Here is a 55922-nt window from a genome sequence, read left to right as displayed (position 1 = left end):
CTTGAGAAGGTCCCTGTAGCTGATAGCCCCCCGGGTTTGCCGCAGAGCCGCGAGCAGAGCCGCAGTGAAGGCGCCGTGCGGTCTCCCGGCTTCATAGACTTCCTTCGCGGTCTCGTTCGAGCGGCAAGCGGCGAGGAGCAGATGCTTTCCGGCCGGCACCACCCCCCAGCCCGCGCCAGGCGTTCCGCCACTCCGATCCAGGTTATTCACCAATGCACCATCGAGAAACGCGTCCACAGGCCGATGACGCAGGTCGGTGGGGGCTCGGCGCACCGCGGCCCCCTCCTCCAACGGCGCGCGGGTGCCGCTGCCGGAGTGACAGCAATCCAGGATGCACAACACATGCGGCCCGCTGGCGGCAACGTCGGCGATTAGCGCCGAGAGCTCCTTGTCGGCAAGATCCCACTGACCTTCGTCGCGGCTGTCATAGCAGACCAGGGTCTCATTCAGGCGGTCCGGTTCCAGGTGCCAAAACTCGGGTGGTGCTTTTTCCTGGGAGCCATGGCCACTGTAGCAAAAGAGCACGATATCTTCAGGGCCTGCCTTCCCGAGATGGTTGCGAAAGCCATCAATGATCGCTTCACGTGTCGCCTCGGCGTCCTTTAGAAGCTTGAGCTCAAGGGCAAAGTCGCCCTCGGCGCCAAACTCACGCAGGAGCGCTGCGACGGCATCGATATCGTTCACGCATCCTTTCAGTGCCGGAACCGGTGACTTGTATTCATCGATCCCTACAAGAAGGCCGTAAAGCGTCGCTGTCATTTGCACTCCCCCAACTTCGCCACGATCGAGTCTTGCCTCCGCGTTTAACCTAAAAGAATTTTCGTTGACGCACACCCTTAGATAGAACAGTTTGGCATTTTCAGAAGAACTGCCCTTGAGGCGGGAAGATAAGGTTCAGTTTGGTTGTCCAAGCTAAGACTGGTTGGAGATCATCTGCCAGCACCCATGAAAACCTTCTCAAGGATCTATTAAGGATTGGACAGGCTGTCTCGCTGAATCAGCGACTTAAACTCTTTTTGAGCGTTCGGTGTGCAATCCATGTGAATGTCTGCAAGGCGAAGTTATGCAGCCGCACGTACGCTTAAAGCGAATTCACACTTTCTCCCGCTCCTCGTTGGTCGATCCACGTTGCGGCGAAAGGGTGGATTGAATTTGGCCCATCGGGCTGACTTTCAACGGCCAGTTTGGCGACACATGCTGCTTCACAGCGAAAATTACGCCACACCCGCGAGCTGATGCTGCGTCAGCAAACACCAGGAAGGGCAACGGCAGCAAAGTCCGGCTCACTGCCAGTTCAAGCCCGACCAGGCGAACGGCCTCTGTATCGGAGATCAGCTATTCACGCCCGGCGCGGCGAACATGCGGCATGAGCCCAACTTGAACCTTGGATTTTTTCGCTGCGCGCGCTCGCAGCAGCAAAATCGCCGCGACTGCATCATTTTGGGCGCCGCTGAGCGGCGTGAAAACCAGCCGTTCAAGCATGCTGCAGCGAGATCTGTCACTCAAATTCACAGGTCGCGGACAATCTAGCCATTCGCTGCAAGTGCAAACTGGTGTTCTCTGGCGACGACAACCCACCCCGGTCAAAGTCCGCTTTCCGGCGATGCCTGAACAGCGACTTGCCGCCTTGACGCCGAAGGAGTTTGTTTAGTGAATTTTGGGAGTGGAACGTGAAAATACGCACCTTACGCTTGCTGATCTAGCTGAGATTAGCTTCATAGGCCAACTTTCCAAAATAGTAATGCAAGTATTACAATCACGAAAATCGCAATGATTGCCAAAATTCCGAAGCCGATCAGTACCCAAACCTCACTAGGAACTGAAGCTACCCAAATGCCAATCACGAGAGTCGCGCCTATCAAAATGGGTATCACCACCAGCGGCACCAAAAAAAAACCAAGAATTGAGCCGCCGATACCCCCCAGAGGAAACAGTGCCACCGCTCCTAGGATTGCGCTTGCGCCGAGCATGAAGATTTTTCGGCGTAACGATACGTCATCGAAGAAGAATTCGTCCCAGATCAGAAAATGCCCAACGATAAGAAACATTAGAAGGAGAAAGCCAACACCATAGAGGGGTCCTTCCTCGATTAGTTTATTCAAGATCGTATCGATAATACCACGCCCACGTGTTTGTATCGAAGTTACTGCATGAAAATCTTAGCATAAACAGGGGCAAAGTAAAGAAACCTGGCGTACGAGGCATCACGCACAATTCCGATTATTGCCGCGCCTCGGGAGCCTGGATGCTTTGCAAGTATAGGAAATTCAGGCACGCGTTTTGGCTGCGCAAACACTAACGTTGGGCTCGACGCGCCCGTTGCGGTAACGTGCCAGGTTGGTAAGCTGTATCTAACAACGGAGGCAGGAATGGCTCAGTGGGTAATTCTGCAGCATGAAGGCTTGTCTGATGAAGTCATCGGACACCTTCCGGGCAACTATTCAGAGAAAGAAGTGAGTGTGGTCTTGCAACGGCTGGTTTGCACGACGCTGTCAGCTCAAGAGGTACTAGTGTCCTCGGAGGGTGCCAAGAGAGGCGAGAAGGAAAGTAATCTCTTGGAACTTGTCGGTGGTGTCAAGAGCTATGCTGGAACTTGGGTGACGCAGCCTGATCAAGCGGCGCGGTTTTCGGCGCCGCTGGCGGCGACACCGTCGGTGAATTTGACGCCTTCGATGACCATTGGCAACCGGTTCGCGCCCTTCAGGCGGCGCCATGTTTTGGCGGCGGTCTGAACGAGCTTGAACACCATCAGCTTCACTGTCGTTTGCGACAGCGACCCCTTGGTGCGGACGGTCCTGTGCCGGACGGTGGCGAAGACGCTTTCGATTGGGTTGCCCGTGCGCAGGTGATCCCAATGGTCGGCCGGGAAGTCGTAGAACGCCAGCAGTGCGTCGCGGTCTTTTGTCAGGCAGGTTACCGCCTTCTCGTATTTAATCCCATATTTCTCGGCGAAGATGTCCATGGCGGCCTTGGCCTTAGCGCGGGTCTCGGCCTGCCATATCTCGCGCAGGTCGGCCTTCACCGTCGGCTGCATCGATTTCGGGAACTTGTTCAGCACGTTGGCGATCTTGTGGACCCAACAGCGCTGATGACGCGTGCCGGGGAAGACCTCGTCGAGCGCCTTCCAGAACCCCATGGCCCCGTCTCCCACGGCGACCTCCGGCGGGACGGCAAGCCCGCGGGCTTTGATGTCGACCAGCAACTCGCGCCAACTCTGCGCGCTTTCCCGAACGCCGACCTGGAAGCCGACCAGTTCCTTCTTCCCTTCGGGCGTGGCGCCCAGAATGACCAGCATGCACTCGGCCTGCGGCTCCATCCGGGCCTGGAGGTAGACGCCGTCCGCCCAGATGTAGACATACCGCCGCGCCGAAAGATCACGGCGCTGCCAGCGGTCATGTTCCTGCTGCCATTCCCCGGTCAGGCGCGAAATCACGCCCGGCGACAGGTTTGGCGCCTCCGCCCCCAAGATCGCAGAGAGCGCCTCCCGGAAGTCGCCGGTGGAAATGCCGCGCAGGTAGAGGACTGGCAGCAGGGCATCGAGGCTGCGCGACCGCCGCGCCCATTTCGGCAGAATGGCGGAGCTGAACCGCACCTTCTCGTCAGCAGGTCCGGCCGCGCGGTCTCGCACCTTCGGGCGGCGCACATCAAGCGCGCCGATCCCGGTCTGGATGCTTCGCTCCGGCCCATACCCATGCCGGACGACACGCTGCCGGCCATCCGGTAGGACCTCTTCGGCATGCTGAGCGACGAAGGCGTCAGCCTCTGCCCGAAGTGCAGCGGCCAGCATCCGGCGCGCCCCATCCCGGGCAATCTCAGTCAGCGGATCGTCAACAGATTCCGGCTGACGCAGGGCGATGATGTCGGTATTGTTCGTCATAGGCGTATCGTTCCTTCTGGAAGTTCTGGCAGGCTTTGACACCCGCCACGATACGCCGCCTTCTCAAACCCCGTCACCCATTTCCCGGCATAGCTCGGTGTCAACGCCGTCAGGCGGAAATCGATCAGCTGGCCGAACTGATCCACGGCCCTCCAAAGGTAACGCCAGCCCCCGCCCACACGAAGGTAGGTCTCATCGACATGCCATTGCAGTCCGCGCCAGGAGCGGTGCCGGGCTTGGGCCCGCTTCCGGATTTCGGGACCAAACTTTCGCACCCATCGGTGAACCGTCGAGGCATCAACAGCAACACCCCGCTCGGCAAGCATATCCCGTACGTCCCGGTGCGAAAGCGGGTAGCGGCAGTACCAGCGCACCGCCAGCAGGATGACCTCGCGCGGAAACCGGTGCCGCTTGAACGGATTGCGCCGGGACATCGCTCACTCCTCAGCTTGGGGCAACGATGTCTCTGACATCTCGATGGTTAATGCAACGGACCCGTATGGCGCATTGCGACGCCGGTGGAGCAGGAGCCATCCACGTCATCCGCTATGGGCTCTCTGGCCTTTGCTGCCACCCGCCTCCAGAACGACAAAAGCCCCGGCTCTCACCGGGGCTTTCTGTTTGCGCGATAGGTACGGCTCAGCGAATGCGAGCCAACAGGCCACGTGGCCGACCCGGAGCCATGCGATACACGCGCAATTCGGTACTGGGTAAACTATACCATATGTTGCGCAGACATCAAGATATTGCGGAGAACAATTCCAAAGAGAAATTACTATTTCGGTACCCAACCGTTGAGATGGGGCTCAATCGAAATGCTTGAAATTCGCGACTTTGAAGCTGATTGGAAATTAGATGCTAGTAACAAGTTATAGGCGCATAGTACTAGCAGCTCCCCCCCGAAGGACGAAGACCCAGAACATTTTCATATGAAAGTTGCGAAATTCATGTTACAATTGAAAGCCTCAAGAAAAATCAATTTCCAAGGGTTTCGCCATGACTTTCAAGCTGGGAATTGTCGTCGGACACACCGATGCTGCGGGTGGCGCTGTAGGTCTCAATCTTCCAAGGGAATACGACTATCACAAGTCAGTTGCTTCAGACATGCTGGCGTTCGCGCAGTCTGAATTCAGCCACGGTGGACAAATCGCGCTTGAAGTTCGTGTTTTCTTTCGCGACGGGATTGGTGTTTCCGGCGCTTACAAGCAGGTAAACAACTGGGTTGGTACCGATGCTTCCCGTGCAGCGACAATTGAGTTGCACTACAACGCAGCAACACCTGCAGCATCTGGTACAGAAACGCTCAGTTCGGGTTCCGCTCGCAGCCTCGAGTTATCGAAGAGAGTACACTCTGGTCTTTGCAGCCTTCTCGGTCGTTCGGGGCAATCGAGAGGAATAAAGGTCCGTAACCGAACGCACAAAGAACGAGGCTGGTTAAGCCTAGTTTCCGGCAGGCCGCCGGCGATAATTACCGAACCAGCGTTCGGAAGCAACCCAAGCGACGCCGCACTTCTCAAGGAAAAGAAATTCCTGATCGGTCGTGAGATCATTCGCCGCTCAAAATTGTATTTTGACGAAATTGTAGGGGGATAGCATGGCAGAACAGGAAAACAGTGCTGGCGCCGAACTACTCCCTCCGAATAAGCTGGTAGTACTCCGTAATCTTTCATGGCTCAGCTTGATCGCTCTAGCGGTACCATTTGTCGCGATTCTGATGCCAGGTATCGCAACACTTTTGAACAAGGACCCTAGCGTACTAACAGCATTGATCAATTTGAGCTGGGTGTTGGTAGTCTTCGGCGGTTTCGCCTTTCTCGTGGTCTCGCTGTTCTCCGCCGCAGTTCTGTTTCGAGTCTTCAACATGCATGACAAGGCACATTCTCTCGGCTTGCCGCGCAATTCAATCCGCAGCCTTTTGACCTTCCTAGTTTTCCTAATCCTCATGGCCTTCATCTTCTATTCGACGCAGGTAGCATCAACACAAAGCTCAACCGGCAATGCGACAGTTCCAATCGAGGAACTTAAAGAGACAATCGCGCTTCTAGAACTGTCTGGTGCCGTCACTGGTTACGAAATCGAAGTTAAAGAGGATGGAACCAGGCATGCGAAAGTTACCTTCCTTGTTCAGGAAGAGAGCGCTGCGATGGAGTATTTTGATCGCATTCTCGTAGCACTGCTCGGGATCTCCAGCACGATCATCGGTTTCTACTTTGGATCCCGGTCGAACGAAGGTCCGCTTGGATCTGAAGAAAGAGATCAAAATGATAAGGATGCGACCACAACTGAAACCTCGGCTGAAGAACCCGAAACAGCCGATGAAGCCGACAGCCTGGACTGGTCCATTACTTCTCAAATGCTGACCCTGAAGCCTGCTCAGGACGGCACCCTAGCAGGAGTGGTCATGATCAACCCTTCCGACCCAGAAGGTGACCGTGAGTTTGGTGCTCAGCTGGTTCCAACCAAAGACCACGACCCAGACGTCGACGCAGCAAGTGTCGAGGTTACTCGCGTCGCCAACCGATTGGAACTGCGTGTCTCAGGCATTGAAGCCGCAAGGCTTACCGACCTTGAAATGTCTATTTTTTACCGCGACGAAGAAGAGCAGGCTAATTCCCTGCCAATAGAACTTGAAGTCGATACACAATAAAGCGTTTCAATCTACTCGACTTTTGGTTTGCCTGCTTATGAACCTCTCATAAGATGCGCCACGTGGCCGGCCCGGAGCCATGCGATACACGCGCAATTCGGTTATGGAGATAAACTACCACATATTGCAGCTGCATCAAGTTGCTGGGTGAAAATCGCAATGGATTTCAATAGTTCACTGAATCCTAGACGGACCCTGATCGCCTGCTATGCCTTCGCCCTCGCAGCATGTAGCGAACCGGCGCTGAGCAGCCACAAACCTTAGACAAACCTGCCGCATGAGATTTGAGCACCGAGGTCCGCTTTTGAACGGACCGTCCTGCACACTAGTCCGCCAGTCAGAATTCCGCCGTAGCACGATGCACGAATTAAAAAAATGCCGCGATGATGACTGAAAGTGAAACCCAACCATTACTCAATTTGAGAGATTGCTAAGGCTCAGGCCTTTCACTTCGAAAGCATCATAGACAGCCCAATTTGTAAAAGTTGTCCAATACCCAATCACAGTGGAGTTTGAATCTCTTTGAAAATCCTCGAGTGCCTTTGCCGAATAGTCACCCCAATGTCCATCGTCGGCCCACTTTCCTAAGTCGTAACCGAGTTCAATCAACGCACGTTGTCTGCTCTCTACGCTTTGGAGAGGTGTCCAAACATCGAAAATGCTGTCGTCATCGTAAATTCCGCGCAAAAGTCTCGCGAAATCGAAGCCGCCAACATCGGATTTATATCCAGGGCAGATGTCATGATGTCCGTGATGGTCTCGGACTCTTATTTGTGGCCATCGCGCGATAATTCTCTTTCCTACGTCGATCATCATGTTCATCTGCTCATCGGTCCAAGGTTGGACTTTCATGACCCATTTGCAATTAGTATCGGCCACTTCGATCCAGTCCGACTTTGCGGGGAAACCGCTGCGCGCATAGCCAACATTGACCGTTTCCACCCCAATTGTACTGCGTGATCCTTTAGTATGGCTATTCGAACCTTTGCCATCCCACCGAAGCTTTTGCTCAACACCTGCATGCCAGGACCGGTTCTCTAACCCGACGTAGATATCAACGCCTTCGTCATACGACCTACCGACGCAATAGTGCGCAGAGGCTTCGCCTTTCCGCTTGGCGTCCGGCCCACCAAGAAGTTCTCGACAACTCTCGATGGTTTTTCCAGCTGTCCAGTGCCATGTAACCCCTTTGGGCTCATGGCCCGTCCAACTGGTCCAACCTTTTGAAATAGAGTGCCCTGATTTCAGAGGGATTAGATGCTCATTGTAGTCAAAATTTGTTGGTGTGGCTGTTGCGGCAATCATGGAGGAAACAATTGCGCTGCTAGATGTTGGAGCAGAATCCGCTCCTGAAGCGGCTGTCGTGGATGAACTTCCTGCCGGAGCGTTTGTCGCCGGTACTAGGCAAACGCAGTCAAATGACCCATTCCCGTTGTCAGTGGTTTTGAGCTTTCCTTCGTCGTTGCCGCAAAGAGTCCTTAGGGAAGGCAGAATTGCAGCGGTCGCACCTGGAAATGTCCACTTCACTTCGTCTGGCATAATTCAACCTCCTAATCCCAAATCTACTGCTATCTGTCGATTGGCGGCCGCATTCGCAGGTTCTGTAATTGCCCCTAATGCACGCATGCTGGGAGACGGGAGTGCGGGAACTGCCAATCCACGTTGTTCGGCCAAATTCAAATAGGTTTGTATACTCGGTGAGCTCGGGCTGGACCCAACATACTGTATAAGAAGCTGTTGTGCCGAACTGGTAGCGGCGTCAGATGACAGCGCAAAACTGGGTGGTTTCACAACCTCAGCCACGACATCAGGAGTAGCAACATCTTCACGCGTTGCAGCTCGGCCTGATAGGAACGATGTTCGAATGCGAACTGTATCGCTAAACGGTCCGGATTGGCCTGGACTGCGACGCAGATCGAAGCGCGAAATCATTGTCACACCTTCGCCTTTAGCGTTGCCTTCGCTATCCCTTTTGGTTGGTGGAACAAAACTCACAACACGGCGTTGGATACCCGCATTGACCTCAACCGGGGCTGATTCAGCGGTGTCTGAACGAATGGCTAAGTTAAACCCAGTGCGCTCTCCATAGACCAAGGCGTCGTTGGAACACGCCATCAAACAAAGGCCCACAAAGAAAACGCAAAACTTTGAATTTACTGTCATCAGCTATCCCCGTCACAATCGAAAGCAGCTGATCCTTTCTCGTCGATAGCCTTGCCCAGTCGCGCTGCTGCCGCCCCAGTTGCTGTAATATCTGTGTACTGGGCCAGATAGATGCCCTGGACTGCAAGCTCAGTACAGCTTAGAAGAGCCATGGCTTCCCGACCTCCGTTGTCTCCTTCAACCGTTGTCGGCACAATGGTAACGAAATCGCGGTCATAGCCAACGACAAGCTGTCCTTGTTGTCGATCCGCGCTGACTTTGGCGTTCACCCCCACTACAGTTTCGTGCGCGACGAACAAATTATCGGGAGAACAACCCGTCAAGCCGATAGCGGCGCAAAGCACGCCAATGCATCTAATTGTCAAGTCTGCCCCCCAAAGCAATCTGACCTTTCTAACTCGACAACCGTAGCATGCAAATTTTGCGGTTCAAAGTGAATTCTTCTCAAAATATCCTCGCCAGCTGCAACTCTTCTCGGCCTAAGACTCTCACGAATTCCAATGGTTCCAGAAATTTCGTTGCCTAGGGATATAATGCTGAAGCCCAAAAATCTTCGAAAAGTAAGTTCGGGCACCTCTTGCTTGGTTTGGCATATCGTAGAGTGGACGTTTATGATTCGTGTGTACCCGATAGATATGCCCATTCCCTCGGGTTTCTTAGATATGTGCAAACCGGGAGCTGCCAAATTTGTGACAGTCGCGCCGTTTGCTTGAAACACTTCGTTTTTAACAAATCCGATCTCGTTGTATGAGCAGCCGACAGCTGCGAAACACAAAGTAAGCGTTAAAAAAACTAGCGACATATTCTTGAGCATCGGTGTCAGTTCCGTCAGACGTGCATCGTTCATTGCAGGACAAACTTTGAAATACTCATCTGTTTGCCGAGCGAAAACCGTTCGGGCGAATATTTTTCAGAATAGCTTACCGGTACATTTTTGGCAAAGCGAACGCTCGTGCTGTGTGCAGCATTGGTCGAAGTGGGCTCGTAGCACCCGTCTGTGCTCACTGTAGCGGATGGCGGGATCGAGCCAATTTTCCGGATGCTGCGCACTGCTCGAAGGTCAGCTTCCTTATGATGACGCAATAAAGCAAACAATAAGGCTTTTTCCCCTTCTTCCGCCACCAACCGGCCAGAGCCAAACGGGATAAACGTTTCCATCGCCTTGTTGCCTCCGAACATCTTCTTAGAAGGCCACCTGAAATTGACAGTTATGTTAGCTACAATTCCCAGTTGATTGAGCAGCCAAGCCACCCCATAGTGGAGCCAAGAGCATGGGTGGGCTGGTTCTTTTGAGCGACTCGTATGAACATGGGCTTCAAGCGGGAATAGATCGTCGATCGGACCTCGAACGGGCGGCGCTGAATGCAGAATGGGACGGCGCGGTTGGAGACTATGCTGGTGTCATCCGCCAGCTCCGGCACCGTGGGACCGCGGCGACGATCCGGGCAAAATGGATCTATCGCGGTCTGCTATTCGTTATCCTACTTGGCCTCGCGTTTTACCTCGGTTTGCCCTACTGGGAACGCTACGTTGACGGTACACGCGAGACACTGGAGAGCCAGCAAGCGGCTCATCTGTCAGAACATGCAATATTGGACCAGCAACGTTTCGCATTGATTGAAGGAACCGAGGAGAGACCGGGCCTGTTGAAACTGTTGGAATTGGCAGGGACGCCCCTTCAATCCGGCGTGAATGAAGACCTTCGGGGTGTCGTTGTGGATGGGCAGAACATCCTGCTTTTCGGAGCGGGTGGAGTCATCACGCGTTCCACCGATAGCGGTGCGAACTTTGTGCCCGTTCCGTCCGGTGTGAATGATAACCTCTGGGATGCCGTCGTGGATGGAAAGAACATCCTGCTCTTCGGAGCGGGTGGTGTCATCACACGTTCCACCAATGGCGGTGCGGGCTTTGAGCCCATTTGTATGTACCGGCTGCTGTTCGCAACTGAGATTTTGGCGTGGCTTGCGGAAGTCGCTCATATGTATCCGGCCTTTTTGTCGGCTCGCGGGCCGTGGCCATTGTGGGTTACGCACGCGCCTTGGTCTCATTACTGTCCAGATCTATGACGACCCAATGGGCTCTCAGACTCTGGGGGCGTAGTTTCTCCGTTCCAAGCTATTCTCCTTCGCGAACTTCGGTGGGCCTTTAGGCGCTTCAAATTGCGCCCAGAGGCTTATTCCTGTTTGGCTCATAGGTTGAGCCATAGTGCAAAACACTCCATGCGGTGCGGGCCAGTTTGTTAGCCAAGGCAACAGCGGCCTTGTTATGCGGCATGCGGTCGACAGCGCCTCTTAACCAAGGTTCAAAGCCCAAAGCATCCCAGCGATGAGGGCGCATCAGGATGACATTGGCGGCCTGAACGAGCAGCATTCGCAAATAGCCATTGCCGCGCTTGCTGATCCGACCAAGGATTGTTCTCCCACCAGTACTGAATTGGCGCGGGACCAGACCGACCCAAGCTGCAAAATCCCGGCCTCTGTCAAACACGTCGCCCTGGCCAATTGCCGCGACTATGGCAGTCGAGATCAGGGGACCGATCCCGGGGATGGTCATGATGTTGGCGCTGTTCTCCTCCGACCGACCGATCTCTTCAATTTCCGATGAGATCGCTTTGATCCTTTCGTCGACCCAGAGCCAGTCGCCATAGAGCCCAAGGAGGGTGGTACGCATCCGCGGTGAGATTTCTGCCCGCCGATTTTCAAGGATCGCCTCAAACGAACTCTGCAGTGCATGTCGTCCAGCGCGCACGGTGATGCCTTGCTCAATCAAGAACGCCCGGATCTGATTGATTGTCGCGGTGCGGCGCGCCACAAGCCTGGAGCGCACGCGGTGCAGCGCTTGCAGGTCCAACTGATCTTGGCTCTTTTCGGCAACTGTGCGCAAGTTCGGCCTCATCGCCGCCTCTGCAATTGCTTCCGCGTCGTTGTAGTCGTTCTTCTGGCCCTTGTTGAAGGGCTTGACGTAAATCGCCGGGATGATCCGAGGCTCGAAACCAAGCTCTCGCAACATACGACTGACAAAATGAGCGCTCATACAAGCCTCCATGCCAACGACGCATCGCGGAAGCTTTTCAAAGGTCGCCTTCAGCGCTAACCGTTTAATCTTCTTGCGCAAAACACGCTCGCCAGCATGATCAAAACCAACGAGATGGAAGGTTTCCTTCCCGATATCGACGCCGATGACCGTAATCTCGTCAGTGTCTCCTAGGGTCTTAGATTTCATGACTACTTCTCCTGTTTGCAGAAATAGGCAAAGCCTAACCTGACGGGTGAAGCAGCCGGTACATCCCATTACCGTCCGGCGTGAATGAAGACCTCCGGGGTACCGTTGTGGATGGACAGAACATCCTGCTCTTCGGATTGGGTGGGGGCATCACGCGCTCCACCGATGGTGGCGCAAGCTTTGAGCCCGTTCTATCCGGCGTGAGTGAACGCCTCTTTGGTGTCGTTGTGGATGGGCAAAACATCCTGCTTTTCGGAGCAGGTGGAGTCATCACGCGTTCCACCGATAGCGGCGCGAGCTTTGAGCCTGTTCCGTCCGGCGTGAATGATAACCTCTGGGAAGCCATTGTGGATGGGCAGAACATCCTGCTCGCAGGAAGCCGCGGCACCATCACGCGCTCCACCGACGGAGGTGCAAGCTTTGAGCCCATTCTATCCGGCGTGAATGCAAGCCTCTTTGGTGCCGTTGTTGATGGACAGAACATCCTGCTCTTTGGGAGCGGCGGTGCGATTGTCGCAGTTGATGATAGATGGGCAGATGCGCTGCGGGCGAGAACCATCTCTAACGGATCTGAAGGGGATACTATTTTGGGGGCCTTTTTGGATGATGAACTGCCTACCAGTATTCAAGCCGAGTTGCCAGTCGCCGACAGTCGACGCGCTCTGTCTATCATAGAAGCGCGACGGGATGTCTTGGAAGCCTTGGGGGCAGATACTCAGGACAAGTTGAACACTTTGCGGGACGCGCCGGCACTCTTGAAACGCGACGAGGTGCGCCAGACCTTTGTGGATTTCCTCGCAGTGTGCCGCGGTGAGGATGAGGAGCGCTCACAGGAATTGACCAAGGCGTGTTTGGATAGCTGGCAAGCACAGCAGACAGCAGAGAGGCAAAATTGGTGGCAGACGCTGGCGGTGCAGGTGCCGCCGGGTGTGCTTTTGTTATTCCTGTTGGCGACGCTCGGGGCGCTTTATCGCTATTCATTGCGAATGGCAGGGTTTTACCACTCTCGCGCTGATGCGTTGGAGCTTTTGCATGCCGGGATTGTTAAGAACCAGCAAATAGTACTCTCAGCTCTGGCCTTGGATTTAGCGGCAGACAAGGTGGAATTTGGGCGAGCTAACACTCCCGCGGACCAAGCGGTGGAACTGGCAAAGGTGATTGCAGGTCGCAGATAAAACGCTGAACCTGTGGGGGCTCTCCCAGGAATATTGATTGATTTTCGGACATTGTTGATCATGGTCTGAAAGGCAGGTTTGTCCCGCACTGTGTAAGTTCACCGGTTCCAGAACCTCGCGGCCGCAGCGAACGGCAGAAACGGCGGGCTGCACCGCAGCACAAAACCTCGGACGGCTACGTCAGACGGCCGAGTTTGCAGCGGCAGCTTCCTGCGCAGTGCGACCGCCCCAGGTCGGTCTTGCTGCGACTGCAGCGAACGGCAGCAAGGTCCCGTCAGCAACCGTTAGGTAGACGAGCCCCGAACGCTCGTGCGTTAATCTGATCCCCTGGTGGGCTTGCTAAGTTTTGCTTGGCAATCAACCACCGTCAGGCGCTCTGAGAAGACGCCAAACAGTCGTGGAGGGGAGGGAAACTCCATCTGAGCCGCATAGGGCGTCCTGAGCGCGCTATAGGGCCTGCATTGCGCCTGAAACCTTTAACCCACCGACAATCCACAGTTTGCCCCGCTCATGGCGAGTACAGCGGCCGGAACAGAAATTACGAAAAGCCAGTAGAGCAAGAAACCAGACTATCAACTCAAGCGGGAGATTTTCGCAGCCTTCAGCTTCCACTTCCCCCTTAGCGTGTGCGAGAACCAAAACTATGGGCAACTTGCGCAAAAGTATGGGTCTAAACCACGCTTTTGGGCGATCCTACAGAGGTTTTAGAAGTCCAGGTTTTCGACGCTGAGGGCGTTTTTCTGGATGAATTCCCGGCGGGGTTCCACCACATCTCCCATTAGCTTGGTGAACAGGTCATCCGCTTCGACCATATCGTCGACGCGCACCTGCAGCAGCGTGCGGGCGTCCGGGTCCAGGGTGGTTTCCCACAGCTGGTCCGGGTTCATTTCCCCCAGGCCCTTGTAGCGCTGCAGGGTCAGGCCCTTCTCGCCCTCCTCCAGAATCGCCTGCAACAGGCCCAGCGGCCCGTGGATGAGCTGGCTGCGGTCGCGGCGCACCAGTTGGGCGGTGGCGCCATAGATTTCCTGCAGGCTCTTGGTGAAGCTGCCGGTCTTGCGCGCCTCGCCGGAGCGCAGCATCGGGCCGTCCAGGGTGCGCACTTCCTCCACCCCGCGCAGGATGCGGGCCAGGCGGATGCCGTGGTCCTGGGTGATCCGGCCCTGCCAGCCGCGCTCGTATTCCAGCGCGATGGCGTCGAGGCGGGTCGCCACTTTGTCAGCAACCCCCTGCAGGTCGGAGTCCACAGCCCCGGGCACAAAGGCACCGGCCACCGCGGCCTGCTCCAGAATGTGGCGCGGGTAATGGGTCGGGAAGGCATCCAGCACGCGCTTGAGCTGGCGCGCCTCATCCACCACACGGGTCAGGTCGGCCCCGGCAATCTCGGAGCCGTCGCCCAGTTTCAGCAGCGCGCCATCGACGCCCTGGTTGATCAGATAATCATCCAGCGCCGCCTGATCCTTGAGGTAGACCTCCGACTTGCCGCGCGCGACCTTATAAAGCGGCGGTTGCGCAATGTAGAGGTAGCCGCCCTCGATCAGCTCCGGCATCTGGCGGTAGAAGAAGGTCAGCAGCAGCGTGCGGATGTGGGCGCCGTCGACGTCGGCGTCGGTCATGATGACGATCTTGTGGTAGCGCAGCTTGGAGATGTCGAACTCATCCCGGCCGATGCCGGTGCCCAGCGCCATCACCAGGTTGCCGATCTCCTGGCTCGACAGCATCCGGTCGAAGCGCGCCCGTTCCACGTTCAGGATCTTGCCGCGCAGGGGCAGAATCGCCTGGGTCATCCGGTCCCGGCCCGTCTGGGCGGAGCCGCCGGCCGAGTCACCCTCGACCAGGAAGACTTCGGTCTTGGAGGGGTCTTTCTCGGAACAGTCCTTCAGCTTGCCCGCCAGATAGTTCACGTCCATCGCGGTCTTGCGGCGGGTCAGCTCGCGCGCCTTGCGGGCGGCCTCGCGCGCCAGCGCGGCTTCGACGATCTTGCCGACGATCTGCTTGGCCTCGTTAGGGTTCTCCTCGAACCATTCGGCCAGCTTTTCGCCCATCAGGCTCTCCACCACCGGGCGCACCTCGGAGGAGACCAGCTTGTCCTTGGTCTGGCTGGAGAATTTCGGGTCCGGCACCTTGACCGACAGAACACAGGTCAGCCCTTCGCGGGCGTCATCGCCGGTGAAGGAGACCTTCTCCTTCTTGGCGATGCCCGAACTCTGCGCGTAGTTGTTGATGGTCCGGGTCAGCGCACCGCGGAAGCCCGCCACATGGGTACCGCCATCGCGCTGCGGAATGTTGTTGGTGAAGGGCAGCACCGTCTCATGGTAGCTGTCGTTCCACCACATGGCGATCTCGACGCCGATGTCGTCCTTTTCCCCCACGATGTAGACCGGAGTGTCCATCACCGGGGTCTTGTGCCGGTCAAGGTATTTGACGAACTCCCTGACGCCGCCTTCGTAGTAGAGTTCGGCCATGAGCTTCTCTGCCGGGCGTTCATCCTCCAGAATGATCCGCACACCGGAATTCAGGAAGGCCAGCTCACGCAGGCGTTTTTCCAGCGTCTCGAACGAATACTCCAGATTCGAAAACGTATCGGTCGACGCCATGAACCTGACCTCGGTGCCGGTCCGGTCGCCGCAATCGCCGACCACTTCCAGATGCTTGACGGTATCGCCGCGCTCGAACCGGGCGATGTGTTCCTTGCCATCGCGCCAGATGCGCAGTTCCAGCCAGTCGGACAGCGCGTTCACCACGGAGACACCCACCCCGTGCAGACCGCCGGACACCTTGTAGGAATTGCTGTCGAACTTACCGCCGGCGTGCAGCTGGGTCATGATGACTTCGGCCGCCGAAACGCCTTCTTCCTCGTGGATGCCCACCGGAATCCCGCGACCGTTGTCGCTGACGGAGACGCTGGAATCGGCGTGGATCTTGACGGTCACATGGTCGGCGTGGCCTGCCAGCGCTTCGTCGATGCCGTTGTCCACGACCTCATACACCATGTGATGCAGGCCCGAGCCGTCATCCGTGTCCCCGATGTACATGCCGGGGCGCTTGCGAACTGCCTCCAACCCTTTGAGAACCTTGATGGAATCCGCGCCATATTCTGCGGGGGCCTGCTCGTTTCCGGACATTCACATCTTCCTGTCTTAGCTTCGGGATTTTATACGAAGTCTGACCGGGAATGTCACGCGCAAGCCCCCTTTTTTCTTGGCAGAATCAAGCCGCTTTGGCCCCCAGCCCGCTTGCCGTTCTAAGCCAGGTTCCGACCTTGGCCTCCGGCGCGTCCGTGGCCGGCGCAAACGTGGTGAACCGCGTCGGTTTGATGCCGACAAAGCCAAGGATCTGGCGGCTGATGAATTTCTTCACCGCGTTGCCGTAGAACAGCCGCAGCCACAGGGAAGGCGTGTCAGAGGTCAGCAGCACCCGGGCGGTCTTGCCGGTCAGCATCGGTGCCGGCAGGCCCATGAAATTGACGTTGCGGGTGTCAAAGGCGCGGCCTGGCAGCAAGGCCCGGTCAAACACCGCCTTCAGCTTGGCCGGCACCGCCCCCCACCACAGCGGCGCGGCCATCACCACGTGCTCCGCCCACTCCAGATCCTCCAGAAAGGCGGCCAGATCCGGCTCCAGGGGTTTGGGGTTTTTGTACCCGCTCTGCCCGTAATCCATATCGAACTGCATCTGCGAGATGTCATGGCAGCGCACGTGGTGGCCGTTTGCCTCAGCCGCGGCCTGATAGGCGGCGCAGAGGGACTTCGACAACGAGGTTTGGCCGGGGTGGCCGTTCAGAATCAGGATTTTCCGGGAAGACATATCGGGCTCCGCAAGTTAAGTTGACCATGGTCACTTTATTGAACAAAAAATGACCGCGGTCAATTATAAAAATGACCGCGGTCAATAATGAACTCGTGAGGCTGAGACATGACACGCGCACCGCAGAAACGGCGGCTGGAAACCCGGGCGAAACTGCTGCACGTGGCGGCCGCCATCGTGCAGGAGCAGGGCTACAGCGGATTGCGGGTGGAGGATGTGGTCGCTCGGGCCGGCGTGGCCAAGGGCACCCTGTTTTCCCACTTCAAGGACAAGGACGGGCTTCTGGCAGTCCTGATCGGGGAAGAGGTGACGCGCCTGCTGGACCGGATGGAAGATGAAGGCACCCCCGCAGACGTTGCCGCCCTGACCGCCCGGCTGGCGCCGCATCTGGACTATGTGGCGCAGGACCGGGTGATCTTTGACCTGCTCCTGCGCTATTCAGGCACCACCGCCGCGGAACCGGACGAAGTGGTGGCGGCCAGCTTCATCCGCCAGGTCACCATGCTGACAGGCTGGCTGCAAACCCTTCAGGCAGCGGGCAAGGCCCGCCAGGACCAGCCGCCGGAACTGCTGGCGGAAGGCATCCAGGGTTTTCTCAACCATGTGCTGGGGGTGTGGTTCTGCGCCGGGCACGCAAACGACGCATCGCCCGCCCAGGCGCTCGACCCTTATCTGCAGGCCTGGCTGCAGCCGCCCGGCTAGAGGCGGCGCTCAGGTGAACGGAATCACCAGCCCCACCGCGATCAGCAGCCCGCCCGACACCAGGTTGATCCGCCGCCGGATCCGCGGGGAGGTCACCGCGCGCCGCACCCGGTGCACCATGCCCGCCAGCGCCAGGTTGCCGACCAGCGGGATCACGAAGGACAAGGTCACAATCGCAGCCACATCCGGCCAGGAGGTGCCCGACAGGTCAAAGAACCCCGGCAGAACCCCCATGTAGAACAGGATCGCCTTGGGATTGCCCAGGATCGCGGCAATCCCCGCCATGAACCCGGCCCAGACACCGGGCCGGGTGAGCGCCCGGTTTTCCTCCACCGCGTCGCCGGCATGGCGGATCAGCAGATACCCCATGCCAAGGAACATCAGGCAGGCCACCCAGCGCAGCGCGGTCATGATGCCAGTGAATTCCGACACCACCCAGGACATGCCCGCCACCGCAATCAGCGGCCACAGGATATCGCCGCAGGCCACCCCCAGCGCCAGCGGCCAGGCCGCCTGGAACCCGCCCGAGACCGAGCGCGCCACCAGCGCCAGCCAGACCGGACCCGGGGTCAGAAACAGGATCAGCAGCGCGCCGGCATAAAGCGTCAGATCCCAAGGCGTGACGGTCATTTCTGCAAAACCTCCGACGTGCCGCCGCGGTCTGAGACTTCCAGCATCTGCGCGCGGCCGTCCAGTTCGGCGAACAGCTCCGGCCCGGTGCCGGTCATCCAGGCCTGGGTGCCAAGCGCGCAGATCTCGTCATAAAGCGCGGCCCGGCGGCCCGCGTCCAGATGCGCCGCCACCTCGTCCAGCAGCAGGATCGGCGGCGCCCCCTCGCGCTGCGCCAGCGCCCGGGCGTTGGCCAGGATCAAGGACACCAGCAGCGCCTTCTGCTCTCCGGTGGAGCAATCCTTAGCCGGGATGCCCTTGGCCCGGTAGGTGCCGATCAGGTCGGTCCGGTGCGGCCCCACCAGGGTGCGGCCCGCCGCCAGATCGCGGAACCGGCTTTCCTGCAGCGCCTCTTTGAAATCGGTCTCGGAGGACGGCATGCTGCCCTCCGACTGCAGCAGTTCCAGCTCCGCGGCGGGGAAGGCGGTTTCCGCCTCCGCCTGCGCCTGCTGCAGCAGCTCCACCGCCTGCACCCGCGCCGCATGAATCCGGTGCCCGGCGGCGGCCATGCGGTCCTCCAGAACCCGGTACCAGGCGGCATCGCGCACCTGCTCCTTCAGCAGCCGGTTGCGCTCGCGCATCGCTTTCTCATAGGCCAGCGAGGCCTCGGCATGGCCGGGCTCGAAACTCAGCGCGATCCGGTCCAGAAACCGCCGCCGCCCCTCTGCCGCCTCGATCCACAGCCGGTCCATTGCCGGGATCAGCCAGACCACCCGCGCCACCTGCCCCAGCGCCAGCTGGCTGGCGGACTTGTTGTCGATCTTCACCTGCCGGGCAGCGCCGCCCTCGGACCAGGTTTCCACTTCATAGGCCTGCGTGGGCGCCCGCAGTTCGCCCCTCAGCTTCCAGCCCAGCGCTTCCGGCTGGCGCGCCATCTCCGCCGCGCTGGCCCGGCGCAACCCGCGGCCCGGCGAAAACAGCGACACCGCTTCCAGGATGTTGGTCTTGCCCGCGCCGTTGTCGCCGCAGATCGCCACCGGCCGCCCGTCCAAACGCAATTCCGCCCGCAAATGCGAGCGGAAATGGGACAGGGTCAAGGCAGTCAGGGCCAGCACGAGGCGCGCTCCCTTTTCATCTTTCTAAAAATACTCGCGTCCCGCTGCCCGGCAGGCGGCTTTGCCGCCGAGAGGGGAGGCAGCGCCGTCAGGCGCTTCAGACCCGCATCGGCATGACGACGTAAACGGCACTTTCGTCGTTGCCTTCGCGCATCAGGGTCGGATCACCGGAGGAGTTGAACATGAACACGGCATTCTCACGGTCCACCTGGTTGGCGATTTCCAGCAGGTATTTCGCATTAAAGCCGATTTCCAGCCGCTCGTCATTGTAGGCAACCGCCAGTTCTTCCTCGGCGGCACCGCTGTCGGGCGCATTGACCGACAGGATCAGACGGTCCTCTTCCAGCTGCAGCTTCACCGCGCGGGAGCGTTCGGAGGAGACGGTGGCAACCCGGTCGACCGCCTGGGCAAACTCGGCCGCATCGACCTCAAGGCGGCGGGTGTTGCCGGCCGGGATCACGCGGGTGTAGTCGGGGAAGGTGCCGTCGATCACCTTGGAGGTCAGGGTGATGTTCGGGGTCGCAAAACGCACCTTGGTTTCCGAGACAGACACGGCAATGTCCATGTCATCCTCGTCCAGCAGCTTGCGCAGCTCACCCACGGTCTTGCGCGGCACGATCACGCCCGGCATGTCCTCGGCGCCCAGCGGCAGCTCCGCGTCGATGCGGGCCAGGCGATGGCCGTCGGTGGCCACCGCGCGCAAGGCTTTGCCGCCTTCGGCGCCATTGGCAACGTGCAGGTAGACACCGTTCAGGTAATAGCGGGTCTCTTCGGTCGAGATGGCGAATTTCGATTTGTCGAACAGGCGGCGCAGCACCGCAGCCTTGGCGGCAAAGTTCGAGTGGTATTCGGACGACGCCATCACCGGGAAATCCTCCCGCGGCAGGGTCGCCAGCGAGAAGTTCGAACGCCCGGCCTCAACGGTCAGGCGGCCGGTCGCAGCGTCGGCGCTCAGAGTGACCAGCGCGCCGTCGGGCAGCTTGCGGACGATCTCGTGCAGGGTGGTGGCGGCCACGGTGGTGGCACCGGCGCGCTCCACCTGCGCGGGGGCCTTGTCGACCACTTCGATATCCAGATCGGTGGCGCGGAACTGGACGCTGTCGCCCTCGGCTTCGATCAGCACATTCGCCAGGATCGGAATGGTGTTGCGGCGCTCGACCACAGACTGCGCCTGAGCCACAGCCTTGAGAAGCGTGCCGCGTTCGATGCTGATCTTCATATCCCAAATCCTCTTCGTCATGCCCGTGTCAGTGGCCGGGACAAGCAACCTACCGGTTTACCCCTGCCGTACAAGGCTTTTTATGGATTTCTCCAAGGGATTTCGGGCGGGGTCAAGAGGCGGCAGGCGGCTTCGCGGCCAAACCGGGGGAAACGTTGCAGCAGAACCCGTTGCTGCGGCCGCGGGACTTGACGGAAATACGCCCCGGCGGTTCGGCCGGGGCGTTGCACGGTCAGGTGAAAACACTGGAGAGGTGTTTAGGCCTTCACCCGTTCCGATTTCGGATCATACATCGGCTTGAGCGAGGCTTCGGCCCTCACCTTCACGCCGCAGACGTCGATTTCATAGGTGGAGCCCAGCACATCCGCCGCGGTTTCGCCCTCACAGGGCACGTAGCCCAGGCCGATTGCTGCGCCCAGCGTGTGGCCGTAATTGCCGGAGCTGAGGTAGCCCACATATTCGCCGTCGCGGATGATCGGCTCGTTGTGGAACAGCAGCGGCTCGGCGTCGGTCAGCTTGAACTGCACCAGGCGGTTCCTGGGGCCGGTTTCCTTGCGCTCCAGAACCGCAGCCTTGCCGATGAAATCGTCCTTGCCGGTGGCAACTGCGAATCCCAGCCCCGCATCGATAACGTGATCCTCGCAGGTGATGTCGTGGCCGAAGTGGCGGAAGCCCTTCTCGATCCGGCAGCTGTCCATCATGTGCATGCCGCACAGCTTCAGCCCCATGTCCTGCCCCGCTTCCCACAGAGTTTCGAACGCGTGGCCCGCCATGTCGGCGCCAACATAGATTTCCCAGCCCAGTTCGCCCACATAAGTGACCCGGTGGACGCGGGCCAGACCCATGCCCAGCTCGATCTCCTGCGCGGTGCCGAAGGGGTTCACCTCGTTGGAGAAATCATTCGGCGAAACCTTCTGCAGCAGCTTGCGCGCGTTCGGCCCCATCACCGCCAGCACACCTTCGCCAGCGGTCACATCGGTGAGTACAACGTTGAAATCACCCTTGTTGCGCATCATCCAGGTCTGGTCGGCCAGACGAGTCGCCGCCGGCGTCACCACCAGATAAGCGGTCTCAGACAACCGGGTGACGGTCACATCGGCCTCAATGCCGCCGCGGGGGTTCAGGAACTGGGTGTAGACGATCTTGCCCGCCGGAACGGACAGGTTGGCGCCGCAGATGTAGTTCAGGAAGGTTTCGGCACCCGGACCTTCGACGCGGATCTTGCCGAAGGAGGACATGTCGTACATGCCGGCGTTTTCCCGCACGGCGCGGTGTTCGGCGGCAGAGTTTTCGAACCAGTTCTGGCGCTTCCAGCTGTATTTGTATTCGCGTTCCTGGCCCTCATTGGCGAACCAGTTGGCGCGCTCCCAGCCGCCGATTTCGCCGAATACTGCGCCCTGTTCCTTCAGGTGGTGATGGAACGGGGTGCGGCGCACGCCGCGAGCGGTGGCCTTCTGACGGTAGGGAAAGTGGTCGGCGTAGAGCAGACCCAGGGTCTCTTTCGAGCGCTCGAACAGGTAGTGCTTGTTGCCCTGGAACGGGTGCATCCGGGAGATGTCCACATCGCCGAGGTCAAACGGCTTCTGGCCGTCCTCCATCCACTGCGCCAGCGCCATGCCAGCACCGCCTGCGGATTGGATGCCGATCGAGTTGAAGCCAGCCGCGACCCAGAAATTGTCCATCTCCGGCGCCAGGCCCAGGTGGTAGGCGTCATCCGGGGTGAAGGATTCCGGGCCGTTGAAGAACGTATGAATGCCCGCCTCCGCCAGCATCGGCATCCGGTTGCAGGCGGCCTCCAGGATCGGCTCGAAGTGGTCGAAGTCCTCGGGCAACTGGTCGAATTCAAAGCTGTCCGGAATGCCGTTCATCGCCCAGGGTTTGGCGTTCGGTTCAAACGCGCCCAAGAGGATCTTGCCGGCGTCCTCCTTGTAGTAGGCGCATTCATCCGGCACGCGCAGTACCGGCATCTGGGTCAGGCCTTCGATGCCTTCGGTCACGATGTAGAAATGTTCACAGGCGTGCAGCGGCACGTTGACGCCTGCCATGCGGCCAACCTCATGCCCCCACATTCCGGCGCAGTTCACCACCATGTCGCATTCAATTTGGCCCTGCGCCCCGCCATCGTCGCTGACCCAGTCAACACCGGTGACGCGGCGGCCCTGCTTGGCGATGCGGGTAACCTTGATGCGTTCCTTGACCAGCGCGCCGCGCTGGCGGGCGCCCTTGGCCAGGGCCAATGCGATGTTGGCCGGATCCGCCTGCCCGTCGGTCGGCAGCCAGACGCCGCCGGTCACGCCGTCCAGATTGATGTGCTCATAGCGCTCCTTCACCTCCTTGGGTGACAGCTCCTCCACCGGCACGCCAAAGGCGCGGGCCATGGCGGCGTTGCGGTACAGCTCCTCAAGCCGCTCATGGGTCAGCGCCGCCGACACCGAACCGACCTGGCGCATGCCGGTGGCGACGCCGGTTTCTGCCTCAAGCCCCAGGTACAGCTCTGCCGAATAGCGGGCGAGCTTGGTCATGTTGGAGGACGCGCGCAGCTGGCCGATCAGGCCCGCCGCATGCCATGTGGTGCCGGAGGTCAGCTGCTTGCGCTCCAGCAGCACCACATCCTTCCAGCCGAGCTTGGTCAGGTGATAGGCCACCGAGCAGCCGATCACGCCGCCGCCGATAATGACCACGCGGGCCTTGTTGGGAAGATCGCTCATGTCATCGCTCCACATTCAGTGTCCGGGCCGATTTATCACGGATAGGCGGCGCAAAATGCATCAAAAACGTCAGACTCCCGGGGCTATTCTCCGGCCTTCAGGATATTTTCAGACCCGTCCTCCCCCAGCCTGCGGCGCTTGCGCAGGGTAAAGGGGGTGATGCCGAAAAAGCTTTTGTAAAGGCTGGAAAACCCGTTCGGAAAGCCGCAGGCGAGGCCGATTTCCCGCACGCTCATGGTGGTGTTGAGCAGGAGATTGTTGGCCTTCGACAGCCGCATTTCCCGGTAGAAACCGTTGGGGCTGGTGCCGAGGAACGTCTTGAACTTGCGTTCCAACGAGCGGGTGGAGATGCCCAGCTCATCAACGATTTCGCTGATCGGCACCGGTTCCTCGATATTGTCCTGCATGATGCGGATGCAGTGGTCCAGGTCGCTGTCGCCGGTGATGGTTGGCCTGGCGCCGGCAAAGGGCTGCAGCGAGGAGAAATCGCGCACCTGTTCATGCAGCATGATGTTGCCCACGGTCATCTGCGCGGCGGCAGAGGTGAGCCGCCCGACCAGCGCCAGGATGATATCCACGGTCGATCCCATGCCGGCGCAGGTCACCACCAGCCCGTCCTCGCTGGCCAGCGCGTGGCTGGAATCGGTCAGCCCCATCCGTTCGCGCAGAAGGGCGGAGTTTTCCCAATGGGTGGTGAGCCGCCCGGACGCCCCGCCCTGGTCGCGGATATACCGCGCCGCAGCCTCAGCCAGCAGGTAGACTTTGATGCCGCGGCAGGTGTAGCTGGAGATCACCCGGCCCAGGCTGAGGCCCGGGTGATCCGGGTCGGAGTTGCCAAGGAAGAAGGCGAAATCGGCGTCCGGCTTGGCCGCAAAAGGTTCGGTATCGAGGCTAAGGCCCGCGCGGCAGCCGACGCGGCCGCCCTGCAGCGAGCGCACCCTCCATCTGAACGGCGGCTGCGCCAGCACCCGGTTGGCGATCCTGAGCACCTCAAGTATCGCCGACATTTCGACCAGGACAAAGCCTTCGGTGACGATGATGTCGATGGTCCAGACCCGGGCCGGATCCGCGGCTTTGGGTTTTTCCGGAGCAGCCATGCCAATCCCCCCTCCCCTGGGCAGACGATGTCAGACGATCCGATGCCCGGCCGCACGCAGCTGGCGGGCCAGTTCGGCAATGTGATCCGGGCCGATTTCGCAGCAGCCGCCGACGATGGTTGCGCCCTGGCCAACCCAGCCCATCGCAAAGGCCGCATAAGGTTCGGGCCCCAGATCCCGGCGCTGCTCCAGCGCGTCGACGGTCGGCGCATCCTTCAGGAAGCCTTCGGAGATCCGGGTGAAGCCGTTGGCATAGGCTCCAAACGGCTTGCCGAAGCCTTTGATGATGTCTAGCCCGCTGCCGACAACCTCAGGCCGCGAACAGTTGATCAGGACTGCATCGGGCTGGAACTCCTCAACCAGCGGCGCAAGCGCTGCCAGCGGCTCTCCGGAACGCAGCCGGGTGCCGTCGTCGTCCTTCACGGACACGGCCAGCCAAACCGGCTTGTCGGTGCCCGCGCAGCCCAGCAGCGCGCCTTTGGCCTGCTCAACGGAAGACACGGTTTCGATCAGGAACAGATCAGCCGAAGGGTCAAGCCGCGAGACCAGCTCTGCATAGATATGTTTCGCTTCATCGTGCGGCGGGCAGATGTCCGGACGGTAGGAGGCAATCAGCGGCCCCAGCGCAGCAGCGATGCGCCCGGAGCCATGCGCATCCCGGGCAGCCGTCGCCTGTGCCGCGGCTTTCTCCAGCAGCTCTACAAAATGGTCCTCGATGCCGGCGCGCTTCAGACGGTCGCGCAGCACGGCATAAGTGTTTGTTGTGGCAATCGTCGCGCCTGCGGCGAAATAATCGGCATGGATGCTGCCAACCACTTCGGGCCGGTCCATCATGACGGCAGTAGACCAGAGCGGCGTTGCCCGGTCGCCGGAGCGTTTGACAACCTCCTGCCCGATCGAGCCGTCCAGAAGCGTGATTTCCGCCATACCAAACCATCCTTTTTACCGGTGCCAAGCGCCGCCAGGTTACAGGAACCGGTCCGGCGGCGCAGGCTGTCTTGCAATGCGGCACCAGCCCGGGCAGATCGCGGCCCGGGCTCATCCCCTTTGATCAGGCGCGCAACCGCGCGTTCGCCGGATCCCACAGCGGTTCGTCCTTCTGAACCACCGCGCGGTATTTCGCGCCGTAGATCTCGACCTCCAGCCCGGTTCCCGGCACCGCCAGATCGGCGCGCACCATGCCCAGCGCGATGGAGGCATTCACACGGTAGCCCCAGTCGCCGGAAGTGGTTTCGCCCACGATTTCCCCATCCTTCCAGATGCAGGACATGTAGGGCGCATCCGCCTCACCGGCGTCGACAATCAGGGTGACAAAGGATTTCTTCACCCCACGCTGCTTTTCGGCCTGGATCGCGGCCTTGCCCGGGAAGTCCTGCGGTTTGTCCAGCCTGACGAACCGCTCCAGCCCGCCTTCGAGCAGCGAGTAGTCGGTGGATAGGTCGCCCTTCCAGGTGCGGTAACCCTTCTCGATGCGCAGGGCGTTCAGCGCATACATGCCAAACGGCTTGGCGCCGCCCGCCAGCAGGGCCTCGTAAATCTCCGGCTGATGCGCGTTGGCGCAATGGACCTCCCAGCCCAGCTCGCCGGCAAAGGACACCCGCGCCAGGAAGGCGGGCTTGCCCGCGACGGCGGCTTCCTGATGGGTCAGCCAGCCCAGCGACAGATCGGCATCCGAGATGCCCTCCAGCAGCTCCCGCGATTTCGGTCCGGTGACGATCATGGTCGCGAAGTCCGTGGTGCGGTCGGTCAGGGTCAGACCCTCAGGCAGCGCCTTCTTCAGGATCTCAAAGTCATGCCACTGGGCCGAGCCCGCGGTGATCAGGGTGAAGTGGTCCTCGCCATGGCGGATGCAGGACATCTCGGTCAGGATGCGGCCGCGGTTGTCCGAGAAGTAGACCAGGTTCATCCGGCCCGCCTTGGGCAGACCCCCGGTGATCATCCCGCGCAGAAACTCGGCTGCGCCCTCGCCGTCCAGGTTGAAGCGGGAGAAACCCGGCAGGTCCAGCACGCCAACACCGTCGCGGACCGCTTCGCATTCTTCCTTGATCCGCTGCTGCCACGGGCCGGAGCGGCCCCAGGTATGGGTGGCCTCCTCGGAGGTGTCGTCACCATCCTTTGCAAACCAGTTGGCGCGCTCCCAGCCGTTGTAGGCGCCCATCTGGCCGCCCAGCTCCTTGATACGGCCATGCACCTGGCTGACCTTCTTGCCGCGCGCGGCCGGCCATTCGTGGTGCGGGAAGTGCATGGCGTATTCGTTGCCGTAAACCTCCATGCCTTTCTTGTTGCAGTAATCCTGGTCGGTGTAGTCGGTATAGCGGCGCGGATCGACCGCCCACATGTCCCACTCGGTCTGGCCGTCGGCGATCCATTCCGCCAGCACCTTGCCGGCACCGCCGCCCTGAGCGATGCCAAAGGTAAAGACGCAGGCCTCAAACGCGTTGTCCACACCGGGCATCGGGCCGATCAGCGGCAGACCGTCGGGGGCATAGGGGATCGGGCCGTTGATCACGCTGGAGACGCCGGAGGACGCCATCAGCGGCACCCGCTCCATCGCGTCGGTTACGATATCCTCGATCCGGTCCAGATCGTCCGACCACAGCTGGAACGAAAAATCGTCCGGCATCCGGTCGTCCTCAGACATCCAATGGCCTTTGCAGTTCGGCTCGTAGGGGCCAAGGTTGTAGCCGTTCTTCTCCTGACGCAGGTAGTAGGACACATCCACGTCGCGGATCAGCGGCAGCTTCTTGCCGGTCTTCTTGGTATGCTCTTCGATCTCGGGGATTTGCTCGGTCAGCAGATACTGGTGGCTCATCACCATCATCGGCACGGTGCGGCCGCCATAGGGCTTGAACCACTCTCCGACACGCTGGGCATAATAACCGGCGGCGTTCACCACATAATCACAGGCGATATCGCCCTTCCCGGTATGCACGATCCAGGTCTTGTCTTCCTTCTGGGTGACACCGGTTGCCGGGCAAAAGCGGATGATCCTCGCGCCCATGTCGCGGGCGCCCTTGGCCAGCGCCTGCGTCACCTGCGCCGGGTCGATGTCGCCGTCTGACGGATCCCACAGCACCCCCTTCAGATCGTGGGTTTCCAGGAAAGGGTAGCGCTCCTTGGCCTGCTCAGGCGTCCAGATTTCCATCCCGATGCCCTGGTAGCGGCCCATCGAACAGGCGCGCTCAAACTCCTGCATCCGCTCCTTGGTATGGGCCAGACGGATCGAACCGGTCTGGTGGTAATTCATCGGGTAATCGACCTCTTCGCCGAGGCGGGAATACAGTTCGGTCGAATAGCGCTGCATGTTCATGATCGACCAGGAGGTCGAAAAGGTCGGGACATTGCCCGCCGCGTGCCAGGTCGAGCCTGCCGTCAGCTCGTTCTTCTCCAGGAGCACGCAGTCGGTCCAGCCCTTCTTGGCCAGGTGATAGAGTGCCGAACAGCCGACGACGCCGCCGCCGATGATGACCACACGGGCCTTGGATGGAAAATCGGACATGATTGCTCCCTGATGTCAGTCCTCTTGCGGCACGCCGTCCGCGATGTCGTAGTAATCGCCCTTAAAGGCGGTAAAGATGTGCTTTTCGATGCTGAGGCCGGTGGCCCCCTCGACAGCGCCCAAAGCGAAACTGGTGGTGTCTTCGCCCTTGCCTTTCCAGAACAGGAAGCAGCCGCAGCGCGGGCAGCTGCCGCGTTTGGCCTGCGGCGTTGCCTCGAACCAGCTTACCGGACCAGTGATGATAAGATCCTCGTCGCGCACCTGCGCAGAGGCCCAGATGCCGCCCGACTGCTTGCGGCACTGGCTGCAATGGCACATCGAGGCACCCTGCGGCCGGGCCGCGGTTTCAAACCGGATGTCGCCGCACAGGCAGGAACCCTTGATCATCCTCCCCTCCTAATAAACCGGCGGCGCGATCACCCAGACCGCCACGGCGGGCGCGTCATAGGGGTTCGACCACTGATAAGGCTCGTGCCTGATCCGGAAGCTGTCGCCAGGACTGACGGTGAAACTGCGGCCGCCGATCAGCAGGTCCAGCCTGCCCGAGATCATGTAGCCGACCTCCTGCGTGGGCCGGTTGGCCGGTGTCTGCATCTGCGAGTGCGGCCGGAAGGTGGAATGCACCATCTCGAAATCGTCGGTCAGATCGGGCGACAGAAGCTCTTCGATCAGCCCCTCCTCGCCCGAGCCCATCGGGCGGCGGGAGCCCGCGCGCACGATATAGCCGTGCTCATCCGCCGGGGCGCCGGCGTGGGCAAACAGCATCGACATCGGCACCCCCAGCGCCTCGGCAATCTGCCGCAGGTCGGAGATCGACGGCTCGGACATGTCGCGCTCCACCTGGCTCAGCCAGCCGACCGAACGGTTCAGCACCGCGGCAATATCCGTCAGCGTCAGCCCGCGCGCCTTGCGCAAGGCCCGGATATCGGCCCCCAGTGTCGCTGCTGCCAGGGTCTGGTCGTTCACAGCCTCTCTCCCCGCTCGTGAAAAATTCCGTTCAATTTTCACGATGACCTGAGTCTGTGAAATTTCCAAGCATTTTTTCACGGAAGGCTTTTCCCATAAAAAAACCCGGCGCATCAAGGCGCAGGGTTCTTTCATCTTTCAAGAAATACTCTGGGGTGAGGCCGCCAGGCCGAGGGGCAAAGCCCCTGCACCCGAATCAGCTGCGGCCGAACACCTGCCGCAGGATCGCGGCCAGCTGGTCCGCGTCTTCCTGGGTGAAGGCATCGGGCTGGTCGCTGTCGATGTCAAACACCCCGATCAGCTCCCCGGCGCCGTTCCAGACCGGCAGCACCAGTTCCGACCGGGTGGAAGAGGCACAGGCGATATGGCCGTGAAAGGCGTCCACATCGGGCACCAGCTGCACCGCGCCGCTGCGCGCAGCCGCACCGCAAACGCCGCGGGAGAACGGTATCTGCAGGCAGCCATGACCGCCCTGATAGGGGCCGATCTTCAGCAGCTGCGGTGCCGCAACGCGGTAAAAGCCGGTCCAGTCGAACCGGCCGTCGGCGTGATGCACCTCGCAGGCGACGGTGGCCATCAGCGCCACTTCGTCTGTTTCGACTTCGGTCAGCGATGCGATGGTCTTGGCCAGGGTTTCGTAATCGGCCCGCATGGGCTTGCTCTCCTTCAACGCAGCAGAGGGGGCTGTCTGCCCCCTCTTGACCTCGCGGTCAATTCACCCCCGAGAGTATTTTGCAAAGGTGAAGGTCACACCCGCTCGATCGCAATCGCGGTGCCTTCGCCGCCGCCGATGCAGATGGCGGCCACGCCGCGCTTGAGGCCGCGCTTTTCCAATGCGTTCAGCAGGGTCACCATGATCCGCGCACCGGAGGCGCCGATCGGGTGGCCCAGCGCACAGGCGCCGCCGTTCACATTCACCTTGTCGCGCGGCAGGCCCATTTCGTGCATGAAGGCCATCGGCACCACGGCAAAAGCCTCATTCACCTCCCAAAGATCGACGTCCTCAACCGTCCAGCCGATGGATTTCAGCAGCTTCTGCGCGGCCGGAACCGGTGCGGTGGTGAACCAGCCCGGCGCCTGCGCGTGGCTGGCATGGCCCAGGATGCGGGCGCGGACCTTCAGGCCCTGGGCCTCGGCAGCCTCAGCGGAGGCCAGCACGAGCGCCGCGGCACCGTCCGAAATGGAGGAGGCATTGGCGGCGGTCACGGTGCCGTCCTTGCGGAACGCCGGTTTCAGCGTCGGGATCTTTTCCGGGCGTGCCGATTTCGGCTGCTCATCCGCATCCGTCACCACTTCGCCCTTGCGGGTTTTCACGGTCACGGCGGCGATTTCGCCGTCAAAGGCGCCGCTCGCCTGCGCGTCCAGCGCGTTGGACAGCGATTTCAGCGCATATTCGTCCTGGGCTTCGCGGGTGAACTGGTACTTTTCCGCGCAGTCCTCGGCAAAGGTGCCCATCAGGCGGCCCTTGTCATAGGCATCTTCCAGCCCGTCCAGGAACATGTGGTCGATCACCTGGCCGTGGCCGATGCGGGCGCCGCCGCGCATTTTCGGCAGGATGTAGGGCGCATTGGTCATGCTCTCCATGCCGCCGGCGATCATCGTGTCCGCGTGGCCCAGCGCAATCTGGTCAAAGGCGATCATCGCCGCCTTCATGCCCGAGCCGCACATCTTGTTGAGAGTGGTGGCCGGCACCTCTTCGCCCAGGCCCGCCGCAAACCCGGCCTGGCGCGCAGGCGCCTGGCCCTGGCCCGCAGGCAGCACACAGCCCATCAGCACCTCGTCGACAGTGGCAGCGCCGGCGCCTTCGAGGGCCGCCCGGATGGCCGCGCCGCCAAGCTCCGAAGCCGTCACCCCGTCGTACATCCCCTGGAACCCGCCCATCGGCGTCCGGGCTGCTCCGGCGATAACAACATCTTTCATGCAATTTTCCTCCAATCGTCAAAATTATACCTACAGAAAAGTAAGCTTTGCGGTCTAGAGTGCATCCAAATAACGTTACATCCCGGGGGAAGAAATGAGCCTGACGACCACCATGACGGACGATGTCCAGATCGTCAAAGTCAATGCCGAACGTATTGACGCCGCCATGGCCATCCAATTCAAAGAGGACATGCGGACGGAAACCGAAAGCGGACCCAGCCGGGTGATTCTGGACCTGTCCGAAGTCCAGTTCATCGATTCCAGCGGGCTTGGCGCGATTGTCGCTGCGATGAAACAGCTGGGCGGCAGCCGCAAGCTGGACCTCGCCGGGCTGACCCCGATGGTGGAAAAGGTTTTCCGGCTGACCCGGATGGACACGGTCTTTGACCTCTATGGTTCGCTGAGCGAAGCAACCGCGCCTGCTAACGCAAATTCCTGAAGACGATGCGCTGGCGGCGCAAAGCGAGAAATTGATGGTAAAAACCTTTGCCTGCTCGTTCACAGCCACAAATCTGGATGCCCGCCAGGGGATCCAGTCCGTGGTCAGCAAACTGCGGTCCCTGGGGGTTCCAGGGGCCCGCGTGGACGAGGTGCAAATTGCCCTGACCGAAGCCGTGAACAACGTGGTCGAACATGCCTATGAAGGCAGCCCCCCCGGCGACGTCCGGATCAGGGGGGAGCTGTTCCCGGAACGCCTGTGGATCAGCATTCAGGATGCCGGCAGCCCGTTCCCCAAGGGCGAACTGCCCGAGGGCAAGCCCGCCGACGTCAGCGGACCCGCCGACAGCCTGCCCGAAGGCGGCTTTGGCTGGTTCCTGATCCGGGAGCTGGCAAGCCAGGTCCAGTATGAGCGGTCGGAGGGAAACAACAACCTGTCGCTCTGCTTTGAAATCCAGGTCACCAGCCCTTCTGCAAACTCCTGACCCAGATCCTGCCCCCGCCCGCAGGCAGCCCGCCGGTTAGCTGCATTTTTAACGCTCCGCCACACCGGCGCCGCATTCCCGGCCAACCGCAGCCCAATATATATGCGAAACCTTACCTGTAGCTGAAACGAGCTTCCCCTGGTGCCGCGTATCCTAGCCCCCACCAGTGCACGGCACCGGGGACACTTCTTTCAGGCTGCGCTCCCGCTTTTTGGCCCGTAACGTCCCGTCCCGCTGCACCGGGCAGGAAATTTTATTGCCTTCCCGCACCGCCTGCCTAGGCTCTGTCCGGCAGCAGCAAGGAGCCGGAGCATGCGCGACTTTCATCTTCCCGGGCGGTCAGCCGTTTTCGCAGGCAACGGCCTGTGTGCAACCTCTCATCCGCTGGCGGCCGGCGTTGCGGTGGATATCCTCAAGCGCGGCGGCAATGCGATGGATGCGGCGCTGGCCGGGGCTGTGCTGCTGGGCATTTGCGAGCCGCAGATGACCGGGATCGGCGGCGACTGCTTTGTGCTGTATTCGCGGCCGGGCAGCGGCGTTCAGGCGCTGAACGGATCCGGCTGCGCGCCGGCGGCCGCCAGCGCCGGCGCCTTGCGGGAGCAGGGCCTGGGCGCAGTGCCGCTGGGCAGCCCCGAGTCCGTTACCATCCCTTGCGCAATTGACGCCTTCTGCCGCCTTGCCGAACGCGAGGGCCTGCTGGGGCTCGATACGCTGCTTCAGCCCGCGATAGCTTATGCCGAAGAGGGCGTGCCGGTGGCTCCGCGCACGGCTTTCGATTGGCGGAACGGCGCGGACACATTGCAGGGTGCGGCCCGGCGCCATTACCTGCGGGACGGGCAGCCCCTGCGCAGCGGCGAGGTGTTCCGCGCGCCCGGTCAGGCCGAAGTCCTGCGCCGCATCGCCAGGCACGGGCGCGATGCGTTTTACACCGGCGAAGTGGCCGAGGATATGGTCCAGGCGCTGGCCGCATCAGGCGGCGTTCACACGCTGGAGGATTTCGCCGCCGCAAACAGCTTTGCAACACAGCCGGTAACCGGCCAGTACAAGGCACGCGAACTGGCCGAGCATCCGCCCAACGGCCAGGGCGCCACTGCGATTTTGCTGCTGAATATCCTCAAGCACTTTGACCTTGCGGGGATGGACCCGTTCGGGGCCGAACGGGCGCATATCGAGGCTGAGGCCGCCAAGCTCGCCTATGATGCGCGCAACCGGTTTCTGGCCGATCCGGACCACACCTCGCGGCTGGCGCACATGCTGGCGCCGGAAACCGCTGCCAGCCTTGCCGCGCTGATTGATCCCAAACGCGCCATGCCCGCCGCCGCGCCGCTGAGCGAAGCTGTGCACAAGGATACGGTCTATATCACCGTGGTGGACAAGGACCGGATGGCCGTGTCGCTGATCTATTCGATTTTCCACGGCTTCGGGTCCGGGATCGCGTCGGAAAAATTCGGCATCCTGCTGCAGAACCGCGGCGCGGGGTTTTCTCTGGAGGAAGGCCACCCGAACGAGCTTGGCCCCGGCAAGCGGCCGATGCATACGATCATCCCCGCCATGCTGCAGCAGGACGGAGAGGTGATCATGCCCTTTGGCGTGATGGGCGGCGGCTATCAGCCCGCGGGCCACGCCCGGCTTGTCTCGAACCTCCTGGATTTCGGCATGGATCTGCAATCCGCCATCGACGCGCCGCGCAGCTTTGCCGACGGCGGCGTGCTGAAGGTCGAGCGCGGATATCCGGCGCCGGTGCATCAGGCCCTTGCGGAGCTGGGCCACCGGATAGAGGTCCCGGACACGCCGCTGGGCGGTGCGCAGGCGATCCGGATCCATGCCTCAGGCGTTCTGGAAGGCGCAAGCGATCCGCGCAAGGACGGCTGTGCGCTGGGGTATTGACGGGCAGATCCGCCGCTGCTCCGGGCAACGGCCCGGCAGGTGCGGCCCTCAGTTCAGCTGGTAATGCAGCGCATAGGCGCCGCCGTCAAAAGTGCCGAACATCTCCGGCACGTCCGGGTGGCCGACCGGCTCGCCGGAATAATCCGCCACCAGGTTCTGCTCCGAGACATAGGCCACGTAGTAGCTTTGGTCATTCTCCGCCAGCAGATGATAAAAGGGCTGATCTTTCACCGGACGGCTGTCTTCGGGAATTGCTTCGTACCATTCTTCGGTGTTGGAGAATTCCGGATCGACGTCGAAAACCACCCCGCGGAAGGGGTGCTTCCGGTGGCGGACGACCTGCCCAAGGTTGTATTTCGCTCGTGTTCTCAACATGGTCATGTTAGCCCCCGTTCTTTGTAAATAGCGCGCGCGCGCAGCGATTGTCCAACTCTTGACGCAAATTTTCGGGGAAACAGATTGTGAACCTGGCTTTGACAGTACTCGAAATCACCGCTCCGGTGTTCCTCCTCGCCTCTGCCGGGTTCGTCTGGGTAAAGCTCGGGTTTGAGTTCCGGACCCAGTTTGTCACCCGGCTGGCGATGACGCTGGCGGTGCCCTGCCTGATCTTCACCGCTCTGATGAACACCAGCCTGGATAAGGGCGCGCTGGGGACGTTTGTGCTGGCCGCGCTGGCGGGCCATGCGGTGATGGCGGCGGCGGGTGAAATCCTTTGCCGTTTCAGCGGGCTGGAGCGGCGGACCTATCTGGCGCCGTTCATCTTCGGCAACACCGGCAACCTGGGTATTCCGCTGGCGATGTTTGCTTTTGGCGAGGCCGGGCTTGGCTATGCCGTCGTCATGCTTGCGGTGTCTGCCATCCTATCCTTCACCTATGGCATCTACCTGGTGGCCGGGCACAGCGCGGGCAGCAAGGCCATCCGGGAGCCGATGGTCTGGGCGACGCTGCTGGGGGCGCTGTTTCTGTGGCAGGACTGGCACACTCCGCGCTTTCTGACCAACGCGCTGGAGCTGACCGGACAGATGGCGGTGCCGCTGATGCTGATTACGCTGGGCACCGCCGTGGCCCGGCTGACACCCGGGGAGACCGGCAAGGCGGTTGCGCTGTCACTGGTGAAGTTCCTGGTCAGCGCCGCCGCGGGCTGGGGCCTTGCGGTGGCGTTCGGGCTGGACCCGACGGCCTCTGGCGTGCTGATCCTGCAGCTGGCCACCCCCGTCGCCGTCACCGCCTATCTGCTGGCGGAGAAATTCGAGGCAGATTCCAGCGCCGTGGCGGGGCTTGTGGTGGTCTCGACCCTGATGTCGGCGCTGCTGCTGCCGCTGTTGCTGAGCCAGGTGCTGGAAATTTGATTTTCACACCCGCCGCAATCCGCTAGACTTACAGAAAACATAGCCAATACAAAAATGGGCTGAGGCAATGAGCAGATTCCTGAGCGCCCTTGTTCTCCTGATGGCGGTAGCGTCATGCGGAGGCGGGCACAAAGCGCCGCCGCGCAACCTGGATAACGCGTGCAGCATCATCCAGCAACGGCCAGAGTACCTGAAAGCATTCCGCGCCACCCAGCGCCGCTGGGGCGTGCCGGTGCATGTGCAGATGGCGACCATCTATCACGAAAGCCGCTTCCGCGGCGATGCCCGCACGCCGCACCAGTTCCTGCTGGGCGTGATCCCGGTCGGGCGGCAATCCAGCGCCTATGGCTACAGCCAGGCCCTGGACGGCACCTGGGACGATTACCGCCGCGACACCGGACGCCGCCGGGCCAAGCGCGACCGCATCAGCGACGCCACCGATTTCATGGGCTGGTACATGCGCAAGAGCTACGAGAAAAACGGCATCCCGCTTTATGACGCGCGCAACCAGTACCTGGCCTATCACGAAGGCCACTACGGCTATGCCCGCGGCAGCTACCGCTCCAAGTCCTGGCTGATGCGCGTCGCCGGACAGGTGGAGTCCCGCGCCCAGACCTACCAGGCGCAGCTCGCCACCTGCCGCAAATTCCGCTGAGGCGCAGCAGGCGGGGCACTCCCGCCCGCTTCGGAGGCTTTCTGGCGAAAGCCTCTCAGCCGTTGGGCCGGGCACCGCGCTGAAGCGCGGTGCGGTCCCGTGCCGATTGCCCTGTTACAGCAGGAAGAACGCGGTTGCGCGCCGGGCGCCAGCCCGGCGCCGGGCCCAAGGCCGCCAGGCGGTGCCGGCAAAGCCGGAGCCGACGCGGGCGCGGGAGCCGCTGTTGCGCAGGGGATCGTGCCTTAGCGGGACCTGCCGCTGGTGGTGAACAGGCTGGAGGACAGCTTCTGGCCGGTTTTCATCGCGCCCAGGATCACGGTTGTCTTGCCGCCTGCGCTGTCATGGATCACCCATTTGCGCAGCTCCACCGGATCACCGGTGAACATCATCTCGATACTGCCGTAATCCGGATGCTCCGGATCCTGCGCCCGCACGATGGTCGAAGTGCCGTCAAAGCTGTGCCCCACCACCATATTGGCGCGGCCCAGATCCACCCGGCGGTCGAGGATGATCGACAGCGGCGTCCGCTTCAGCGGATAGGTCTCCGGCGGCTGGTTCGACTTGGGGTCGTGGATCACCACCGCCCCGCCGCCGGCCACCACCGTGCCGCCGCCTTTGCCGTCATACTCAAACCGCATCCGTCCCGGCCGGTGCATGTACAGCTTGCCGGTCGACAGGCTGCCGTCCTCGTTGATTTGGGTGAAGGGGGATGACGCCGTGGAGATCCCGTTCAGATAACGGGAAATCTCGTTCAGGCTCAATTTCTCTGCCGCCCAGGACGCCGGCGCGGCGAGGGTCAGCGCAATGGCAAGTGCAATCCGTTTCATGAGTCCAACATAGGTGCGGCATTGCAGATGTGAAGATGCCGAACCCTCGCGAATCCGGCATCGGCAGATTTTTGTCAGCTTACTGTTCGGGAACCAGAATTTCCCGCTTACCGACATGGTTCGCAGCGGAGACGACGCCCTCTTCCTCCATCTGCTCCACCAGCCGCGCCGCCTTGTTGTAGCCGATCGCCAGCTTGCGCTGGATGTAAGAGGTCGAGCACTTGCGGTCCTTGATCACGATAGCAACTGCCGTGTCATAGAGCGCGTCCTCGGTGTCGGTGTTGCCGCCGGTATTCAGCCCCAGCACCGCGTCGATATTGTCGGCCTTGTCGTCATCCGGGCCATCCAGCACGCTTCCGACGTAGTCCGGCGGGCCGAACTGCTTGAGGTGGTTCACCACCTCCTCGACCTCTTCGTCCGAACAGAACGGGCCGTGGCAGCGGGTGATCTTGGCGCCGCCCGCCATGTACAGCATGTCGCCCATGCCCAGCAGCTGCTCGGCGCCCATTTCGCCCAGGATCGTCCGGCTGTCGACCTTGGAGGTCACTTGGAAAGAGATCCGGGTCGGGAAGTTTGCCTTGATGGTGCCGGTGATCACATCGACCGAGGGACGCTGGGTGGCCATGATCAGGTGGATGCCGGAGGCCCGCGCCATCTGCGCCAGACGCTGAATGCAGGCCTCGATTTCCTTGCCCGCCACCATCATCAGGTCGGCCATTTCGTCGACGATCACGACGATATAGGGCAGCGCCTTGGGCTCGAACTGTTCAGTCTCGAACACCGGCTCGCCAGTGTCGTCATCAAATCCGGTCTGCACCGTGCGCGAGAACATTTCGCCCTTGGCGAGCGCATCCTTCACCCGGCCATTGTAGCCCGCGATGTTGCGCACGCCCATCTTGGACATCTTACGGTAGCGGTCCTCCATCTCGCCGACCACCCATTTCAGGGCCACAACCGCCTTTTTCGGGTCGGTCACAACGGGCGAGAGCAGATGCGGGATGCCGTCATAGACCGACAGTTCCAGCATCTTGGGGTCGATCATGATCAGGCGGCATTCATCCGGGGTCAGCTTGTAAAGCAGCGACAGGATCATGGTGTTGATCGCCACCGACTTACCGGAGCCGGTGGTGCCCGCGATCAGCAGGTGAGGCATCTTGGCGAGGTTTGCGACCATGGCGTCGCCGCCGATATCCTTGCCCAGCGCCAGCGGCAGCGCATGGTTGCCATCGCCGAAGTCGCGGGACGACAGGATTTCGCGCAGCACCACTTTTTCGCGCTTCTCATTCGGCAGCTCGATGCCGATCACGGTGCGGCCCGGCACCGTCGACACCCGTGCCGACAGCGCCGACATCGAGCGCGCGATGTCATCCGCCAGGCCGATCACGCGGGAGGCCTTGAGGCCCGGGGCCGGCTCCAGCTCGTACATTGTCACCACCGGGCCGGGGCGGACCGAGACAATTTCCCCCTTGACGCCATAGTCGTCCAGCACCGTTTCCAGCATCCGGGCGTTTTCTTCCAGCGCCTCATCGCTGAGATGGTGGCGCTCGATGCCGACCGGGTTGGTCAGCAGGCTCAGCGGCGGCAGTTCGAAATCGCTGCCGCTGTCGTCAAAGGCCAGATTGGGCTGAGCCTCAGCCTTGGCACGCGCCGAGGGCTGCACGGTCTTGCGCACCGGCTGTTCCACGACAGCCTTGCGCGGCTCTGCCACCGGCAGATCGACCGTCAGGCGCGGTCCTGCCGTCTTTGGTGTTTCCGGGGCGGGCGCGGGCGGCACAGCAGGCGCGGCATGATCCGGCAGCGCCTCGGACGGCACGTGGTCCGGGGTCAGCATCCCGGCCTCAGCGGCAAAGTCCGCGTCATCGGTATCTTCGTGCAGATCCGCAACCGGTGCTTCGGGGATCGCGGGTTCGTCTTCCGGCGCCTGCCAGGCCAGAACCGGCTCTTCCGCCAGCGGCGGCACCGGGACCATCGCAGCGGTCAGCGGCGGCTCCGGCGGCAGACCGCCTTGAGCGGCAGCCGGGTTGAAGATCAGCGGCGCAGGGCGCTGGCCGCGGCCCTTGGTCAGGGGCAGATTCGGGTCGTATTCCGGCGGCACATCGGCGGCGCGGCGGATGCGGACGGCGTTGGCGATCTTCTGGGAAATCCGGTCCTCGCCGGCCTCTCCGTCCGCCAGATCTTCTGCGCCTTCGGCCTCCTGCAGCGTTGACGCGTAGGCGTTTCCGGCCTCCGGCGCAGGCGCGGCGCGGCGGATCAGCGACGGAACGCGGGACAGCAGCCCGCCCTTGGCCGGGGCTTCCGGCACTGCCGGGGCGGTCTCGGCCATGTAGTCGCCATAGGGGTCTTCGGGGAAGTCCTCGAACATCTCGGCGTCTTGGTCCGTGCTGTCATAGGCGGCAGCATCATCCGCAGCCGAATGCGCGCGCCCGCCCCGCTCCTTACGGTAGGTCATCGCGGCCTGCAGCCCGCTGGAGGCCCCGCGGCCCAGCAGCGCGGCAATCGCGCCATAGCCCAGGATCAGCCCGACCGTGACTTTGTGCAGGCCCTTCTTCACCTCGGGCCAGGTGAAGCCCAGCACGGCGCAGCCCAGCGCCAGCATGCCTGCCGCGCTCAGCAGCGACATGATCTTGACCATGAAATGCAGGCTGACCGGCAGCAGCGCCAGGAGCGCGCCCAGGAAGGTATAGCCGACCATGCCGCCCAGGCCGAAATCGTAATTCTGCTGCCAGGCGGAGCTGGCATTGAGGGTTTCCATATGCAGCGCCACCACCAGCAGCCACGGCACCGACAACAGCAGCGGCCAAACCACCCGGTCCTCGCCGCGGTGCAGCACAAAGCGCAGGCCCCAGGCCGACAGGAACAGCGGCAGCGCCCAGCTGGCCTTGCCGAACAGGGTGATCAGAATGAAAGAGACAGAGGCCCCCGGCCGGCCCAGCCAGTTCTGCACCGGCGCGTCGGTCGACACGGTCCAGTTCGGATCCTCCGGCGTGTAGGAGCCGAGCATGGCTGCAATCATCAGCCCCGCCAGGATCAGGGCAATCCCGATCAGTTCCTTGCCGCGCTTTTCAATGGCCGCCTGCATGTTGCTGTCGAGCAGCGGATCGCGGCTGCGAGTTTGAAATGCCATGCCTACCTCAGTTCCGTTTCTTGTGCCTGTGCCCCGCTGTTCACCGCAGGGTCACGCGCCTGTCCGTTTTTTGGTCTTGGCTGTGCGGCCCCGGCAGGCGCCGCGCAGCAGAATTCAGTAAAGGCAGCCGCGCAGCGTGCTCAGCGCCTTGCGGGTGTCCTCGGCGGGGGCGACAAGCGCCACCCTGATGTAGCTCTCGCCCGGGTTCTGCCCAGGTTCGCCCTGCGCCAGATAGGCGCCGGGCAGCACCCGCACGCCGGTTTCCGTCCACAGCTTCAGTGCGGCCTGTTCGCCGTTGTCCACCGGAAGCCACAGAAAGAAGCCCGCTTCGGGCGCCATATAGCCGTTGAGGCCGTCAAAGACCTCATCGGCAATCTTGTATTTTTCCTGATAAAGCGCGCGGTTCTCCGCCACATGCGCCTCATCTGCCCAGACCCTGGCGGCGGCGGCCTGCAAGGGACCCGGCAGCGGGGCACCGGAATAGGCCCGAAGCTGCTTCACCCGCTTGATGGTCTCCGGCCCGCTGGCAATGAGACCGGAGCGCAGGCCCGGCAGGTTCGACCGCTTGGACAGCGAGTTGAACAGCACCACCCGTTCCGGATCAGCGCCCAGTTCCTGTGCGACGGTCAGCGCCCCCACCGGAGCCTCATCACGGTAGATCTCGGAATAGCATTCATCCGCGAAGATGCGGAAATCGTATTTCTCGGCCAGCTGGATCAGCCGGGTCCAGTAATCGCGCGAAGCCACGGCGCCCTGCGGGTTGGCGGGCGAGCAGATATAGGCCACGGCGGTGCGGTTCAGCACATCTTCGGGCAGGTTTTCGTAATCCGGCAGATGGCCGGTGGCTGCGGTTGCGGGGACAAACACAGGCTCTGCACCGACGGAGATCGTCGCCACCATGTAGACCTGGTAAAAGGGGTTCGGGATCAGCACGACGGGCGTCTGGCCGTTCTTCTGCTCCGGGCACAGCGCCATCGCGGCGTTATACAGCCCCTCGCGGGTGCCGTTCAGTGCCATGATCTGCGTTTCCGGATCCGCGCTCACGCCATAGCGGCGGCTGATCCAGTCCGAAACCGCACCGCGCAGTTCCGGCGTGCCGTCATTGTTCGGATACTGATTAAATCCGGCAGCATTCTCGGCGATGACATCGGTGACCCAGGCCGGGAACGCATGTTTCGGCTCGCCAATGGTCATATGCACCACATCCCCGCCGGGAGTGTGATGGTCCAGAAGCGCCCTTAGGCGCGGAAACGCATAGGCTGGCAGGTTCGAAAACCGCTCAGGAAAATCCATGTCTTGTGCCTCGGTCACGGGATCATTGGCGCCCCGTTTGCGCCTCAGGTTACAGATGGCGGGCGGGTGCGTCCACCCGATGATGCGGCCGATGGGCCGAATGTGGCTTTCAGGCCAAGGCGGCCTCGATCGCGGCACCGGTGCGCAGCAAGGCCTCCTCGCAGTCCGGCTGCCCCAGCACCTGCAGCCCGCAGCTGGGTGTGCCGGTGGGCAGCGACAGCCCGCAAAGGCCCATCAGGTTGCCGACCCGCGTGTTGCGCAAGGCCAGCAGGTTGGACTGCACGTAATAATCATGGTCGCTTTGCAGCCTGTCCAGGTTGGGCGGCAGATTCGGCGAGGCCGGGCTGAGCACCGCATCAAAGCCGGCAACCGCCTGATCCCAGGCCATCCGGCACTGTTCCAGCTTAGCCCAGGCCGCAACGTAATCCGGGCCGCTGAACTGCGCGCCGGTGCGGAAGCGTTCCAGGATCTCCGCATACATCAGATGCGGCGCGGCCTCGATCACGTCTTTCCACAGCCCATAGGCTTCGGTGGTGTAAAGAACCGGGCTGAGGCCCATCGCCTCCTCCAGCTCCGGCACTTCCAGCGGCACGATCAGCGCCCCGGCCTGTTTCAGCCGCTCCAGCGTCTCCCGGTAGGCCGACGCAATTTTCGGATCCAGATCATCCTGCACGACATTCTGCAGGTCAGCAAAGCGGCGCCCTTTAAGGGCTGCGGGATTGCGCAGATCGGGTCCCGCGGTGCCCTCCAGCACCCCCAGCAGCAACCCCGCGTCCTCCACCGAGCGGGCCAGCGGGCCGATGGTGTCGAACTTCAGGCACAACGGCACCACGCCCTCCAGGCTGATCCGGCCCGATGTGGTCTTGAGCCCCACCAGATCGTTCCAGGCAGAAGGGATGCGCACCGACCCGCCGGTGTCAGAGCCGATACCAGCCGCCGCCAGTCCAAAGGCCACCGATGCCGCGGCGCCGGAGGACGACCCGCCCGGCGCTGCGCCCTGGTCATTCACGCAGGGCGGCGTTTGTTTGACGGGGTTAAAGCCAAGGCCGGAAAAGGCCAGCTCGCTCATATGGGTTTTGCCCAGGCAGACCGCCCCCATAAGGGTCGCGTTGCGCAAGACAGCCGCGTCCTGATCCGGCACCCGGCCTTTCAGCAGGTCAGAGCCGGATTCGGTCGCCGTGCCTGCGCTGTCGAACAAGTCCTTCCAGCTGACCGGAACCCCATCCAAAAGCGACCGGCGCAGGCCCAGACCGGCGCGCTGCTCAGCCGCTTCCGCCTCCGCCAGCGCCCGGTCACGGGTCACCTGCGTGTAGATCCGGTCTGTCAGGGGGTGGGCGTCAATGGTGTCCAGATAGCAGCGGGTCAGCGCCACCGGGCCGATTTCACCCGCCTCAATCCCGCGTCCCAGATCGGCGGCCGTCATCGTCAGCCAGTCTTGCATAGGCCCGTCTCCCCATAAGCAGTTGCGGGTGACGGTAGCGGCAGCAGGACGCAGGCACAATCCCGCGCTTCCTGCATGGACAATCCCGCCAGCAGGCGCATATTGCGGGGCATGAAAAATGCGTCCGATATCCTGATCGTGGGCGGCGGGCTGAATGGCCCGGCGCTGGCCCTGGCCCTGGCACAGACCGGCCACAGCGTTACCGTGGTCGACTCGCTGACCCCGGACAAACTGGCCGATGACGGGTTCGACGGCCGCGGCTATGCGCTGGCGCTCGCCTCGCAGCGGCTGCTGCAGCAGACCGGCGTCTGGCAGCATGTCGGCGGCAACGCGCAACCGATGCTGGAAATCAAGGTAACGGACGGCCACGCAGGCCACGGCCCGTCACCGTTCTTCATCCATTTCGACCATGCCGAGCTGGAAGAAGGCCCGATGGGCTACATGGTCGAGGACCGCTTCCTGCGCCGCGCCTTCCTGCAGGCGATGGAAGACCAGCCGCAGATCACGCTCGTGTCCGGCAGAACCGTGACCGCACAGGCTCCGGACCAGACCGGCGTGACAGTGACTCTGGACGACGGCGGAGAGCTGCGCGGCCAGGTTCTGGTCGGCTCCGACGGGCGCCGCAGCGGCACCGCCCGGCGGGCGGGCATCAAGCGCACCGGCTGGGACTATGGCCAGACAGCGCTGGTCTGCGCCATCGACCATGAAAAGCCGCACCACGGCATCGCGCATCAGTTCTTCATGCCCCCCGGGCCGCTGGCGATCCTGCCGCTGCCGGGCAACCGGTCCTCCATCGTGTGGAGCGAGCGGACGGAGACCGCCAAGGCCATTCACGCGCTGAATGACGCGGAATATATCCAGGCATTGCGCCCCCGGTTCGGCGATTTCCTGGGGGAGATTTCCCTGGCTGGCAAACGCTTCACCTACCCGCTGAACCTGACCATCGCCAACAGCTTCATTGGCAACCGCATGGCCCTGGTTGGTGACGCCGCGCACGGGATGCATCCGATTGCCGGCCAAGGCCTGAACGCCGGCCTGCGCGATGTCGGAGCGCTGGCCGAAGTGATCACCGAAGCCACCCGGCGCGGTGAAGATATCGGCTCGCCGCTGGTGATGGAGCGCTACCAGCAATGGCGCCGCTTTGACACGGCTTCTCTGGTGGCGGCCACGGATGTGTTCAACCGGCTGTTTTCCAACGACAACCCGCTGCTGCGGCTGGGCCGGGACATCGGCATGGGCGTGGCCGGCGCGATCCCGGGACTGCGCCGCAATTTCGTGCGCGAAGCGGCCGGGCTGACCGGCGACCTGCCCCGGCTGCTGAAAGGCCAGGCGATCTAGGCGGCGCCGCGCCGAAGCAACCTGCGGGCGTGCTCCCGCCTGCTCCGGACCATCCCCAGGGATGCCCCTGCACAGTTGGGCGCGGCACCGCGCTGGCGCGCAGTGCTGCGGCTGTCCGGACCGTTCCGTTCTGGAACCGGACCTAGTCCAGCTCGCGCGCCTCATCCACCAGCATCACCGGGATGCCGTTGCGGATCGGGAAGGCGAGATTGGCCGCGCGCGAGATCAGCTCCTGTGCCTGGGCATCATAGTCCAGCACCGTCTGGGTCAACGGACAGACCAGCGCTTCCAGCATCCGCCGGTCAAAGGCAGGCGCCTGTGGTTCGGTCATTGCAGGGTTTCCTCCTGAGAGCCGCCGCGCAGGGCGAATTCGATCAAAGTGACAAGCGTTTCCCGCCTTGTCGCAAGGCAGGGCGCCTCGAGCAAGGCCTGTTTGTCCTCGGGGTCGAACTCCAGCAGCATCGCCAGCGAATTGATCAGCAGCTCATCCTCAGCCTCTTTCAGCGCCTCCCAGTCGGTCGACAGGCTGCGGGCGGTAAAGAACCGTTCCAGCAGGTTCAGGAACGAGGGGCGGTCGAGCGCCGCATCCGCCTCGGTCCGGCCCAGGTCGCGTTCAAACCCTGCCCAGCTGACATCGCAGCGCCGGTACGGCGCAAAGCCGCTGGACTCGCGGGTGACGCGGAACCGGGACACACCAGACAGCGTGACCAGGTACCGCCCGTCTTCAGTCTCGGAGAACTGGGTGACCCGCCCGGCGCAGCCGATCGCATGCAGGTCTTCGCCCTGCCCGTTCGGCCCCGGGCAAGGCTGCACCATGCCGATCAGCCGCTGCCGCGTTTTCAGCGAGTCTTCAAGCATCTGCAGATACCGCGGCTCAAAGATGTGCAGCGGCAGGCGTGAGCGGGGCAGCAAAAGCGCCCCGGGCAAGGGAAACACGGCAATGGTGTCCGGCAGATCGGCAGGCTGGATCATAGGACAGAGTGTAGTGCTGCCCCGATCTTAGGCAAATATCATCGAGCTCAGCTTGCGCCGCCCGTTCAGAACCACCGGGTCGTTCGGCTTGAGCGCGTCGAAGATGGTGAAGAGCTGCGTCTTGGCGGCCCCGTCATTCCAGTCCCGGTCGCGGCGGAACAGCTCCAGCAGTTCAGCAACGGCTGCCTCGGCGTCGCCGGTAGCATGCAGGGCCTGCGCCAGATCGAAGCGGGCCTGGTGATCGCCGGGGTTTGCCTCCACAGCCGCCCGCAGCTCCGCCACCGGACCGGCATTCTCCGCCTGGCGGGCAAGCTCGATCTGCGCAAAAGCCGCTTCGATTTCCGCCGCGGAGGCGATGTCCGCAGGGGCACCGTTCAGCACCGCTTCGGCCTGATCCAGTTCGCCCAGGGCAATATGGGCCCGCGCCAGCCCGCCGTAGGCGGCGGCGCTCTTGTCGTCCTCGCCCAGGATGGCGGCAAAGGTCTGGGCCGCATCCGCAACTGCGCCTTCGGCCAGCATCTGTTCCGCGGCCTCCAGCGCTTCGCCAAGCCCGCCGTCGGCGGTGCCGCCCGCAGCCTCGATCACTTTCTTCAGGAAGGCGTCGATTTCCGACGCCGGCAAGGCGCCCTGGAACATGTCGACCGGGCGGCCCTGCACAAAGGCGACAACGGTCGGGATGGATTGCAGCGGCAGCCCCTGCTGCGCCAGCGCCTGCGCCAGGCGCTGGTTCTCATCGACGTTGATCTTGGCCATGGTAACAGCGCCCTTGGCCTTGGTGACGGCCGCCTCCAGCATCGGACCCAGGGTCTTGCAGGGGCCGCACCAGGGGGCCCAGAAATCCACGATCACCGGAGCCTGCATCGACGCATCGACAACGTCCTGCATAAAGGTGGCTTCGGTCACGTCCTTGATCAGATCGCCCGCCGGTGCGGCGCTGCCAAAAATGTCGCTCATCAGTTTGTTCTCCGCTTGGAACTTACCCCCTATATGGAATCCTGTGCGCCGGAAACCAAGAGAGGAGTTGACCGCATGGCGGCCCCGGTCTGACCTCTTTGCCGCATCGCGGCGGCTGATGCGCCCGGATGATGCCGCCCGCAACCGCCGCGCACTTCCCTGGAGCGTTAACAGCCGCATGGCGGTGCTGCCGCTGATGACCCTGACCGCGTGGTCCAGGGTCCGGCTGGGCTGGCCCGGTGCGCTCCCGCCCCCGCTGACAGGCCCTGGCTGCGCCAGCCCCCTGGCGGCGTTGGGCCGCGCGCCGCGCTGCCGCGCGGCGTGCCCGCACTGCGCGCCAGCGCAGTGCCAGGCCCAACGGAGAAGGGTCCTCCAGCGGAGGACCCGGATCAGGCGGGAGCCCCCCGCCCTCTCCCGCCCGCGGTCAGAGATCGAAGGTTGCAAACACCGGCGCGTGGTCGCTGGGTTTTTCCCAGCCGCGGGCATCGCGCAGAATGCGGCTGGAATGGCCCGCCCCGGCAATATCCGGTGTCGCCCAGACATGATCCAGCCGCCGCCCCTTGTCCGACGCATCCCAATCGCGCGCGCGGTAGGACCACCAGCTGTAGAGCTTGCCCTCAGGGATATCGCGTCGGGTGATGTCGATCCAGCCGCCCGCCTCCTGGGTTTCGGCCAGATGCGCGACCTCCACGGGCGTATGGCTCACCACCTTCAGCAGCTTCTTGTGGTCCCAGACGTCATCTTCGCGCGGCGCGATGTTCAGGTCGCCGACAAGGATGGATTTCTCCGGCTTGTCCGCATGGAACCAGCCGCGCATGGCTGTCAGGTAATCCAGCTTCTGGCCGAACTTTTCATTCACGTCCCGGTCCGGCACATCGCCGCCCGCCGGCACATAGAAGTTGTGGATCACCACCCCGTTCTCCAGCCGCCCGGCCACATGCCTGGCATGGCCAAGGGCGGCAAAGTCCTGCTCCCCGGCATCCTCGATCGGCAGCCGCGACAGAATTGCAACGCCGTTATATCCCTTTTGCCCGCGCGCAACCATGTGGCGGTAGCCGAGCGCCGCAAACCCCTCCACCGGGATCTTCTCCACCGGGCTTTTGCACTCCTGCAGGCACAGCACATCCGGCCCTTCCTCCTGCAAGAGCTTTTGCACAATCGGCTCGCGCAGGCGGACCGAGTTGATGTTCCAGGTGGCAAGGGTAAATGGCATCGCGCGCCTCATCATGAAATCCGGGTTCGGGGGCGATACTGCCCGCCCCGGCCAGGAAGGGCCAGAGAGGAATTGCGCGAAGGCCCCGTGCGGCCCGGCGCCCAAAAAAAGGCCGGGCAAGAGGCCCGGCCAAGTCCAACAGGGAGGTGCATATCGTAACCCGGATATGCGCGGGATCGAATACAGTCTAAAGATGAACTCTAGTGTCTTCTTTGATCTGGCTCAACGCGTGTGTCAGGCAACCAGCCGGTATCCGCCTGATTCCGTCACCAGCAGGCGCGCATTCGACGGGTCGGGCTCGATTTTCTGCCGCAGCCGGTAGATATGCGTTTCCAGCGTGTGGGTGGTGACACCCGCATTGTAGCCCCAGACCTCATGCAGCAGCACGTCGCGCGGCACCACCCCGTCGCTGGAGCGGTAGAGGAACTTGAGGATATTGGTCTCTTTCTCCGTCAGCCGGATCTTGCGGTCATCCTCGGTGATCAGCAGTTTCATCGCAGGCTTGAACGTGTAAGGCCCCAGCGCAAAGACCGCATCCTCCGACTGCTCGTGCTGGCGCAGCTGGGCGCGGATGCGGGCCAGCAGAACCGGGAACTTGAACGGCTTGGAGACATAGTCGTTGGCGCCGGCATCCAGCCCCAGAATGGTATCGGCATCGCTGTCATGGCCGGTCAGCATCAGAATCGGCGACTTCACCCCCTGCTTGCGCATCAGGCGGCACAGCTCCCGCCCGTCGGTGTCCGGCAGGCCGACATCCAGAATTATAAGGTCATAAAGGGCCTCCTTGGCGCGCTCCATCGCGCTTTGGCCGTTCTCAGCCTCAAAGACATCGAAGTCCTCGGTCATCACCAGCTGCTCGCTCAAGGCTTCGCGCAGGTCTTCGTCATCATCAACCAGCAGAATTTTCTTCAGTTGCGCCATCGGCTCACCCTCCTGTTCTTGAAACCACAAATGCGCATCCCTTGCGCCCGCGGCAAGATTTGCTGCAAAACTCTCACGCCGACGTGTCCATGACATGGAAATTGTTTCACATCCGTTGCATTTGGGCGTAAAGACGGCGAGCCTTTGTTACAGAATAACACCGGATACCCCGCATGAGCCTGATGCCCACGATGATCGAACTGCTGGCCCGCGCCCGGGTCGATCTGCGCATGGGGCTGCCGGTGGTGCTGGCAAACGGCGAGGAAGCGGCCCTGGCGATTGCTGTCGAGTCCCTGACAGAGGCACGCCTGGCAGACATGCGGGCGCTGGGGGACCTGTCGCTGGCCCTGACCGCGCGCCGGGCGGATACGCTGAAAGCCCGGGTTTACGACGAGGATATCGCCCGCGTGGCCGTTCCCGCATCCGAAGGGCTGCATTGGATCCAGGCGCTGGCGGACCCGGCAGACGACCTCAACACACCGATGAAAGGCCCGCTGTCGAGCCAGCGCGGCGGCAGTGCGGACCTGCACCGGCTGGCGATTGCGCTGGTGAAATCCGCGCGCCTGCTGCCGGCCGCGGCCCTGGTGCCGCTCAGCGGGGCGGCTGAATTTGCCGCCACCCACGGGCTGACCACCCTGTCCCGGACTGCCGCGGCACCGCTGCTCAGCGAAAGCTCGCCCTTGCATCCGGTCGCTGCCGCCCGCCTGCCGATGGACGCCGCCGAAGCCGGGCGCCTGCACATCTTCCGGCCTGAGGATGGCGCCGAGGAGCATTACGCCGTCGAAATCGGCCGCCCCGACCGCTCCAAACCGGTGCTGGCGCGGCTGCATTCGGCCTGCTTCACCGGCGATGTTCTGGGCTCGCTCAAATGCGATTGCGGCCCGCAGCTGCGCGGCGCGCTGGCGCAGATGGGCGAAGAAGGTGCAGGTGTTCTTCTGTACCTCAACCAGGAGGGCCGCGGCATCGGTCTCGCCAACAAGATGCGGGCCTATTCCTTGCAGGATCAGGGCTTTGACACGGTGGAGGCCAACCACCGGCTCGGCTTTGAAGATGATGAGCGCGATTTCCGCCTGGGCGCCGCGATCCTGCAGAAGATGGGGTTTTCCCAGGTGCGGTTGCTGACCAACAACCCGAACAAGATCGCGATGATGGAAAAAACCGGAGTGCATGTGGCGGAGCGGGTGGCGCTGCAAGTCGGTGAAAATGCCCACAACCAGCATTACCTGGCGACAAAGGCCCGCAAATCCGGGCACATGCTGTAATGACGCCGGCCGATCTGGTCCTCACTCCGCGCGGCGTGCGTTTCCTGGGCCGGGTCCTGCCCTGCTCCATCGGCAAAGGCGGGCTGTCCCGCGCCAAACGCGAAGGCGACGGTGCCACGCCCGTTGGCATTCACCGGATTGCGGGAATGCTGTACCGCCCGGACCGCCTCGCCCGCCCTGCCCCCTGGGCAGAGCCGATCGGCCCAGGCGATCTGTGGTCGGATGATGCAGGCCACAGCGCCTACAACCGCCATGTCCGGGCGCCTTATGCCTTCAGCCACGAAAAGCTGCGCCGGGCGGATCCGCTGTATGATCTGATCCTGGTCACGGATTGGAACTGGCCGGACGCCGTGCCCGGCAAAGGCTCAGCCATTTTCCTGCATCAATGGCGGCGTCCGGGGTTTCCCACCGAAGGCTGCATCGCCTTTTCCCGGACCGGCCTTCACTGGCTGGCCGCCCGCCTCCAGCCGGGCACCCGGCTCATCGTGCCGCCCTTGGGCCGCGCCTGACGCACCCAAGACTTTTCCGAAAAAGTCTTGGCAAAAGTTTTTCCAAAACTTTTCCGCCTCAATAGGTCCGCGCACCAAAGATGGCAGAGCCGACCCGGACATGGGTGGCGCCAAGTGCGATGGCTGACTCGAAATCGCCGCTCATGCCCATCGACAGGCCCTGCAGGCCGTTGCGTTTGGCGATCTTAGCCAGCAGCGCGAAATGCAGGCTCGGCTCCTCATCCACCGGCGGGATGCACATCAGGCCCTTGACCGGCAGATCCAGCGCGCGGCATTCGGCGATGAACGCATCCGCCTCCGCCGGCATCACGCCTGCCTTCTGCTCCTCTTCGCCGGTGTTCACCTGAATGAACAGGTCCGGGCATGTGCCCAGCTCCTGCGCCAGCCGGGCCAGGGTCTTGGCCAGTTTCGGGCGGTCCACCGAGTGAATGCTGTCAAACAGCTCCATCGCCTGGCGCGCCTTGTTGGTTTGCAACGGGCCGATCAGGTGCAGGTCGACACCATCGTAGCGCTCGGCAAAAGCGGGCCATTTGCCTGCGGCCTCTTGCACCTTGTTCTCGCCAAAACAGCGGTGGCCTTCTTCCAGCACCGCTTCAACCCGCTCGTTCGGCTGCACCTTGGAGACCGCGATTAGCTTTACGCTGCCCGGCGCGCGGCCTGCGTTTGCTTCGGCTTTGGCAATCCTGGATTTGATCTCGTCTAGCGGCATGGGTCCGGCCTCATCTCTGTTTGGCCGCAAAAAACACTGTTTGCCTGCAAATGTTAAGAGCCAAAAGAAAAGGGCGGGCCCCGAAGGAACCCGCCCCGAAAGTCACGCTAGGCGTGCTTCAGCTTAGAAGCTGAAGTGCAGACCTGCCTGAACGGAGTTTTCTTCGGAGTCAGAACCATCGTTGACATAGCCAGCAACGAAGGTCACGCCGCCGCCCAGGTCATACTCGTAGTTGATGCCGAAGGCGGTGCCGTCGTTCACGCCGTCCTGAATGCCAGCAGTGGCGAGGTCGGTGTCGACGTTGTTGGAGTCGGTGCTGCTCACCCATGCAATCACGGTCGAAGCTGCGCCGACTTCGGCTTCACCAGCCAAAGTAACAGCATCTGCCTGCTCGGTTTGAGCATACTGCAGGGTTGCGCCGAACTGACCGAAGTCTGCACCTGCAGCGACGAAGACCAGCTCATCGTTCAGCTCAACGGTCTGGCCGCCGGTGGTCAGGCCAGTGGCGCCGTTGTCCGCAGACTGGTAAGCACCTGTCACAAAGTAGTCGCCGAACGAGTAGTTCAGCATGATCGCGGTACGCTCTTCGCCGTTTGCGTCGTCGTTACCGTCGGTGCCGTTCTGCTTCGAGTAGGAGATGTGACCGGTGAAGCCGCCAGCGGAGTAGATGGCTTCGATGCCGCCGCGGCCAACGCCAGCGGAGGTGAAGGTGTCAAAGCCAGCGCCTTTGATGGCCAGGGAGTTGAAGCCCATGCCGTCGATGCCGGTGCCAACCGAGGTGGTGTTCAGGTACAGGCCCGGTGCGGAGTCGATCGCGCCCCAGATGTTGCCAACGTTCACACGCAGGCCGCCGTATGCGACGTGGAACTGCGGGCTGGAGAAGGTTGCACGGCCCTGAGCGCCGTCACGGTTTTCTGCCTGAGCGCGGATACGGCCGCCAACGGTCACGCCGCCGTCGGTTTCGGTCGACACGTCAAAGGTCAGACGGAAACGGCTGGTCAGGTTGGTTTCAGAAGTGTTGTCTGCGTCGCCAGCAACATCGTTTGCTTCGTTCCAGTCCAGACCAAAACGGCCGTAGCCGGAGATTTTGACTTCTGCCGCGGCCATGCCTGCGGTGGCGATCAGCGCGGTAGTCGCGAAGAGAACCTTTTTCATGTTTTTCCCTCGGTTTCTATTCCTCAGCCCAAACCGGGGAATCCGGCGTGGGTATGCCAAGGGGTTTCGCTCTTTCGGCCCCGTTTTGGCAAGTCTTGGGAAAGTCAGGCGAAACGATGCGGCCCGGGATGGTGCAGCTTTGCCACAGTCTGCCCGCCCCTGGCGCACTTTGCCGCCGGATAAGCCCGGGTTACGGCGGAAACACCCGGCGGCCAGCACTAGGGCCTCACTATAGCAGCCAAAGCCCTTGCTCCGCCGGCTTGGCTTGCGTTAGGTGTTCGCGCAGAAAATGGCTCCGGGAGCGGTTATGGAATACGGAAAGACCCTGCGGGTAACTTTGGTCGGTGCGATCTGTCTCAGCCTCGCGGCGTGCGGCGGCAACAGAGGCGGCGATGCGCCGTCCAGCACGGCCCGGACAATCAGCCACAAGGAAGAGATTCAGGGCGCCGCGACCAAGTCCTCGGTCTTTGACTTCCTGAATGCCAAGCCGGATCAGACCGTTCAGGTGAACCGCTACCTGTGGACCGCCAGCCTGGATGTGCTGTCGTTCCTGCCGGTGCAGTCGGTCGATCCGTTCACCGGTGTCATTGTCACCGGCTACGGCACCCCGCCGGGCGGCGGCCGCTCCTACCGGGCGACCGTCCATATCAAGGACCCGGCGCTGGACGCGCGTTCCCTGAACCTTGCGCTGCAGTCCAAGGGCGGCCCGGTCAGCGCCAGCACCACCCGGGCGGTCGAAGATGCGATTCTTTCCCGCGCGCGCCAGCTACGCATCGCGGACAAGAAACTCTGACCCGCTGCGCACTGGAAACACCAGCCAAACCCCATTATCAGATGCGCCGGGCCACTTGCCCGGCGTTTTCATGCAAAGGACCGCTCTGATGCCGCGTTACATAGCTCCTGAAATCGAAGCACGATGGCAGAAAGCCTGGGACGAGGCCGGAATTTTCCAGGCCAAGCGAACCGGCGGCAAGCCCAAGTATTATGTGCTGGAAATGTTCCCCTATCCGTCGGGCAAGCTGCACATGGGCCATGTGCGCAACTACACGATGGGCGACGTGATCGCGCGCTACAAGCTGTCGACCGGCCATAACGTGCTGCACCCGATGGGGTTCGACGCCTTCGGCATGCCGGCCGAAAACGCTGCAATGGCCTCTGGCGGGCATCCAAAGGATTGGACTTACTCGAACATCGACACGATGGTCGAACAGATGAAACCGCTGGGCCTGTCGCTGGACTGGTCGCGCATGTTCGCAACCTGCGACCCGGAGTATTACGGCCAGCAGCAGGCGCTGTTCCTGGACTTCCTGGAAAAGGGTTTGGTTTACCGCAAGAACGCGGTGGTGAACTGGGACCCCATCGACATGACCGTGCTGGCCAACGAGCAGGTCGAGAACGGCCGTGGCTGGCGCTCTGGCGCGCTGGTGGAGCGGCGCGAGCTGACCCAGTGGTTCTTCAAGATCTCCGATTTCTCCGAAGAGTTGCTGTCGGCACTGGACACTCTGGAAAACTGGCCCGCCAAAGTGCGCCTGATGCAGGAAAACTGGATCGGCAAGTCGCGCGGCCTGCAGTTCTCCTTTGAGCGCACCGGCGGCGGCGCGCCGATCGAGGTCTACACCACCCGCCCCGATACACTGATGGGTGCGTCCTTCGTCGGCATCTCGCCGGATCACCCGATTGCCAAGGCGCTGGAAGCCGAATCGGAAGAGGTTGCCGCGTTTGTTGCCGAGTGCCGCAAGGGCGGCACCACCGAGGAAGCCATCGAAACGGCGGAGAAGCTGGGCTATGACACCGGCATCCGGGTCAAGCATCCGCTGAAACCCGACTGGGAGCTACCGGTCTGGATCGCCAATTTCATCCTGATGGATTACGGCACCGGCGCGATCTTTGCCTGCCCGGCGCATGACCAGCGCGACCTGGATTTCTGCCGCAAGTATGACCTGCCGGTCACCAACGCGTTCTTTGCGCTGGAAGAGGACGCGCCGGTCGCAACCGAGGCTCTGGTGCCGCCGAAGTCCGAAAAGGTCCGCTGGGTGGATCATTTCGCCGGGCTGACCGAGGCCACCGGCGAAGATGCGATCAACGCCACCGTCGATTTCGCGGAAAAGGCCGGCTGGGGCCAGGGCGTCACCAAATACCGCCTGCGCGACTGGGGCCTCTCCCGCCAGCGCTACTGGGGCTGCCCTATCCCTGTGGTCCACTGCGAAGACTGCGGCGTGGTGCCGGAGAAGAAAGAGAACCTGCCGATTGCGCTTCCTTATGATGAGGGCGGCAAACCGATCGACTTCTCTGTTCCGGGCAACCCGCTGGACCGCCACCCGACCTGGCGCGATTGCGCATGCCCGTCCTGCGGCAAGCCAGCCCAGCGCGAAACCGACACCATGGACACCTTCGTGGACTCGTCCTGGTATTTTGCCCGTTTCACCGCCCCGCGCGCTGAAACCCCGACCGACATGGCCGAGGCCGAATACTGGATGAACGTCGACCAGTACATCGGCGGCATTGAGCACGCGATTCTGCACCTGCTGTATTCGCGCTTCTTTGCCCGCGCGATGCACATCTGCGGCCACCTGCCGGAGAAATCGAAGGAGCCGTTTGACGCGCTGTTTACGCAAGGCATGGTGACCCACGCGATTTATAAAACTCGCGAGTTAGTAGAACGGACAGACTCCAACACAGGTGAGAAAAGCACCGTTATCAAGGACAAGTTTCATTACCCTGACGACGTTGTACAGCTTTCCTACAATGGCATTGACGTTGTGGCCCTCAAGTCGACGTTCGAAGAGCACGGAATGAGTGTCGACGTAGACAATGAACGTCGCGCAATTCACGCCTTGGTTTACCAGAATCCTGGTCTTGCGGTTGAAGTTGTGCCCTCCGCCAAGATGTCGAAGTCTAAGAACAACGTGGTGGACCCGCTGCACATCATCTCGTCCTTCGGCGCCGACACCGCGCGCTGGTTCGTGCTGTCCGATTCGCCGCCCGAACGGGACGTGGAATGGACCGCTTCCGGTGCCGAGGCCGCGCACAAGCACCTGAACCGGGTCTGGAACCTGTGCGACCGGATCGGGGAGATGGACCGCAATGCAGAAGGCGAAGGCGACGAGGAGTTGCTGCGCGAGATGCATAAATGCATCCGCGACGTGACGCTGGGCATCGATTCCTTCGGCTTCAACGCCGCGATTGCCAAGCTTTATGCCTTCACCGGCACGCTGTCGAAATCCAAGGCCAGCTATAAGGTGCAGCGCCAGGCGGTGATGACGCTGGCGCAGCTGATGTCCCCGATGACCCCGCACCTGGCAGAAGACATCTGGAACCACCAGGGCGGCGAAGGCCTGTGCGCCACGGCACCCTGGCCGGTTGCGGACGACGCGATGCTGGTCGAGGACACCGTCACCCTGCCGATCCAGATCAACGGCAAGCGCCGCGGCGAAATTGAGGTCGCCAAGGATCTGGACAAGGCAGAGGTTGAAAAACTGGCTCTTGCGCATGAAGCTGTGCAAAAGGCGCTGAATGGCAGCGCTCCGAAGAAGGTGATCGTCGTGCCGGGCCGGATCGTGAATGTCGTTGCTTAACCGCAGAACCCTGCTGCTGGCCCTGCCCCTGCTGGCAGCGGCCTGCGGCTTTACCCCGGTGTACGCCCCCGGCGGCACCGGGTCCGCGCTGCATGGCCGGATCGCGGTTCAGGCACCGGAGGAGATCACAGGCGCCACCGGAACCGACGCCTATTTCCTGGTGCAGAACCTGGAACAGCGGCTGGGCCGCGGCGGCAGCCCGGACTACCGGCTGGATCTGACGCTCAGCACCCAGGAAGAAGGGCAGGCAATCACCGCCGGAAATGAGATCACCCGCTATTCGGTGATCGGAACGGTTAACTATTCCCTAACAGGATTGTCAGCTGGCAATATTGTCTCCAGCGGCACCGTGCGGAACTTCACCGGCTACTCCGCCACCGGCTCCACCGTGGAAACGCTGGCGGGCGAGCGCGACGCGCATGAGCGGCTGATGGTGATTTTGGCAGACCAGATCACGGCGCAGATCCTGGCAACTGCGGATCTCTCCGCGCCGGCAGAATGAAGCTCTCCCCGCGCGAGGCCGACGGGTATTTCGCCAAGCCCGATCCGGGCAAGACCGGCATCCTGATCTATGGCGCCGACGCCATGCGGGTGTCGCTCAAGCGGCAGCAGGTGCTGGCCGCCCTGCTTGGCCCCGGCGCCGAAGAAGAGATGCGGCTGAGCCGCCTGCCCGGCGCAGACCTGCGCAAGGATCCGGCCCAGCTCCTGGATGCGGTCAAGGCAGTCGGGTTCTTTCCCGGCGTCCGGGCGGTCTTTGTCGAGGGCGCCAACGACACGGCCACGCCTGCCATCACCGCAGCGCTGGAGGAATGGCAGCCGGGCGATGCCCAGATCGTCGTCACCGCCGGGCAACTGAAAGCCACGTCCAAACTGCGCAAGGCGTTTGAGGGCCACAGCAACGCCTACGCCGCGGGCATCTACGACGATCCGCCCTCGCGGGCCGAGATCGAGCGCATCCTCGGCGAGGCCGGCATCCGCGGCGTGCCCGCCGACAGCATGTCGGCGCTTACCGATATCGCCAATGACACCGGTCCCGGCGACTTCTCCCGCATGATCGAGAAGCTGGCGCTTTATAAACACGGCGACAGCAGCCCG

Annotated in this window: 52 protein-coding genes and 1 pseudogene (2 of these 53 running past the window's edge); 17 read left to right on the top strand and 36 right to left on the bottom strand. The window is 62.0% G+C overall.

Annotation, left to right across the window (positions count from 1 at the left end):
- The 5 genes and pseudogenes from PHA8399_RS06380 to PHA8399_RS06365 form a co-directional block, all read right to left on the bottom strand.
- Positions 1-759 carry the 5' portion of a DUF7379 domain-containing protein gene (locus tag PHA8399_RS06380; RefSeq protein WP_058285341.1) on the bottom strand. Its footprint begins 2751 nt before the window's first position, so 759 of the gene's 3510 nt are visible here — the first part of the coding sequence; it begins with the start codon at positions 757-759; its stop codon lies off the left edge, out of view.
- Positions 760-1335: 576 nt separating this feature from the next.
- Positions 1336-1482: a hypothetical protein gene (locus tag PHA8399_RS22545; RefSeq protein ID WP_158509252.1), complete on the bottom strand. Its 147-nt coding sequence runs from the start codon at positions 1480-1482 to the stop codon at positions 1336-1338.
- A gap of 233 nt (positions 1483-1715) precedes the next feature.
- A complete protein-coding gene (locus tag PHA8399_RS06375) occupies positions 1716-2102 on the bottom strand; it encodes a hypothetical protein (protein WP_158509251.1) in 387 nt (128 codons plus the stop codon).
- A 509-nt stretch (positions 2103-2611) separates the two neighbouring features.
- Complete coding sequence (locus tag PHA8399_RS06370) at positions 2612-3877, bottom strand: IS256 family transposase (RefSeq protein ID WP_058285339.1); 1266 nt, start codon at positions 3875-3877, stop codon at positions 2612-2614.
- 104 nt (positions 3878-3981) lie between these two features.
- Positions 3982-4311 (bottom strand): annotated as a pseudogene (locus tag PHA8399_RS06365) (IS6 family transposase); the annotation flags it as partial.
- A gap of 562 nt (positions 4312-4873) precedes the next feature.
- On the opposite strand from PHA8399_RS06365, the gene PHA8399_RS21855 reads away from it, so the two are divergent.
- Complete coding sequence (locus PHA8399_RS21855; protein WP_082649473.1) at positions 4874-5470, top strand: N-acetylmuramoyl-L-alanine amidase; 597 nt, start codon at positions 4874-4876, stop codon at positions 5468-5470.
- A gap of 1 nt (position 5471) precedes the next feature.
- A complete protein-coding gene (locus PHA8399_RS06360; protein ID WP_058285338.1) occupies positions 5472-6524 on the top strand; it encodes a hypothetical protein in 1053 nt (350 codons plus the stop codon).
- A 414-nt stretch (positions 6525-6938) separates the two neighbouring features.
- On the opposite strand, the gene PHA8399_RS21850 is transcribed toward PHA8399_RS06360, so the two are convergent.
- From PHA8399_RS21850 to PHA8399_RS22230, 5 genes are read right to left on the bottom strand one after another with little or no spacing between them, the layout of a single operon-like run.
- The gene (locus PHA8399_RS21850) at positions 6939-8063 is read right to left on the bottom strand and encodes an N-acetylmuramoyl-L-alanine amidase (RefSeq protein WP_082649472.1); all 1125 of its coding nucleotides are present in this window, start codon (positions 8061-8063) and stop codon (positions 6939-6941) included.
- A 3-nt stretch (positions 8064-8066) separates the two neighbouring features.
- Entirely contained in the window at positions 8067-8687 is a 621-nt protein-coding gene (locus PHA8399_RS22245; RefSeq protein ID WP_145976988.1) for a hypothetical protein, read from the bottom strand.
- On the bottom strand, positions 8687-9031 hold the full coding sequence (locus PHA8399_RS22240; protein ID WP_145976987.1) for a hypothetical protein: 345 nt from the start codon (positions 9029-9031) through the stop codon (positions 8687-8689). The genes PHA8399_RS22245 and PHA8399_RS22240 overlap by 1 nt, the downstream gene beginning before the upstream one ends.
- A gap of 17 nt (positions 9032-9048) precedes the next feature.
- The gene (locus tag PHA8399_RS22235; RefSeq protein WP_145976986.1) at positions 9049-9534 is read right to left on the bottom strand and encodes a hypothetical protein; all 486 of its coding nucleotides are present in this window, start codon (positions 9532-9534) and stop codon (positions 9049-9051) included.
- Positions 9531-9845 (bottom strand): hypothetical protein, encoded by a 315-nt coding sequence (locus tag PHA8399_RS22230; RefSeq protein WP_145976985.1) that lies wholly within the window; start codon positions 9843-9845, stop codon positions 9531-9533. Before PHA8399_RS22230 ends, PHA8399_RS22235 begins: the two co-directional genes overlap by 4 nt.
- 113 nt (positions 9846-9958) lie before the next feature.
- Here PHA8399_RS22230 and PHA8399_RS06355 point away from each other — a divergent pair, with 113 nt between their 5' ends.
- Positions 9959-10753 (top strand): WD40/YVTN/BNR-like repeat-containing protein, encoded by a 795-nt coding sequence (locus tag PHA8399_RS06355; protein ID WP_058285337.1) that lies wholly within the window; start codon positions 9959-9961, stop codon positions 10751-10753.
- A gap of 88 nt (positions 10754-10841) precedes the next feature.
- Here PHA8399_RS06355 and PHA8399_RS06350 read toward each other — a convergent pair whose 3' ends face one another.
- The gene (locus PHA8399_RS06350; protein WP_058285336.1) at positions 10842-11909 is read right to left on the bottom strand and encodes an IS110 family RNA-guided transposase; all 1068 of its coding nucleotides are present in this window, start codon (positions 11907-11909) and stop codon (positions 10842-10844) included.
- Positions 11910-12016: 107 nt separating this feature from the next.
- On the opposite strand from PHA8399_RS06350, the gene PHA8399_RS06345 reads away from it, so the two are divergent.
- Positions 12017-13084 (top strand): WD40/YVTN/BNR-like repeat-containing protein, encoded by a 1068-nt coding sequence (locus tag PHA8399_RS06345; RefSeq protein WP_058285335.1) that lies wholly within the window; start codon positions 12017-12019, stop codon positions 13082-13084.
- A gap of 704 nt (positions 13085-13788) precedes the next feature.
- On the opposite strand, the gene gyrB is transcribed toward PHA8399_RS06345, so the two are convergent.
- Both gyrB and PHA8399_RS06335 read right to left on the bottom strand, forming a co-directional pair.
- Positions 13789-16206 carry a DNA topoisomerase (ATP-hydrolyzing) subunit B gene (gene gyrB, locus PHA8399_RS06340; protein WP_058285334.1) on the bottom strand — a complete coding sequence of 806 codons (2418 nt, stop codon included), beginning with the start codon at positions 16204-16206 and terminating at the stop codon, positions 13789-13791.
- A gap of 85 nt (positions 16207-16291) precedes the next feature.
- Positions 16292-16885 (bottom strand): NAD(P)H-dependent oxidoreductase, encoded by a 594-nt coding sequence (locus PHA8399_RS06335; RefSeq protein WP_058285333.1) that lies wholly within the window; start codon positions 16883-16885, stop codon positions 16292-16294.
- 108 nt (positions 16886-16993) lie between these two features.
- On the opposite strand from PHA8399_RS06335, the gene PHA8399_RS06330 reads away from it, so the two are divergent.
- Positions 16994-17587, top strand: a complete 594-nt coding sequence (locus PHA8399_RS06330; RefSeq protein WP_058285332.1) for a TetR/AcrR family transcriptional regulator — start codon at positions 16994-16996, stop codon at positions 17585-17587.
- A 9-nt stretch (positions 17588-17596) separates the two neighbouring features.
- Here the strand turns inward: PHA8399_RS06330 and PHA8399_RS06325 are convergent, their stop codons facing one another.
- The 11 genes from PHA8399_RS06325 to PHA8399_RS06275 form a co-directional block, all read right to left on the bottom strand.
- The gene (locus PHA8399_RS06325; RefSeq protein ID WP_058285331.1) at positions 17597-18217 is read right to left on the bottom strand and encodes a LysE family translocator; all 621 of its coding nucleotides are present in this window, start codon (positions 18215-18217) and stop codon (positions 17597-17599) included.
- Positions 18214-19311 (bottom strand): DNA replication/repair protein RecF, encoded by a 1098-nt coding sequence (gene recF, locus PHA8399_RS06320; protein ID WP_058285330.1) that lies wholly within the window; start codon positions 19309-19311, stop codon positions 18214-18216. Before recF ends, PHA8399_RS06325 begins: the two co-directional genes overlap by 4 nt.
- 97 nt (positions 19312-19408) lie before the next feature.
- Positions 19409-20530, bottom strand: coding sequence for a DNA polymerase III subunit beta (gene dnaN, locus PHA8399_RS06315; RefSeq protein WP_058285329.1), 1122 nt, complete (start codon positions 20528-20530; stop codon positions 19409-19411).
- A gap of 257 nt (positions 20531-20787) precedes the next feature.
- Complete coding sequence (locus tag PHA8399_RS06310; protein WP_058285328.1) at positions 20788-23238, bottom strand: GcvT family protein; 2451 nt, start codon at positions 23236-23238, stop codon at positions 20788-20790.
- A gap of 83 nt (positions 23239-23321) precedes the next feature.
- The gene (locus PHA8399_RS06305; protein ID WP_058285327.1) at positions 23322-24335 is read right to left on the bottom strand and encodes a GlxA family transcriptional regulator; all 1014 of its coding nucleotides are present in this window, start codon (positions 24333-24335) and stop codon (positions 23322-23324) included.
- 30 nt (positions 24336-24365) lie between these two features.
- Positions 24366-25262, bottom strand: a complete 897-nt coding sequence (locus PHA8399_RS06300) for a homocysteine S-methyltransferase family protein (RefSeq protein ID WP_058285326.1) — start codon at positions 25260-25262, stop codon at positions 24366-24368.
- A gap of 124 nt (positions 25263-25386) precedes the next feature.
- Positions 25387-27834, bottom strand: coding sequence for a GcvT family protein (locus PHA8399_RS06295; protein WP_058285325.1), 2448 nt, complete (start codon positions 27832-27834; stop codon positions 25387-25389).
- A gap of 15 nt (positions 27835-27849) precedes the next feature.
- On the bottom strand, positions 27850-28221 hold the full coding sequence (locus PHA8399_RS06290) for a GFA family protein (protein WP_058285324.1): 372 nt from the start codon (positions 28219-28221) through the stop codon (positions 27850-27852).
- 9 nt (positions 28222-28230) lie between these two features.
- Positions 28231-28800 carry a helix-turn-helix domain-containing protein gene (locus tag PHA8399_RS06285; protein ID WP_058285323.1) on the bottom strand — a complete coding sequence of 190 codons (570 nt, stop codon included), beginning with the start codon at positions 28798-28800 and terminating at the stop codon, positions 28231-28233.
- Positions 28801-28996: 196 nt separating this feature from the next.
- Positions 28997-29452 carry a free L-methionine (R)-S-oxide reductase MsrC gene (locus PHA8399_RS06280; RefSeq protein ID WP_058285322.1) on the bottom strand — a complete coding sequence of 152 codons (456 nt, stop codon included), beginning with the start codon at positions 29450-29452 and terminating at the stop codon, positions 28997-28999.
- Positions 29453-29547: 95 nt separating this feature from the next.
- Positions 29548-30720: a thiolase family protein gene (locus tag PHA8399_RS06275; RefSeq protein ID WP_058285321.1), complete on the bottom strand. Its 1173-nt coding sequence runs from the start codon at positions 30718-30720 to the stop codon at positions 29548-29550.
- Between the two features lie 94 nt (positions 30721-30814).
- Here PHA8399_RS06275 and PHA8399_RS06270 point away from each other — a divergent pair, with 94 nt between their 5' ends.
- The 3 genes from PHA8399_RS06270 (at position 30815) to PHA8399_RS06260 (ending at position 33530) form a co-directional block, all read left to right on the top strand.
- The gene (locus PHA8399_RS06270; RefSeq protein WP_058285320.1) at positions 30815-31159 is read left to right on the top strand and encodes an STAS domain-containing protein; all 345 of its coding nucleotides are present in this window, start codon (positions 30815-30817) and stop codon (positions 31157-31159) included.
- 34 nt (positions 31160-31193) lie between these two features.
- Positions 31194-31643 (top strand): ATP-binding protein, encoded by a 450-nt coding sequence (locus PHA8399_RS06265; protein WP_027245331.1) that lies wholly within the window; start codon positions 31194-31196, stop codon positions 31641-31643.
- Between the two features lie 312 nt (positions 31644-31955).
- Complete coding sequence (locus tag PHA8399_RS06260; RefSeq protein WP_058285319.1) at positions 31956-33530, top strand: gamma-glutamyltransferase family protein; 1575 nt, start codon at positions 31956-31958, stop codon at positions 33528-33530.
- Between the two features lie 48 nt (positions 33531-33578).
- Here the strand turns inward: PHA8399_RS06260 and hspQ are convergent, their stop codons facing one another.
- Entirely contained in the window at positions 33579-33905 is a 327-nt protein-coding gene (gene hspQ / locus PHA8399_RS06255) for a heat shock protein HspQ (RefSeq protein ID WP_027245329.1), read from the bottom strand.
- Positions 33906-33991: 86 nt separating this feature from the next.
- Between hspQ and PHA8399_RS06250 the strand changes: the two genes are divergently transcribed.
- Together PHA8399_RS06250 and PHA8399_RS06245 are read left to right on the top strand one after the other, a co-directional pair.
- Positions 33992-34879 (top strand): AEC family transporter, encoded by an 888-nt coding sequence (locus PHA8399_RS06250; protein ID WP_058285318.1) that lies wholly within the window; start codon positions 33992-33994, stop codon positions 34877-34879.
- Positions 34880-34946: 67 nt separating this feature from the next.
- A complete protein-coding gene (locus PHA8399_RS06245) occupies positions 34947-35534 on the top strand; it encodes a transglycosylase SLT domain-containing protein (protein ID WP_058285317.1) in 588 nt (195 codons plus the stop codon).
- Between the two features lie 242 nt (positions 35535-35776).
- Here the strand turns inward: PHA8399_RS06245 and PHA8399_RS06240 are convergent, their stop codons facing one another.
- From PHA8399_RS06240 to PHA8399_RS06225, 4 genes are all read right to left on the bottom strand, one after another.
- Positions 35777-36361 carry a LolA family protein gene (locus PHA8399_RS06240; protein WP_058285316.1) on the bottom strand — a complete coding sequence of 195 codons (585 nt, stop codon included), beginning with the start codon at positions 36359-36361 and terminating at the stop codon, positions 35777-35779.
- A gap of 79 nt (positions 36362-36440) precedes the next feature.
- Positions 36441-39485, bottom strand: coding sequence for a DNA translocase FtsK (locus tag PHA8399_RS06235; RefSeq protein WP_058285315.1), 3045 nt, complete (start codon positions 39483-39485; stop codon positions 36441-36443).
- Positions 39486-39599: 114 nt separating this feature from the next.
- On the bottom strand, positions 39600-40778 hold the full coding sequence (locus PHA8399_RS06230) for an aminotransferase class I/II-fold pyridoxal phosphate-dependent enzyme (protein ID WP_058285314.1): 1179 nt from the start codon (positions 40776-40778) through the stop codon (positions 39600-39602).
- 109 nt (positions 40779-40887) lie between these two features.
- On the bottom strand, positions 40888-42219 hold the full coding sequence (locus PHA8399_RS06225; protein ID WP_058285313.1) for an amidase: 1332 nt from the start codon (positions 42217-42219) through the stop codon (positions 40888-40890).
- A 111-nt stretch (positions 42220-42330) separates the two neighbouring features.
- Between PHA8399_RS06225 and PHA8399_RS06220 the strand changes: the two genes are divergently transcribed.
- Positions 42331-43557, top strand: coding sequence for an FAD-dependent monooxygenase (locus PHA8399_RS06220; RefSeq protein ID WP_058285312.1), 1227 nt, complete (start codon positions 42331-42333; stop codon positions 43555-43557).
- 142 nt (positions 43558-43699) lie between these two features.
- On the opposite strand, the gene PHA8399_RS06215 is transcribed toward PHA8399_RS06220, so the two are convergent.
- The 5 genes from PHA8399_RS06215 to PHA8399_RS06195 all read right to left on the bottom strand — a co-directional run bounded on the left by PHA8399_RS06215 (position 43700) and on the right by PHA8399_RS06195 (position 47617).
- Positions 43700-43888: a Trm112 family protein gene (locus tag PHA8399_RS06215; protein ID WP_027236052.1), complete on the bottom strand. Its 189-nt coding sequence runs from the start codon at positions 43886-43888 to the stop codon at positions 43700-43702.
- Complete coding sequence (locus PHA8399_RS06210; RefSeq protein WP_058285311.1) at positions 43885-44529, bottom strand: LON peptidase substrate-binding domain-containing protein; 645 nt, start codon at positions 44527-44529, stop codon at positions 43885-43887. Before PHA8399_RS06210 ends, PHA8399_RS06215 begins: the two co-directional genes overlap by 4 nt.
- A gap of 27 nt (positions 44530-44556) precedes the next feature.
- A complete protein-coding gene (locus PHA8399_RS06205; RefSeq protein WP_058285310.1) occupies positions 44557-45483 on the bottom strand; it encodes a thioredoxin family protein in 927 nt (308 codons plus the stop codon).
- A 424-nt stretch (positions 45484-45907) separates the two neighbouring features.
- Positions 45908-46696 carry an exodeoxyribonuclease III gene (locus tag PHA8399_RS06200; RefSeq protein ID WP_058285309.1) on the bottom strand — a complete coding sequence of 263 codons (789 nt, stop codon included), beginning with the start codon at positions 46694-46696 and terminating at the stop codon, positions 45908-45910.
- 234 nt (positions 46697-46930) lie between these two features.
- Positions 46931-47617, bottom strand: coding sequence for a response regulator transcription factor (locus PHA8399_RS06195; protein ID WP_027245320.1), 687 nt, complete (start codon positions 47615-47617; stop codon positions 46931-46933).
- Positions 47618-47790: 173 nt separating this feature from the next.
- On the opposite strand from PHA8399_RS06195, the gene ribA reads away from it, so the two are divergent.
- On the top strand, positions 47791-48879 hold the full coding sequence (gene ribA / locus PHA8399_RS06190; protein ID WP_058285308.1) for a GTP cyclohydrolase II: 1089 nt from the start codon (positions 47791-47793) through the stop codon (positions 48877-48879).
- Entirely contained in the window at positions 48879-49388 is a 510-nt protein-coding gene (locus PHA8399_RS06185) for a L,D-transpeptidase family protein (protein WP_208856272.1), read from the top strand. The genes ribA and PHA8399_RS06185 overlap by 1 nt, the downstream gene beginning before the upstream one ends.
- A 58-nt stretch (positions 49389-49446) precedes the next feature.
- Here the strand turns inward: PHA8399_RS06185 and PHA8399_RS06180 are convergent, their stop codons facing one another.
- Complete coding sequence (locus tag PHA8399_RS06180) at positions 49447-50097, bottom strand: YggS family pyridoxal phosphate-dependent enzyme (protein ID WP_058285307.1); 651 nt, start codon at positions 50095-50097, stop codon at positions 49447-49449.
- Between the two features lie 123 nt (positions 50098-50220).
- Entirely contained in the window at positions 50221-51252 is a 1032-nt protein-coding gene (locus PHA8399_RS06175) for a porin (RefSeq protein ID WP_058285306.1), read from the bottom strand.
- A gap of 307 nt (positions 51253-51559) precedes the next feature.
- Between PHA8399_RS06175 and PHA8399_RS06170 the strand changes: the two genes are divergently transcribed.
- The 4 genes from PHA8399_RS06170 to holA all read left to right on the top strand — a co-directional run.
- Positions 51560-52045: a DUF3576 domain-containing protein gene (locus tag PHA8399_RS06170; protein ID WP_058285305.1), complete on the top strand. Its 486-nt coding sequence runs from the start codon at positions 51560-51562 to the stop codon at positions 52043-52045.
- Between the two features lie 88 nt (positions 52046-52133).
- Positions 52134-54827 (top strand): leucine--tRNA ligase, encoded by a 2694-nt coding sequence (gene leuS / locus PHA8399_RS06165; protein ID WP_058285304.1) that lies wholly within the window; start codon positions 52134-52136, stop codon positions 54825-54827.
- The gene (gene lptE / locus PHA8399_RS06160; protein ID WP_058285303.1) at positions 54814-55329 is read left to right on the top strand and encodes an LPS assembly lipoprotein LptE; all 516 of its coding nucleotides are present in this window, start codon (positions 54814-54816) and stop codon (positions 55327-55329) included. Before leuS ends, lptE begins: the two co-directional genes overlap by 14 nt.
- Positions 55326-55922, top strand: the 5' portion of a protein-coding gene (gene holA, locus PHA8399_RS06155) for a DNA polymerase III subunit delta (protein WP_058285302.1). It continues 432 nt past the right edge of the window; 597 of the gene's 1029 nt are visible here — the first part of the coding sequence; its start codon is at positions 55326-55328; its stop codon lies beyond the right edge, outside the window. Before lptE ends, holA begins: the two co-directional genes overlap by 4 nt.

It is taken from the genome of Leisingera aquaemixtae (assembly GCF_001458395.1).
Classification (GTDB): Bacteria; Pseudomonadota; Alphaproteobacteria; order Rhodobacterales; family Rhodobacteraceae; genus Leisingera; species Leisingera aquaemixtae.
This window is presented reverse-complemented; position numbering and strand designations above follow the sequence as displayed.

What these genes read in the sequence shown, in the direction of transcription:
- PHA8399_RS06310 (WP_058285328.1), bottom strand. Translation starts at nt 23,238, where the DNA reads ATGAGCGATCTTCCCAACAAGGCCCGCGTGGTCATTATCGGCGGCGGC.
- PHA8399_RS06185 (WP_208856272.1), top strand. Translation starts at nt 48,879, where the DNA reads ATGACGCCGGCCGATCTGGTCCTCACTCCGCGCGGCGTGCGTTTCCTG.
- PHA8399_RS22230 (WP_145976985.1), bottom strand. Translation starts at nt 9,845, where the DNA reads ATGGAAACGTTTATCCCGTTTGGCTCTGGCCGGTTGGTGGCGGAAGAA.
- PHA8399_RS06290 (WP_058285324.1), bottom strand. Translation starts at nt 28,221, where the DNA reads ATGATCAAGGGTTCCTGCCTGTGCGGCGACATCCGGTTTGAAACCGCG.
- PHA8399_RS06350 (WP_058285336.1), bottom strand. Translation starts at nt 11,909, where the DNA reads ATGAAATCTAAGACCCTAGGAGACACTGACGAGATTACGGTCATCGGC.
- PHA8399_RS22235 (WP_145976986.1), bottom strand. Translation starts at nt 9,534, where the DNA reads ATGAACGATGCACGTCTGACGGAACTGACACCGATGCTCAAGAATATG.
- PHA8399_RS22545 (WP_158509252.1), bottom strand. Translation starts at nt 1,482, where the DNA reads ATGCTTGAACGGCTGGTTTTCACGCCGCTCAGCGGCGCCCAAAATGAT.
- leuS (WP_058285304.1), top strand. Translation starts at nt 52,134, where the DNA reads ATGCCGCGTTACATAGCTCCTGAAATCGAAGCACGATGGCAGAAAGCC.
- PHA8399_RS06225 (WP_058285313.1), bottom strand. Translation starts at nt 42,219, where the DNA reads ATGCAAGACTGGCTGACGATGACGGCCGCCGATCTGGGACGCGGGATT.
- PHA8399_RS06230 (WP_058285314.1), bottom strand. Translation starts at nt 40,778, where the DNA reads ATGGATTTTCCTGAGCGGTTTTCGAACCTGCCAGCCTATGCGTTTCCG.
- PHA8399_RS22245 (WP_145976988.1), bottom strand. Translation starts at nt 8,687, where the DNA reads ATGACAGTAAATTCAAAGTTTTGCGTTTTCTTTGTGGGCCTTTGTTTG.
- gyrB (WP_058285334.1), bottom strand. Translation starts at nt 16,206, where the DNA reads ATGTCCGGAAACGAGCAGGCCCCCGCAGAATATGGCGCGGATTCCATC.
- PHA8399_RS06240 (WP_058285316.1), bottom strand. Translation starts at nt 36,361, where the DNA reads ATGAAACGGATTGCACTTGCCATTGCGCTGACCCTCGCCGCGCCGGCG.
- PHA8399_RS06265 (WP_027245331.1), top strand. Translation starts at nt 31,194, where the DNA reads ATGGTAAAAACCTTTGCCTGCTCGTTCACAGCCACAAATCTGGATGCC.
- PHA8399_RS06300 (WP_058285326.1), bottom strand. Translation starts at nt 25,262, where the DNA reads ATGGCGGAAATCACGCTTCTGGACGGCTCGATCGGGCAGGAGGTTGTC.
- PHA8399_RS21855 (WP_082649473.1), top strand. Translation starts at nt 4,874, where the DNA reads ATGACTTTCAAGCTGGGAATTGTCGTCGGACACACCGATGCTGCGGGT.
- PHA8399_RS06305 (WP_058285327.1), bottom strand. Translation starts at nt 24,335, where the DNA reads ATGGCTGCTCCGGAAAAACCCAAAGCCGCGGATCCGGCCCGGGTCTGG.
- dnaN (WP_058285329.1), bottom strand. Translation starts at nt 20,530, where the DNA reads ATGAAGATCAGCATCGAACGCGGCACGCTTCTCAAGGCTGTGGCTCAG.
- PHA8399_RS06335 (WP_058285333.1), bottom strand. Translation starts at nt 16,885, where the DNA reads ATGTCTTCCCGGAAAATCCTGATTCTGAACGGCCACCCCGGCCAAACC.
- hspQ (WP_027245329.1), bottom strand. Translation starts at nt 33,905, where the DNA reads ATGTTGAGAACACGAGCGAAATACAACCTTGGGCAGGTCGTCCGCCAC.
- PHA8399_RS06235 (WP_058285315.1), bottom strand. Translation starts at nt 39,485, where the DNA reads ATGGCATTTCAAACTCGCAGCCGCGATCCGCTGCTCGACAGCAACATG.
- PHA8399_RS06220 (WP_058285312.1), top strand. Translation starts at nt 42,331, where the DNA reads ATGAAAAATGCGTCCGATATCCTGATCGTGGGCGGCGGGCTGAATGGC.
- PHA8399_RS06180 (WP_058285307.1), bottom strand. Translation starts at nt 50,097, where the DNA reads ATGCCGCTAGACGAGATCAAATCCAGGATTGCCAAAGCCGAAGCAAAC.
- PHA8399_RS06170 (WP_058285305.1), top strand. Translation starts at nt 51,560, where the DNA reads ATGGAATACGGAAAGACCCTGCGGGTAACTTTGGTCGGTGCGATCTGT.
- PHA8399_RS06245 (WP_058285317.1), top strand. Translation starts at nt 34,947, where the DNA reads ATGAGCAGATTCCTGAGCGCCCTTGTTCTCCTGATGGCGGTAGCGTCA.
- PHA8399_RS06175 (WP_058285306.1), bottom strand. Translation starts at nt 51,252, where the DNA reads ATGAAAAAGGTTCTCTTCGCGACTACCGCGCTGATCGCCACCGCAGGC.
- PHA8399_RS06210 (WP_058285311.1), bottom strand. Translation starts at nt 44,529, where the DNA reads ATGATCCAGCCTGCCGATCTGCCGGACACCATTGCCGTGTTTCCCTTG.
- PHA8399_RS06205 (WP_058285310.1), bottom strand. Translation starts at nt 45,483, where the DNA reads ATGAGCGACATTTTTGGCAGCGCCGCACCGGCGGGCGATCTGATCAAG.
- PHA8399_RS06355 (WP_058285337.1), top strand. Translation starts at nt 9,959, where the DNA reads ATGGGTGGGCTGGTTCTTTTGAGCGACTCGTATGAACATGGGCTTCAA.
- PHA8399_RS06370 (WP_058285339.1), bottom strand. Translation starts at nt 3,877, where the DNA reads ATGACGAACAATACCGACATCATCGCCCTGCGTCAGCCGGAATCTGTT.
- PHA8399_RS06330 (WP_058285332.1), top strand. Translation starts at nt 16,994, where the DNA reads ATGACACGCGCACCGCAGAAACGGCGGCTGGAAACCCGGGCGAAACTG.
- PHA8399_RS21850 (WP_082649472.1), bottom strand. Translation starts at nt 8,063, where the DNA reads ATGCCAGACGAAGTGAAGTGGACATTTCCAGGTGCGACCGCTGCAATT.
- lptE (WP_058285303.1), top strand. Translation starts at nt 54,814, where the DNA reads ATGTCGTTGCTTAACCGCAGAACCCTGCTGCTGGCCCTGCCCCTGCTG.
- PHA8399_RS06280 (WP_058285322.1), bottom strand. Translation starts at nt 29,452, where the DNA reads ATGCGGGCCGATTACGAAACCCTGGCCAAGACCATCGCATCGCTGACC.
- PHA8399_RS06275 (WP_058285321.1), bottom strand. Translation starts at nt 30,720, where the DNA reads ATGAAAGATGTTGTTATCGCCGGAGCAGCCCGGACGCCGATGGGCGGG.
- PHA8399_RS06270 (WP_058285320.1), top strand. Translation starts at nt 30,815, where the DNA reads ATGAGCCTGACGACCACCATGACGGACGATGTCCAGATCGTCAAAGTC.
- PHA8399_RS06325 (WP_058285331.1), bottom strand. Translation starts at nt 18,217, where the DNA reads ATGACCGTCACGCCTTGGGATCTGACGCTTTATGCCGGCGCGCTGCTG.
- ribA (WP_058285308.1), top strand. Translation starts at nt 47,791, where the DNA reads ATGAGCCTGATGCCCACGATGATCGAACTGCTGGCCCGCGCCCGGGTC.
- PHA8399_RS06200 (WP_058285309.1), bottom strand. Translation starts at nt 46,696, where the DNA reads ATGCCATTTACCCTTGCCACCTGGAACATCAACTCGGTCCGCCTGCGC.
- PHA8399_RS06215 (WP_027236052.1), bottom strand. Translation starts at nt 43,888, where the DNA reads ATGACCGAACCACAGGCGCCTGCCTTTGACCGGCGGATGCTGGAAGCG.
- PHA8399_RS06360 (WP_058285338.1), top strand. Translation starts at nt 5,472, where the DNA reads ATGGCAGAACAGGAAAACAGTGCTGGCGCCGAACTACTCCCTCCGAAT.
- PHA8399_RS06260 (WP_058285319.1), top strand. Translation starts at nt 31,956, where the DNA reads ATGCGCGACTTTCATCTTCCCGGGCGGTCAGCCGTTTTCGCAGGCAAC.
- PHA8399_RS06295 (WP_058285325.1), bottom strand. Translation starts at nt 27,834, where the DNA reads ATGTCCGATTTTCCATCCAAGGCCCGTGTGGTCATCATCGGCGGCGGC.
- PHA8399_RS06195 (WP_027245320.1), bottom strand. Translation starts at nt 47,617, where the DNA reads ATGGCGCAACTGAAGAAAATTCTGCTGGTTGATGATGACGAAGACCTG.